The 57,671-nt window shown below is 48.7% G+C and carries 51 protein-coding genes, 1 tRNA gene and 1 other RNA gene (1 of these 53 running past the window's edge); 12 read left to right on the forward strand and 41 right to left on the reverse strand.

What is annotated here, in order from left to right; translation table 11 throughout:
- Window positions 1–189: 189 nt before the first annotated feature.
- From rlmH to dnaX, 13 genes are all read right to left on the reverse strand, one after another.
- A complete protein-coding gene (gene rlmH, locus HMPREF9443_RS00575) occupies window positions 190–669 on the reverse strand; it encodes a 23S rRNA (pseudouridine(1915)-N(3))-methyltransferase RlmH (RefSeq protein WP_009144526.1) in 480 nt (159 codons plus the stop codon).
- Window positions 666–1,763 (reverse strand): S1C family serine protease, encoded by a 1,098-nt coding sequence (locus tag HMPREF9443_RS00580; protein ID WP_009144527.1) that lies wholly within the window; start codon window positions 1,761–1,763, stop codon window positions 666–668. Before HMPREF9443_RS00580 ends, rlmH begins: the two co-directional genes overlap by 4 nt.
- Before the next feature lie 13 nt (window positions 1,764–1,776).
- Entirely contained in the window at window positions 1,777–2,592 is an 816-nt protein-coding gene (locus HMPREF9443_RS00585; protein WP_009144528.1) for an MBL fold metallo-hydrolase, read from the reverse strand.
- Between the two features lie 163 nt (window positions 2,593–2,755).
- The gene (locus HMPREF9443_RS00590; RefSeq protein WP_009144529.1) at window positions 2,756–3,193 is read right to left on the reverse strand and encodes a Fur family transcriptional regulator; all 438 of its coding nucleotides are present in this window, start codon (window positions 3,191–3,193) and stop codon (window positions 2,756–2,758) included.
- Entirely contained in the window at window positions 3,193–4,800 is a 1,608-nt protein-coding gene (locus HMPREF9443_RS00595) for a DAK2 domain-containing protein (protein ID WP_009144530.1), read from the reverse strand. The genes HMPREF9443_RS00590 and HMPREF9443_RS00595 overlap by 1 nt, the downstream gene beginning before the upstream one ends.
- A 21-nt stretch (window positions 4,801–4,821) precedes the next feature.
- The gene (locus tag HMPREF9443_RS00600) at window positions 4,822–5,679 is read right to left on the reverse strand and encodes a DegV family protein (RefSeq protein WP_009144531.1); all 858 of its coding nucleotides are present in this window, start codon (window positions 5,677–5,679) and stop codon (window positions 4,822–4,824) included.
- A 372-nt stretch (window positions 5,680–6,051) separates the two neighbouring features.
- Window positions 6,052–7,380, reverse strand: a complete 1,329-nt coding sequence (locus tag HMPREF9443_RS00605) for an LCP family protein (protein ID WP_187363673.1) — start codon at window positions 7,378–7,380, stop codon at window positions 6,052–6,054.
- A gap of 44 nt (window positions 7,381–7,424) precedes the next feature.
- The gene (locus HMPREF9443_RS00610; protein ID WP_040564534.1) at window positions 7,425–8,081 is read right to left on the reverse strand and encodes an NUDIX hydrolase; all 657 of its coding nucleotides are present in this window, start codon (window positions 8,079–8,081) and stop codon (window positions 7,425–7,427) included.
- 217 nt (window positions 8,082–8,298) lie between these two features.
- Window positions 8,299–9,516 carry a dicarboxylate/amino acid:cation symporter gene (locus HMPREF9443_RS00615; RefSeq protein WP_009144534.1) on the reverse strand — a complete coding sequence of 406 codons (1,218 nt, stop codon included), beginning with the start codon at window positions 9,514–9,516 and terminating at the stop codon, window positions 8,299–8,301.
- A 178-nt stretch (window positions 9,517–9,694) separates the two neighbouring features.
- Window positions 9,695–9,967: a pro-sigmaK processing inhibitor BofA family protein gene (locus tag HMPREF9443_RS00620; protein ID WP_009144535.1), complete on the reverse strand. Its 273-nt coding sequence runs from the start codon at window positions 9,965–9,967 to the stop codon at window positions 9,695–9,697.
- A 21-nt stretch (window positions 9,968–9,988) separates the two neighbouring features.
- Complete coding sequence (gene recR, locus HMPREF9443_RS00625) at window positions 9,989–10,588, reverse strand: recombination mediator RecR (RefSeq protein ID WP_009144536.1); 600 nt, start codon at window positions 10,586–10,588, stop codon at window positions 9,989–9,991.
- 4 nt (window positions 10,589–10,592) lie between these two features.
- A complete protein-coding gene (locus tag HMPREF9443_RS00630) occupies window positions 10,593–10,919 on the reverse strand; it encodes a YbaB/EbfC family nucleoid-associated protein (RefSeq protein WP_009144537.1) in 327 nt (108 codons plus the stop codon).
- An 86-nt stretch (window positions 10,920–11,005) separates the two neighbouring features.
- Window positions 11,006–12,832, reverse strand: a complete 1,827-nt coding sequence (gene dnaX, locus HMPREF9443_RS00635) for a DNA polymerase III subunit gamma/tau (protein ID WP_009144538.1) — start codon at window positions 12,830–12,832, stop codon at window positions 11,006–11,008.
- Window positions 12,833–12,999: 167 nt separating this feature from the next.
- On the opposite strand from dnaX, the gene HMPREF9443_RS00640 reads away from it, so the two are divergent.
- Window positions 13,000–14,568, forward strand: coding sequence for a nitrite/sulfite reductase (locus tag HMPREF9443_RS00640; protein WP_009144539.1), 1,569 nt, complete (start codon window positions 13,000–13,002; stop codon window positions 14,566–14,568).
- 65 nt (window positions 14,569–14,633) lie between these two features.
- Here the strand turns inward: HMPREF9443_RS00640 and ffs are convergent.
- From ffs to HMPREF9443_RS00670, 7 genes are all read right to left on the reverse strand, one after another.
- Window positions 14,634–14,733: signal recognition particle sRNA small type (gene ffs, locus HMPREF9443_RS10465), an RNA gene on the reverse strand.
- 70 nt (window positions 14,734–14,803) lie between these two features.
- Window positions 14,804–14,893: transfer RNA gene (locus HMPREF9443_RS00645), tRNA-Ser, on the reverse strand.
- Between the two features lie 157 nt (window positions 14,894–15,050).
- Entirely contained in the window at window positions 15,051–15,911 is an 861-nt protein-coding gene (locus HMPREF9443_RS00650) for a universal stress protein (RefSeq protein ID WP_009144540.1), read from the reverse strand.
- A gap of 144 nt (window positions 15,912–16,055) precedes the next feature.
- Window positions 16,056–16,370, reverse strand: coding sequence for a helix-turn-helix domain-containing protein (locus tag HMPREF9443_RS10225; RefSeq protein ID WP_009144541.1), 315 nt, complete (start codon window positions 16,368–16,370; stop codon window positions 16,056–16,058).
- A 246-nt stretch (window positions 16,371–16,616) separates the two neighbouring features.
- Window positions 16,617–18,014: an FAD-binding oxidoreductase gene (locus HMPREF9443_RS00660; RefSeq protein WP_009144543.1), complete on the reverse strand. Its 1,398-nt coding sequence runs from the start codon at window positions 18,012–18,014 to the stop codon at window positions 16,617–16,619.
- Window positions 18,015–18,087: 73 nt separating this feature from the next.
- Entirely contained in the window at window positions 18,088–19,488 is a 1,401-nt protein-coding gene (locus HMPREF9443_RS00665; protein ID WP_009144544.1) for an FAD-binding oxidoreductase, read from the reverse strand.
- Between the two features lie 133 nt (window positions 19,489–19,621).
- Complete coding sequence (locus tag HMPREF9443_RS00670) at window positions 19,622–21,028, reverse strand: FAD-binding oxidoreductase (RefSeq protein ID WP_040564517.1); 1,407 nt, start codon at window positions 21,026–21,028, stop codon at window positions 19,622–19,624.
- Between the two features lie 292 nt (window positions 21,029–21,320).
- On the opposite strand from HMPREF9443_RS00670, the gene HMPREF9443_RS00675 reads away from it, so the two are divergent.
- The gene (locus HMPREF9443_RS00675) at window positions 21,321–22,880 is read left to right on the forward strand and encodes an alanine/glycine:cation symporter family protein (protein WP_009144546.1); all 1,560 of its coding nucleotides are present in this window, start codon (window positions 21,321–21,323) and stop codon (window positions 22,878–22,880) included.
- A 46-nt stretch (window positions 22,881–22,926) separates the two neighbouring features.
- On the opposite strand, the gene ligA is transcribed toward HMPREF9443_RS00675, so the two are convergent.
- Together ligA and pcrA are read right to left on the reverse strand one after the other, a co-directional pair.
- A complete protein-coding gene (gene ligA, locus HMPREF9443_RS00680) occupies window positions 22,927–24,966 on the reverse strand; it encodes an NAD-dependent DNA ligase LigA (protein WP_009144547.1) in 2,040 nt (679 codons plus the stop codon).
- A gap of 39 nt (window positions 24,967–25,005) precedes the next feature.
- Complete coding sequence (gene pcrA / locus HMPREF9443_RS00685; protein WP_009144548.1) at window positions 25,006–27,231, reverse strand: DNA helicase PcrA; 2,226 nt, start codon at window positions 27,229–27,231, stop codon at window positions 25,006–25,008.
- 198 nt (window positions 27,232–27,429) lie between these two features.
- Between pcrA and HMPREF9443_RS00690 the strand changes: the two genes are divergently transcribed.
- Together HMPREF9443_RS00690 and HMPREF9443_RS00695 are read left to right on the forward strand one after the other, a co-directional pair.
- Window positions 27,430–28,233: a tRNA lysidine(34) synthetase gene (locus tag HMPREF9443_RS00690; RefSeq protein ID WP_009144549.1), complete on the forward strand. Its 804-nt coding sequence runs from the start codon at window positions 27,430–27,432 to the stop codon at window positions 28,231–28,233.
- A complete protein-coding gene (locus HMPREF9443_RS00695) occupies window positions 28,230–29,099 on the forward strand; it encodes a DMT family transporter (protein ID WP_009144550.1) in 870 nt (289 codons plus the stop codon). Before HMPREF9443_RS00690 ends, HMPREF9443_RS00695 begins: the two co-directional genes overlap by 4 nt.
- A gap of 77 nt (window positions 29,100–29,176) precedes the next feature.
- On the opposite strand, the gene HMPREF9443_RS00700 is transcribed toward HMPREF9443_RS00695, so the two are convergent.
- The 6 genes from HMPREF9443_RS00700 to HMPREF9443_RS11155 form a co-directional block, all read right to left on the reverse strand.
- A complete protein-coding gene (locus tag HMPREF9443_RS00700) occupies window positions 29,177–30,787 on the reverse strand; it encodes an AAA family ATPase (RefSeq protein ID WP_009144551.1) in 1,611 nt (536 codons plus the stop codon).
- Window positions 30,788–30,864: 77 nt separating this feature from the next.
- On the reverse strand, window positions 30,865–31,236 hold the full coding sequence (gene crcB / locus HMPREF9443_RS00705) for a fluoride efflux transporter CrcB (RefSeq protein WP_230197123.1): 372 nt from the start codon (window positions 31,234–31,236) through the stop codon (window positions 30,865–30,867).
- Window positions 31,236–31,601, reverse strand: coding sequence for an Hpt domain-containing protein (locus HMPREF9443_RS00710; RefSeq protein WP_009144553.1), 366 nt, complete (start codon window positions 31,599–31,601; stop codon window positions 31,236–31,238). The genes crcB and HMPREF9443_RS00710 overlap by 1 nt, the downstream gene beginning before the upstream one ends.
- Window positions 31,602–31,623: 22 nt before the next feature.
- On the reverse strand, window positions 31,624–34,125 hold the full coding sequence (locus HMPREF9443_RS00715) for a hybrid sensor histidine kinase/response regulator (protein WP_009144554.1): 2,502 nt from the start codon (window positions 34,123–34,125) through the stop codon (window positions 31,624–31,626).
- Window positions 34,126–34,389: 264 nt separating this feature from the next.
- On the reverse strand, window positions 34,390–35,199 hold the full coding sequence (locus HMPREF9443_RS00720) for a DNA-methyltransferase (protein ID WP_009144555.1): 810 nt from the start codon (window positions 35,197–35,199) through the stop codon (window positions 34,390–34,392).
- Between the two features lie 28 nt (window positions 35,200–35,227).
- On the reverse strand, window positions 35,228–35,443 hold the full coding sequence (locus HMPREF9443_RS11155; protein ID WP_148495296.1) for a helix-turn-helix domain-containing protein: 216 nt from the start codon (window positions 35,441–35,443) through the stop codon (window positions 35,228–35,230).
- Between the two features lie 109 nt (window positions 35,444–35,552).
- On the opposite strand from HMPREF9443_RS11155, the gene HMPREF9443_RS10230 reads away from it, so the two are divergent.
- Both HMPREF9443_RS10230 and HMPREF9443_RS00730 read left to right on the forward strand, forming a co-directional pair.
- On the forward strand, window positions 35,553–35,927 hold the full coding sequence (locus tag HMPREF9443_RS10230; protein WP_050787079.1) for a helix-turn-helix domain-containing protein: 375 nt from the start codon (window positions 35,553–35,555) through the stop codon (window positions 35,925–35,927).
- Window positions 35,928–35,960: 33 nt separating this feature from the next.
- Window positions 35,961–36,734, forward strand: a complete 774-nt coding sequence (locus HMPREF9443_RS00730) for a DpnI domain-containing protein (RefSeq protein ID WP_009144558.1) — start codon at window positions 35,961–35,963, stop codon at window positions 36,732–36,734.
- Window positions 36,735–37,082: 348 nt separating this feature from the next.
- On the opposite strand, the gene bioB is transcribed toward HMPREF9443_RS00730, so the two are convergent.
- From bioB to HMPREF9443_RS00770, 8 genes are all read right to left on the reverse strand, one after another.
- The gene (gene bioB, locus HMPREF9443_RS00735; RefSeq protein WP_040564519.1) at window positions 37,083–38,102 is read right to left on the reverse strand and encodes a biotin synthase BioB; all 1,020 of its coding nucleotides are present in this window, start codon (window positions 38,100–38,102) and stop codon (window positions 37,083–37,085) included.
- Between the two features lie 254 nt (window positions 38,103–38,356).
- Window positions 38,357–38,785: a VanZ family protein gene (locus HMPREF9443_RS10235; protein ID WP_009144561.1), complete on the reverse strand. Its 429-nt coding sequence runs from the start codon at window positions 38,783–38,785 to the stop codon at window positions 38,357–38,359.
- A gap of 36 nt (window positions 38,786–38,821) precedes the next feature.
- The gene (locus tag HMPREF9443_RS00745; protein ID WP_009144562.1) at window positions 38,822–39,652 is read right to left on the reverse strand and encodes a bifunctional methylenetetrahydrofolate dehydrogenase/methenyltetrahydrofolate cyclohydrolase; all 831 of its coding nucleotides are present in this window, start codon (window positions 39,650–39,652) and stop codon (window positions 38,822–38,824) included.
- Between the two features lie 85 nt (window positions 39,653–39,737).
- Window positions 39,738–41,408, reverse strand: a complete 1,671-nt coding sequence (locus HMPREF9443_RS00750; protein ID WP_009144563.1) for a formate--tetrahydrofolate ligase — start codon at window positions 41,406–41,408, stop codon at window positions 39,738–39,740.
- Window positions 41,409–41,525: 117 nt separating this feature from the next.
- Window positions 41,526–43,502 carry a penicillin-binding transpeptidase domain-containing protein gene (locus HMPREF9443_RS00755; protein WP_230197125.1) on the reverse strand — a complete coding sequence of 659 codons (1,977 nt, stop codon included), beginning with the start codon at window positions 43,500–43,502 and terminating at the stop codon, window positions 41,526–41,528.
- Window positions 43,503–43,555: 53 nt separating this feature from the next.
- Complete coding sequence (locus tag HMPREF9443_RS00760; RefSeq protein ID WP_230197126.1) at window positions 43,556–44,680, reverse strand: FtsW/RodA/SpoVE family cell cycle protein; 1,125 nt, start codon at window positions 44,678–44,680, stop codon at window positions 43,556–43,558.
- Window positions 44,681–44,747: 67 nt separating this feature from the next.
- Window positions 44,748–45,386 carry a tRNA (guanosine(46)-N7)-methyltransferase TrmB gene (gene trmB, locus HMPREF9443_RS00765; protein ID WP_009144566.1) on the reverse strand — a complete coding sequence of 213 codons (639 nt, stop codon included), beginning with the start codon at window positions 45,384–45,386 and terminating at the stop codon, window positions 44,748–44,750.
- Between the two features lie 124 nt (window positions 45,387–45,510).
- Window positions 45,511–46,071, reverse strand: a complete 561-nt coding sequence (locus HMPREF9443_RS00770; protein ID WP_009144567.1) for a conserved domain protein — start codon at window positions 46,069–46,071, stop codon at window positions 45,511–45,513.
- A 218-nt stretch (window positions 46,072–46,289) separates the two neighbouring features.
- On the opposite strand from HMPREF9443_RS00770, the gene gluQRS reads away from it, so the two are divergent.
- The 5 genes from gluQRS (at window position 46,290) to HMPREF9443_RS00795 (ending at window position 51,291) form a co-directional block, all read left to right on the forward strand.
- Window positions 46,290–47,240 carry a tRNA glutamyl-Q(34) synthetase GluQRS gene (gene gluQRS, locus HMPREF9443_RS00775; protein WP_009144568.1) on the forward strand — a complete coding sequence of 317 codons (951 nt, stop codon included), beginning with the start codon at window positions 46,290–46,292 and terminating at the stop codon, window positions 47,238–47,240.
- A gap of 53 nt (window positions 47,241–47,293) precedes the next feature.
- On the forward strand, window positions 47,294–47,512 hold the full coding sequence (locus HMPREF9443_RS00780) for a hypothetical protein (RefSeq protein WP_040564521.1): 219 nt from the start codon (window positions 47,294–47,296) through the stop codon (window positions 47,510–47,512).
- A gap of 209 nt (window positions 47,513–47,721) precedes the next feature.
- On the forward strand, window positions 47,722–48,576 hold the full coding sequence (locus tag HMPREF9443_RS00785; RefSeq protein WP_009144570.1) for a patatin-like phospholipase family protein: 855 nt from the start codon (window positions 47,722–47,724) through the stop codon (window positions 48,574–48,576).
- Window positions 48,577–48,664: 88 nt separating this feature from the next.
- Window positions 48,665–49,960, forward strand: a complete 1,296-nt coding sequence (locus HMPREF9443_RS00790) for a helix-turn-helix domain-containing protein (protein WP_009144571.1) — start codon at window positions 48,665–48,667, stop codon at window positions 49,958–49,960.
- Window positions 49,961–50,127: 167 nt separating this feature from the next.
- Window positions 50,128–51,291 carry a M20 family metallopeptidase gene (locus HMPREF9443_RS00795; RefSeq protein ID WP_009144572.1) on the forward strand — a complete coding sequence of 388 codons (1,164 nt, stop codon included), beginning with the start codon at window positions 50,128–50,130 and terminating at the stop codon, window positions 51,289–51,291.
- Between the two features lie 127 nt (window positions 51,292–51,418).
- Here the strand turns inward: HMPREF9443_RS00795 and HMPREF9443_RS00800 are convergent, their stop codons facing one another.
- Window positions 51,419–52,885 carry a bifunctional metallophosphatase/5'-nucleotidase gene (locus HMPREF9443_RS00800; protein WP_009144574.1) on the reverse strand — a complete coding sequence of 489 codons (1,467 nt, stop codon included), beginning with the start codon at window positions 52,883–52,885 and terminating at the stop codon, window positions 51,419–51,421.
- Window positions 52,886–53,150: 265 nt separating this feature from the next.
- Between HMPREF9443_RS00800 and pdxR the strand changes: the two genes are divergently transcribed.
- Complete coding sequence (pdxR, locus tag HMPREF9443_RS00805) at window positions 53,151–54,566, forward strand: MocR-like pyridoxine biosynthesis transcription factor PdxR (RefSeq protein WP_009144576.1); 1,416 nt, start codon at window positions 53,151–53,153, stop codon at window positions 54,564–54,566.
- Here pdxR and pdxT read toward each other — a convergent pair whose 3' ends face one another.
- From pdxT to HMPREF9443_RS00825, 4 genes are all read right to left on the reverse strand, one after another.
- A complete protein-coding gene (gene pdxT / locus HMPREF9443_RS00810) occupies window positions 54,567–55,142 on the reverse strand; it encodes a pyridoxal 5'-phosphate synthase glutaminase subunit PdxT (RefSeq protein WP_009144577.1) in 576 nt (191 codons plus the stop codon). It abuts the gene before it with no gap.
- On the reverse strand, window positions 55,142–56,014 hold the full coding sequence (gene pdxS, locus HMPREF9443_RS00815; RefSeq protein WP_040564523.1) for a pyridoxal 5'-phosphate synthase lyase subunit PdxS: 873 nt from the start codon (window positions 56,012–56,014) through the stop codon (window positions 55,142–55,144). Before pdxS ends, pdxT begins: the two co-directional genes overlap by 1 nt.
- A 387-nt stretch (window positions 56,015–56,401) precedes the next feature.
- Window positions 56,402–57,166: a sulfite exporter TauE/SafE family protein gene (locus HMPREF9443_RS00820; protein ID WP_040564524.1), complete on the reverse strand. Its 765-nt coding sequence runs from the start codon at window positions 57,164–57,166 to the stop codon at window positions 56,402–56,404.
- Window positions 57,167–57,381: 215 nt separating this feature from the next.
- Window positions 57,382–57,671, reverse strand: the 3' portion of a protein-coding gene (locus tag HMPREF9443_RS00825) for a hypothetical protein (RefSeq protein ID WP_148495298.1). Its footprint extends 85 nt past the window's final position; 290 of the gene's 375 nt are visible here — the last part of the coding sequence; its start codon lies beyond the right edge, outside the window; its stop codon occupies window positions 57,382–57,384.

Below are 57,671 nucleotides of genomic sequence, written 5' to 3' on the forward strand. Positions count from 1 at the left end.
TTCAGGTGTGCAATTTCATTATACAATGAGCCATTTTTTTACGTTTTATTTTCGTTCCACTTTTATTTCATTTTTCGTTTCAAAATCAATACGCAAATAAAACGCATTTTTTTACGTTTCACTTCTGTTGCAACGCAAAAAAGAGCCGTGCCTGCGCACGACTCTTTTTTACTGCTTATTAAGCTTATCTTACCAATGGTATTTTTCGCCTCTGCTAATTTTAAAAGCACGGTAAATCTGCTCAATCAACAGCAGGCGAATCATCTGATGCGTAAAGGTCATTTTAGAAAAACTCAGCACCAAATCGGCACGCTTACGCAACGCATCAGTATAACCAAAGGCACCGCCAATCACAAATGTGATATGGCTGTTGCCGGCAAGCGCCAGCTCATCCAGCTTTGCCGCCAAATCCGGGCTGCTCAGTTGCTTGCCGATGACATCCAGCAAAATCACATAGGAATTTGCCGGGATAATTGCCAGCAGGCGTTGCGTTTCGCGCTCCAGCACCTGCTGCTTTTCCGCAGGAGATGGATTATCCGGCATACGCTCCTCATTAATTGCCAGCGTTTCCAGCTTGCAGAAGGGTGTCAGCCTTTTGCTGAATTCCTCTATTCCCGCAGTAAGATATTTTTCTTTAATTTTGCCTACACAGGCTATCGTTATCTTCAATTGCCGTAATCCTTCGGAACCTCTTCCAATACCACAGTTCTGCTTTCTCTCTGACCGTTACGCATAATAGTTACTTCGGCTCTGTCGCCTACCTTGCATTTTGACAGAGCAGTGCGCAGGTCAAGCGCAGTCTTTACCTTGTTGCCGTTAAAGCTCAGGATAATATCGCCGGGGCGGATATCAGCCTTCGCTGCCGGACTGCCGGGAACAACCTTCACGAGGAAGATACCGCCGTGCAGATTGATTTCAAAGCCATAGCGATTAGCAATTTCCTGATCCATCAGCGAAGCACCCAGATACGGTCTTGCAACACGACCGCGCTCTGCAAGCTCCTGCAGAATCGGTTTAGCTGTATTGATAGGAATAGCAAAGCCAATGCCTTCAACACCGCTTACAGCAACCTTAGCACTGTTAATGCCGACTACCTCGCCGTCAGCATTTACCAAAGCACCGCCACTGTTACCGGGGTTGATTGCCGCATCAGTCTGAATCAGGTTGAACTTACGCTCGCCTACTTCAATGCTACGGTTCAATGCACTGATAACGCCTGCGGTTACACTGCCGCGAAATTCCAGTCCCAGCGGGTTGCCGATAGCAATTGCCGGTTCTCCGACCTGCAGTGTATCGCTGTCACCAAAGGTGGCAACGGTAAGGTTATCCGCATCAATTTTTACTACAGCCAAATCGGTTACAGCATCGGCACCCAGTACCTTGCCTTTAACGGTACGTCCGTCAGGCAGGCTGACGATGATTTCCGATGCACCCTCAACCACGTGGTTGTTGGTTGCAATATAGCCGGCCTTGTCATAAATAACGCCGCTACCTGTACCACGCTCCATCAGCTGCGTGCGGTTGAAGAAGTCGCGCACATAAGCCTTGTTGGTGATACCTACGACAGCAGGACCAACCTTCTTGGCGGCAGCTACAATCGGTGTATTGCGCGCTGCGCTCAGCTGCTGCTCAGTCTTGACAGCAGGCTTATCATGCACTGCGGCAGATGTTTTATTGTCGCCGCAGCCGGCAACCAGGATTGCCGCACCTAAAAGACCACAGACAAAAATATTGGCCGATTTTTTCCAGATACTCTTGTTCATCTGTATCCACTCCTTATTTTAAATCTAAGACTGCCGGCAGCGGACTGTCTGCTACCACCCTGTTCTGGGCAGCTACAAAAAGCTCTGTTTCCTGCAGGCGGTTATTATCTTGTAAAATATTCTGCACCGTATCCTGCGCCAGCTGCGGCAGGTTATTGTGCTCGCTCAGGTGCGCCAGCACGATATGCTCCGGCAGACGTTCGAGCTCCGTCAGAAAATGTCCAGCGGTATCATTGGATAAATGTCCCAGCGTACTTAAAATACGCTGCTTCAGATGACGCGGATAAGGACCGTTTTTCAGCATTTCCACATCATGATTGGCTTCGAGCACCAAAGCACTGCTGCCGGCAACCGCCTCACGGATGGTATCGGTCACAAAGCCCGCATCCGTAAGATATGTGCACTTAGAGCCGTTGCTGCGGCTCGTAAAGGTATATCCGTGCGGATCAACGGCATCATGCGGAATACTGAAGCTTTGCACCTCCAGATCACCGCAAAGCAGGCGGTTATTGTCAATAAGACGGCAGTTCTGGCGCACCAGACTGCTGTCCTTGGCCAATATTGCACGCCAGGTAAGCACACTGCTATATACAGGCACCTGATAATTTTTTAAAAAGGTTGCCAGCCCACGGACATGATCGACATGCTCATGTGTAATGAACACACCGTCCAGCTCGTTTACACTGACGCCTATTTCCTTCATTCTCGTTGTCAACGCTCTGCAGCTGATACCTATATCAACCAAAAAGCGTTGCTTTGCTGTGCTTATCAAAGCGGCATTCCCCTTGCTGCCGCTAGCCAGCATCACAATCTGAAAGTCGTTTAGCACAACGCCTTCACTCCTATCAATATAACATCTTTATTATAGCAAATTCACTAACTGCTATTGTGGCATTTTGGTAAAAATAACGCTACAAAAATCTGACATAATTACCCAATATATAAAGAAAAGTGTACCAATCAGCTAGAGAATCGGTACACTTCTTTATAGTTTAATGCATCGTGGAGCACTTCGGACACAGACCAAAGAAATAGAACTGACGGCGGCTGATAGTATAACCGCTCTGCTTTTCTACATCCTGTGTCAGCTGCAGCTTAACGCCGTCATCCATCAGCGCATCGTCTACCGCACCGCATTTCAAGCAGCGCAGATGATAATGCTCACTGATATCGGCATCATAACGGAAGCTGTCCTCTCCTGTATTCAGAATCTGAATAACGTTGATATCATGCAGAATTTCTACGGTTTTATACACCGTAGCAAAGCTCATAGCAGGAAACTTCGGCTGCAGCTTATTAAACAGCATCTCTGCATTCGGATGCCATGTTTCATCAGCCAATGCTTCATATACAGCAAGTCTTTGAGGGGTGACCTTATAGCCACGCTCGCGCAACAGGTTGGTTAATTCCTGACTTGTAAGCATATTCATCACTCCATTGCCAAAAGAATCGGATACAGCGGTTGTCCGCCGTAAAAGGTTTCAACCTCCCATTCATCATTCAGCTCTTCCACTTCAGCTGCCAGCTTTTCAGCCTGCTCTTCGGTTACATCGGCACCATAATATAAGCTGATCAGTTCATAATCCCCATCTGTCAGCATCTTCTGCAGCACTTCCTCCATGCTGCTGCCGTTGCAAACAATCTTATCATTTAAGATACCAAGATAATCTCCCTCATGGATAGCAATACCGTTTACTACGCTGTCGCGTACAGCTACGGTAATGCTGCCACTGGCTGTTTCCTTGGCTTCCTTGGTCATAATAACAGTGTTTTCATACATGCTGCGTGTTGCATCAAAATGCAGCAGTGCGGACAAACCCTGTGCCATATTGGTAGTAGGAACATAGGCCACCTTGGAATTACCCAGCAGCTTACGCACCTGCTCAGCCGCCAAAACAATATTCTTATTGTTCGGCAGAATAATGTACTGCTCGCAGGTACCGTTTTCAATAGCATTGACAAACTCCTCAACCGGAGGATTCATACTCTGTCCGCCGCTGATAATCTCTGCAGCGCCCATTTCATGCATGATTTTGGCAATGCCGTCGCCGGCTGCAACAGTAAGCACACCAACGCCATGCTTTACCGGTTGAATATCCTCGGCAGTAAAGAGACGGTTTTCGTGCTGGTCGCGCATATTTTCTATTTTGATATCATGCAGTGTTCCCCAAGTCTGCGCCATGTTGAGCGCATCACCGGGATGCTTAGTATGGATATGCACTTTTACAATATCCTCTACCACTGCTACAATCATGGAATTGCCCATGCCCTCTAAGGCCTTGCTGACGGTCTGCTTATCAACATCAGCATCCTTGACGATAAATTCGGTGCAGTAAGGGTATTCCAAATCAAGCGGCTCACCCTTCTGAATCTGTACCTTAGCACGCGGTGTAACAGGCAGCACTTCGCAATCCTGACCGCGCAGGCCTGCCAGACAGCCCTCGAAAAAGACAATCAGTCCCTGACCGCCGGCATCAACAACACCGGCTGCCTTCAATGCAGGCAACAGCTCCGGAGTTCTTGCAAGCTCTTCCTTGCCGCTGCGGATAGCCTCCAACAGTACTTTCTCCAGGCTTACATTACCGCGAACAGCATTATAAGCACCCTTGGCCATACCACGAGCTACCGTCAGAATAGTGCCTTCTACCGGTTTGGATACACTGCGGTAAGCATATAAAATACCAAACTGGAAAGCCTTGCCTATTTCTGTATTGTTCAGCGTCTTTTTACCGGCAACACCCTTGCCGATACCACGCAGCAGCTGCGATAAAATTACGCCGGAATTGCCACGTGCACCCATAATAGCGCTGCGGGCAGCTGCGGCACCGATTTCGCCGGCCTCAGCTTCATCACTCATTGCACTGATAGCCTTCGCTACGGATGCCATAGTATGCATCATATTAGTACCGGTATCGCCATCCGGTACCGGAAATACATTTAAATCATTAATAGCTTCAAAATTCTTTTCAAAGCTATGGTAAGCACCCAGCAGCATATCCTTCAGCTGCTTGCCGGTAATTACCTTGCTGTTATTCATCTAAACCCCACACCTTTCCTTTCAGGCTTTGCGACGGACAAATACACCGATAGCACCGGGTCCGAGATGAGCAGCCAAAACGGTGCCGATACCTGTAAGCATAGTCGGTACATTCGGGAACAATCCCTGCAACTGCTGTTTCAAATCCTCTGCATCTGCCAAAGCCTCTGCATGAGCGACGAAAATTGCTTCAACGGGTGCCTTTTCAGCAGCCATCTCAACCATGCGCTTCATAACCTTTTTACGGGTACGGCACTTGTCCGCAACTTCCAGTCTGCCCTCTTTATCTAAGTGCACAATAGGGCGAATACCAAAAATACTTCCTATCAAAGCGCCAACTGCGCCAATGCGTCCACCCTTTTGCAAATAGTCTAATGTATTTACACTGAAAAATGTTTCTGTACGCGCAACCATCTCACGCGCCATTTTTTCGGCCTCGTCGATATCCATGCCTGCAGCTGTATGCTTCAGTACTTCCAGCGCAATACCACTGATAGGGCAGGCAGCAGTCTTGCTGTCGATTACACGGATATCCGCGCCCTTTATATCATCCATTACCTGACGCGCAGCAACGCAGGCGGTCTGATAGGTACCGCTGAGTACGCTGTCTACTGTCAGCATAATAACTTTTTTGCCTTCCTGAGCAAGCTTGGTAAAAAGCTCAATTACAACACCAATAGGCGGCTGAGAAGTAATAGGAAGCTTGCCGGTTGCTTCTACCATACCAAATAATTCTGCCAGGGAACGGTCACCGTCCTGCCATTCCAAATCTCCATGACGGATAATCAAACGCAGAATGTGACAACGGGGATCATCTTTCAAAGCTGTTTCGTCTGCTGCCGAAAGACTATCTACGACAACATGTATTTCATCGTGCATATAAGCCTCCTGTTAATTATGAATATTCTCTATATAAGTTATATCCGTTCTTCTCCCATATTATATTATATTGTACCATATTCTGAAAACTATTGCTACATTGACTATGGCTAACTGACAATATTTCCAAAATTAAATACTAAATTTCTAAAAATGGCAAAAAAAAAGCCCTTACGAAGAAGGGCCAAATGAGGGGCTGTTTTGATGTTCTTAGTATACCATCTTTGTATACAAAATGCAAGAGTTTTTTGTAAATTTTTTTACGTTAGCTGACTAAATTGTCCACGAACCTCAGGCAAGTCTTCTGATTCGTGGACAATTACATTATTGATTATCATAGCCCGCAGTATCAAATCTGCGGCCGCTTACAGCTTATTTGAAGTCTGAGCCCAGCATAATTACACCATCGCAGTCTGCAGCACCGTCACGGCTGATACGCATCTGATGCGCAAAGGGAACGTTGGAAAGACGATTGACAACAGCACCGTTATTAGTTGTAGAAACAACAACAGTATTGGCAATTATTTCGCCGCTGCCGCCGCTGATAACCTCAAAGCCGGCATTGCGCAAGCGTGCGGCAGCCTCCGCGCCTGCTGTCTTGCTGCCGCTGCAGTTAACAAGACGTACAACTCCGCGGCTGTCGGAGGAAGCTTCTTGGGAAGCAGTATTTTTACCTGCATCCTTGTCTTTATCAGCCTGCTTCTTCTTTTCTTCCTTCGCTTTTTCTTCTTTCTTAGCCTTCAGTTCCTTTTCTTCCTTGATAGCTTCCTTATTTTCTTCGCTGTCATCGCCCTTTTCTACCTTTTCCACAGCGTTATTGTATTCCTTCTCCATCAGCTCAGCTGCAGATTTATAGTGTTCCGTCATGGTTGCACCCTGCATCTTGACCATCAGCTCACGCAGGTCGGTAATATCCGGTAGCCAATAGCTGATACCGTCGATATACTTCGGAGTACCAGGAACCATCGCCATAGACAGGCCCTTTTCCTTAACCATGGAATGCAGCGCTCTGCCCAAATCCATCATATCACCAAGAGGCATATCAGTCTTCACCATAGAGGTCAGTTGCTTAGCCAGGCCGGGGATATGCAGCAGCATATCAGCAGAGGTAATCTTGTCGTAAACTGCCATCAGAAAATGCTGTTGGCGGCGGATACGGCCGATATCGCCCTCTTCATCACGGAAGCGTACATATTGAATGGCTGTTTTGCCGTCCAGATGCTGACGGCCCTTTTTCAGATCAACGGTAAAACCATCCCAGGTATCATGATAATACATATCCTTTTCAACATCGATATCAATACCGCCGATAGCATCTACAAGACCGGTAAAGCCTTTAAAATCAACCATTACATAATTGTTAATTTTGATACCAAGCAGTTCTTCTACAGTTTTCTGTGTCAGCTCACGTCCGCCGTAAGCATAGGCATGGTTAATCTTATCCCAGCCGTGACCGTCAATGCGTACACGTGTATCACGCGGTACCGAAAGCAGGGAAGCGCTTTTGTTGCTGCTGTCGAACATTACGACAAAAAGTGTATCACTGCGGCCCACATCATCGGAGCGTTCGTCAACACCCATAACAACAATATTCTTTTTCAGATTCAGCCTGTCTGTCGGCGCAAGATTATCCAATCCCGTTTCCGGAAAGAAATAACCGAAGGCAATATAGCCTACTACACAGATAGCTGTTACAATCATTAAAATTTTTGTCTGGAGAATGCTTTTCATCCTTATATAACCTCTCAATCAATTTCTTCTGCCAGATATTCCGTCAGCTCCTTGCGGCTACGGTACAGGAAAGCATACAGCATGCGTGCGGTCAGGCCCCAGATAACCTTATCCTCATACAGGTAAAAATACACATAATAGGACTTATTCATGCGCCAGCCACGCTTGCGCTGCGGCACCAGGTCAAACGGAAAATCATCACCGGGATGGTCTGCCAGCTGCACGGAGCCACGCCTTGGCTTTTGCTCCAAAAGCATCTTTAGGGGTACAGTAAAGATGCGCTCTACCTCGCTTTTGCTGTACGTAATCTTGCTGATATCATCAATCAGACCAACAAAGGGGTGGATAATCGGTCCGTTATGCGTCACCAGACAATCCAGTTCACCGCAGATGGTGATATTCTCCGGCTTCAGGCCAAGCTCCTCGCAGGTTTCGCGCACTGCGGTATTGCGAAAGCTGTTATCCTCACATTCGTACTTGCCGCCGGGGAAACACACCTCACCCGGCTGACTGCGCAGCGTATGTGCCCTTTCCTCAAACAGCACACTGATGCCTTCGGGAGTACGCACTAAGGGCAGCAGCACAGCAGCATCCCACAAGCGGTCCAGCTTATCAATGCCAGGAGCACGGCGATGCAGACGTTCAAACAATACATACTGTAATTTTTCCATCTCATTCATAATAACACCTTATTTTAACACCTTCGCCAGCAAATGAAAATAGTATTTATAAATTTCTGCGTGAGACAGGTGTTTTCCTGCCGCCAAATGTAACTAAGCTGTAAAATTCAGGTAACAATCCTTAAAAAATACATTATTTACACTGTTTACGGCAAAAGGAAAGCGCCAGCCGCTAACGCAGCTGACGCCAAGGGAAAGACAGATTTAATTAGTACAGAGGAGCTTCAGCTTCTGCATGCTTTTTTTCGCTCTTGTCAACCAGCAGAGTTACAGCAGCATCGCCTGTGATGTTAACAGAGGTACGCGGCATATCCAGGATACGGTCGATACCTGCGATAAGAGCAGAGCCTTCCAGCGGCAGACCAAGGCTGGTCAGAATCATGGTCAACATGATGAAGCCTGCGCCCGGAACACCTGCAGTACCGATAGAAGCCAAAGTACCGGTAACGATAATGGTCATGTATTGGGAAGCAGTGAGGTCAATGCCGTACAGTTGAGCAATGAACAGTGCGCATACACCCTGATAAGCAGCAGTACCATCCATGTTGATGGTTGCGCCCAATGGCAGAACGAAGCTGGAAACTTCTTTAGAAGCGCCCATTTTTTGAGCACAGCTCATGGTCAGCGGCAGAGTACCACCGGAGGAGCAGGAGCTGAAAGCCATCAGGGACGCCGGAGCAATACCCTTAATGAATTGGATGAAGCCCATGCCTGCAAGGAATTTGATCATAGAGCCATAAACGAGAACTGCATGCAGGAGGCAAGCCAGATATACAGCGATAACAACCTTCAGCAGCGGCAGCAGAACAGCTGGACCGTTAGATGCAACTACCGGAGTAATCAAACCGAAAACACCAATCGGAGCAACAGCCATGATCATTCCGACGATTTTGTAGGAAACCTCAGCCAGACCATCGATGGTGTGTTTCAGAGCGTTAGCTTTTTCACCGACAACAGTAATACCGGTGCCAACGAAGAGAGAGAAAACGATGATTTGCAGCATGTTGGCTTTAACCATAGCTTCCAACGGGTTAGTCGGGAAAATGTCAATGATAACCTTGGAAATAGGCGGTGCAGCCTTAGCAGCAACCTTAGCGGTATCAACAGCCATATGCAGACCAACGCCCGGTTGCATGATAGTACCGATTGCCAAACCGATAACAATAGCAAAAGCAGTGGTTACCAGATAGTACGCTACGGTTTTAACACCGATACGGCCTACCTTTTTGATATCGCCCAAGCTGGTAACACCGATTACCAGGCTAGAGAATACCAACGGTACGATAACCATTTTGATCATGTTCATGAAAATTGTTCCCAGAGGACCAATCCAGGTCTTGGCGAAGCCGGCACCTTCAGCACCCAGCTCCAGGCCTGCAATAATACCAAGCGCAAGGCCGATTAAAATTTTTGTAGATAAGTTCATTTTTACAACCCCCAGATATTTAAATAAAAAAACTGTTAAGATAATTATAGCAACTTATCATGGAAAAGTCCGATTGTATACAGTATTATTGGTTTGTATACAATATTATTTACGACTATCCTGTCGAAGCGCATAAAAATACCCCTGCAGCAACGTGCAGGGGCAAAGGCAAATTATCTTATTTAACTAAAAGCTCATACAGCACTACGGCAAGAGCACCGGGAACACCGAAGAAGCCGGCAATCAAAGCCTTGATAACCGTAATCTTCATGGTAAAGCCCGCCAACAAGCCTACCAGATTGATGAACCACAGCAGCAGTGCGCCGCAGAGACCATTCCACACCAGCTTAAACGGCATTGACAGCAGCTTTACTACCAGTAAAAGCAGCAGTACGCCGCCAATCATCGGTCCGAAGGCACCAAGCGGTGACAAAATAGCATTAAATTCCATATTAAATAACGCCGGTCCTTTCTACATTGTGCGCCTGTTTTCCAGCGCTTTAGACAAGGTTATTTCGTCAGCATACTCCAAATCGCCGCCCATCGGCAGACCATGAGCAATACGGCTGACGGTTATTCCTACAGGCTTCAGCAGCTGTGCCAGATAGGTAGCAGTCGCTTCACCCTCTACATCCGAGTTGGTCGCAATAATAATTTCACTGACCGATTCCTGCTGCAGTCGCAAGAGAAGCTCTCTGATGCGCAGCTTTTCCGGACCGATACCGTCAAGCGGCGAAAGCACACCGTGCAGCACGTGATACAGTCCGTGATAGCCATGACTGCGCTCCATCGCCGCAATATCCTGCGGCTGCTCCACTACACAGATAGTAAAGCTGTCGCGCGAGCTGTCACGGCAAATCTCACATACATCGCTGTCAGTAAGATTAAAGCAGCGGCTGCAGTAGTGAATCTGCTCCTTAGCACCGCTCAAGGCCGCCGCCAGCTGTTTCACATCCTCCGCAGGCATGTCAATCACATGATAGGCCAGTCGCATAGCTGTTTTTGAGCCGATGCCCGGCAAACGCCTGAGCTGCTCATATAAATTAGCCAGCGGCCTGATCATTCTTGCCATCAGCTTAGAACATGCCAGGCAGCTTCATGCCGCCGGTAACCTTAGCCATTTCTTTTTCGGTAAGCTCGTCAATCTGCTTCATAGCGTCATTGACAGCTGTCAGAATCATATCCTCCAGCATTTCTACATCCTCGGGATCTACAGCGGTCGGATTGATTTTGATGGATTTCAGTTCTTTTTTACCGCTGACAACAACGGTTACGGCACCGCCGCCGACAGACGTTTCTACAGTACGGCTTTTCAGATCCTCCTGCATTTTCGCCATATCAGCCTGCATTTTCTGTACCTTTTTCATCATTGCCTGCATATTACCCATGCCACCTGGAAACATAATTAAATTCCTCCTTGATATTTACATATATTGATATTATATATTCTCAGAAACATAAGCCAAGACCTGCTAGTCTCAATTTAGTTTCATTGGTCAGATATATCTGTTACGCTGCCGCCCAAAGCATTAAAGGCCTTGCGCAGATTTTCCGGCAGCTGCGCTGCCTGCAGATTTTGCGTTTCGCTTTCGGGCGATTGCTGCACCTCCTGCTGCTTTACAGGCTTTTGCGGCAGCTTAGCCTTGCCCTCAATCACAGCCTCCAGCCTGATTTCACGTCTTGCCAGACGCAGCAGGATCTCCTCGAAGGCTTTGCGATAATCATCCTTGTTCATCCTGTCCGCAAGGAACGGTGCCTTGAAGGCAACCTGCAGAATGTTGTTGGCAAAGCTGAAGACTCTGCCGTTCTTAGCGCAGGATACCATAGAATTCTTCTTTTCGGCCTTCATAATCTCCAAAGCCTGCTTCCAGAAATCCTCACCGGCTGCAAAATCACCGGCATATTCCTCTGTCTGCTGCACTCTGGCACTTTTAGGCTTAGGTGCGGCGTTCACCGCCGCAGCAAGAGTATCGGCAGCAGGCTGCGGTTGCGCTTTAACTGCAGGCTTCTTAGCCGGAGCAGCTTTTGCTGCCTGCACCTGTTCTGCCGCAGGAGCTTGCTGTGCAATCGGCTGCTGTGCTGCCGGTGCGGCATATTCCTGTACGATTGGCTGCTGCACTGCCACAGCAGGCGCAGACTGAGCGTTAACCGGAGTCTGTTGATAAACAGGCATCACACCGCCTGCCATCTGACGCTCCAGCTGTTCAATTCTTGCCGATAAAGCAGCCAAAGTGCTGCCCTCTACACGGCACAAATCAAGCAGGCACAACTCTGCCGTAATGCGCGGACGCATAGAACCGCGCAGCTCCTGAATAGCGCTGTGCAGTCTTTCCTCCGCCGCCAGCAGACGATCACGTCCGAATAACGGTGCCAGCTCAGCCAACGCTTCTTTAGCATCCGTCAGATAAATTTCCTCATAGTCAGGAACTGCCAGATAAAGCACCAATGCCCGCAAATACTCAATAAGCTCTGTAAGCACCTGCTTGACATCCTTACCTTGTTCCAGCAGCAGATTCAACGTAGCCAGCGCCTGCGGCAGCTGCCTGCGGCCTATTGCTTCCGTCAGCTCGTGCAGCGCTTCACGCCCTACGATGCCCAGTACCTCGCGCACGGTTGCCACCGTAACACGCTTGCCCATGACACCGCACTGGTCCAGCAGGCTCAGAGCATCACGCATGCCGCCCTCAGCCTGAATAGCTATTAAGCGCAACGCATCCGCATCCGCCTCAATACCGCTTCCTGCCGCTACCATAGCCAGATGCTCCGCAATCTCGTCTACCGTCACCCTGCGGAATTCAAAGCGCTGACAGCGCGACTGAATCGTTGCAGGCACCTTCTGCGGGTCCGTCGTCGCCAGAATAAATACAGCGTGTGCCGGCGGCTCCTCCAAGGTTTTCAGCAAAGCATTGAAAGCGCCGGTAGAAAGCATGTGCACCTCGTCGATAATATAAACCTTGTAACGGCTTTCGGCAGGTGTAAAGGCTACCTGCTCGCGCAGGTCACGGATATTATCTACGCTGGTGTTGGACGCAGCGTCAATTTCAATTACATCCAGAGAGGTTCCCTGCACAATGCGCTGACAGTTGCCGCATTGGCCGCAGGGCTCGGCAGTCGGCCCCTGCTCGCAATTCAGGGCCTTGGCCAGAATACGCGCCATACTGGTCTTACCGGTGCCGCGTGGACCGGAAAACAAATAGGCGTGGGCTATTTTGCCGCTTGCCAAAGCATTTTTCAAGGTTGTTTTCACAGCCTTTTGTCCCACAAGAGCGTCAAAATCCTGCGGACGCCACTGGCGGTATAATGCTACATAAGCCATCACTGCACCTCCCCGGAATTTATTACATACATAATTATTATACTCAAAATAGCCTGAAATGTAAATTGAAGTTTTGTAGTCCCAAAATACCGTTGAAATAAATATTTTACTAATACACTAAAGTATTATATAATATCTTCAGCAATTTAAAAAGGGAGGCTACAGTCATGACTATACCTGAAATTGATAAAGATTTCCTGCGCAGGCAGCTGCCGGAATTTTCCGGGCAGACTGCCGACTATCATAACGAGAAAATCGGCAAAATTGCCTACAAGGAGTTTTCCGGTTACTTCGGCAGCTTCGCCCAGCGCGACGGCAAAAGCAATATGCTGCGCCTGCGCTGCAGCGCCGGGCGCATCACTGCGGAAAAGCTGGCCTTCATAGCCGAGATGATCCGCAAATATAACATCAGCCGCATTCACTTCACAACCGGGCAGACTATACAGCTGCATGATCTCAGCGCCGAGGCTGCCGCTGAAATTTTGGAGCAATGCCTGGATGCGGACATTATTCCCTTCGGCTGTGGCGGTGACTATCCCGGTAACGTGCTCTGCTCACCCTTAAGCGGTGTGGAGCGCGAGGAATATTTCGACGTACTGCCTTATGCCGAAGCAGCAGCGCAATATCTTGTCGCTGCCATTCCCGACGGCAAGCTGCCACGCAAATTTAAAACCGGCTTTTCCAATTCCCCGCAAAATCTTACGCACGCTACCATGCGCGATTTAGGCTTCGCCGCCCGTCCCGACGGTCGCTTCGATGTCTACAGCGCCGGCGGTCTGGGACCTGCTCCCTGCATCGGTATAAAAATGGCCGAGGCTGTTGCTCCCGAAAAAATCTTGTATCATATCAAAGCAATGCTCGCCACCTTCCGCGAATGCGGCACCTATACGAAAAGATCCAAATCACGCACCCGTTATCTGCCTGAGCTTTTGGGAGGCAAAGCCGCTTACAAAGCAGCCTACAGCGAACGCCTCCTGCAGGCACTGCAGGAAGGCGGTCTTGATTTGCAGCCTGAGGCAACAAAAATCACCAAGCGCAACTTCAAGCTCATCACCGGCTTCCGCATTACCTCACAGAAGCAGCCCGGTCTTTACGCCGTAAATTATCATCCACAGGCAGGACTGCCCAAAATTGAAAGCTTCCTCGCTCTGGCGGATTATCTGCAGAACGTTAAAGCCGCCGAGCTGCGTCTTGCACCCGACCAAAGCGTCTATATTATCAACCTCACTGCTCCCGAAGCAGCAAAGGTAATGTCGCTCACGCCTGACACAGCCTATAATGCATTCACAAGCAGCGTGGCCTGCATCGGCTCCACCGTCTGCCAGATGGGCATGGGAGATTCCCAAAGCCTGCTGACAAGCTGCTTCGAAGAAATGGCTACGCAGTACGCCGCCAGTGATGCTCTGCCGCAGATTTATATTTCCGGCTGTCCTTCCAGCTGCGGCACCCACCAAATAGGCGAACTCGGCTTCCGCGGTACAGTTAAGGTCATCAAGGGTACAGCACACCCAGCCTTCACTATGTACATCAACGGCTGCTCACTGCAGGGCAGCGAACGCCTAGGAGAAGAAGCAGGCACACTGCTCGCCGAAGATATCCCCTTCGTGCTTTTGGAAATCGGCAAGCATATCGCCCAAAGCGGTCTGGACTTTGCCGCCTGGCAGGCAGCAAATCCTCAAGCCATCGCCACTATCATTGCTCCCTATATGAAAAAAATCGAGCTGCTCAGCAAATAAGCGCAGCACAAAAAAATCCGTCGCACATGCGACGGATTTTCTTCGTTTATTTCCCTGTAGGACCGCAAAGACGGGCTTCCCCACGGCACATGAAAGTATCCGCTTAAGGCTGCTTCCTTCCGGACCTGACCTGGTTCACAGGCTCCCATTGCGCAGGACCCAGCTCTACGATCCTACAGAGAAACAAGCTATATGATTTTATTAAAAAAGCCGCTCAGTGCGGCAGATTTTTAAGTGGCGGAGAGAGAGGGATTCGAACCCTCGGTACGGTTTCCCGTACACACGCTTTCCAGGCGTGCACCTTCAACCACTCGGTCATCTCTCCAAGGTTGAAAACTTTAAACTATTTTCAATTTGCCAGCACAATACGTACCCGCAGTCAACATAACTGCAAGTAGTATTATACTGGCATTTTTAATGAAAGTCAAGCGTTTTTTGTAAAAATTTTTATAAAATCATCAAAAAAATTCTTCTGCGGCAGTTTAGGAGAAGGTATCCTCCTCATCACTGTCTTCAGCCGGCAGCAGCATTACCGCACAATCAGAATTCAGAACCACGTTTTCCGAGGTGCTGCCCAAGTCATCACCGTTAGTCATATCGGCACCGGTTTTAGTCATCATAATCAGACTGACATTGTCGCGCTCACAGATAGCGGCAATTTTTTTGGAGGCTACGCCATGTGCAATACGATAATCGGCTTCAATACCGAAAATTTTCATTTCGTCTACCAGCTCTTGCAAAAACATTTTGGCACTGCCGTATTTTTCTTTGTAATCATGCTTGTTTCTGCTATGCTCAACAACATGCACAAACAATACCTTACCTACATATTCACGCAGGCTGCGGATAACGTTCAGCGCTTCTAAGGATTTACGGGAAAAATCGGTCGGTATCAGCACAGTATCCAGCAGATTTTCTGTAACCTCATCTTCTTCATCCTTATTAATCAGCAGGGGAATCATTGTAGCCCGTGCCAGCTCATAGGTAGTGCTGCCCATCAGCGCACGCTTCAAAAAGCCCTTGCGGTGAGATGCTACCAGCATCAGGTCAGCGTCGTTTTCTTCCGCCAGCCTGCTTAAGGTTTCACATGGCTCGCCTGCCGGGGTTACAATGGAAATTTCTTCATAGCCTGCCTGCTCTATATCATTTTTATACCCATCCAATCGGCTGCGTGCTTTTTTAAAGCTGCTACCGTCAGGGTCGGCATCATCGTCATCATCAAAGACGTGAGCCAAAACCACTTCCGTTTCCGTATCGGGGCATAAGCAAAACAGACACTCGGTCAATTTATCAGCCTGCGGGGACAGATCTGTGGCCAACAGGACCTTGGTGAATGTACTCATCTAATTGCTCCTTTAAAAAATATGTAATATATGGATAGTTCGCCATGAATCCCGAAATTCCTGCCTGAGTAAAAACAGCCTGCCTAAAAATACTGCCGCAGCAAAAGTAAAAAGCAAAGCCCTTAAATGACTTTGCTTTTTGTTTCAGTCACGCGCCTTTTTCAGGAGTCTTGCCAGCTCCATAACATTTTCCAAAGTTATATCACTGCTGTTATCAGCTTCCTTTTCCCATTCGATATCCACAAAAAAAGAACTGATAGGACATTCCAAAATCTGATGCAGCTTAATCAGATTGGGGATTGTCAAACCCGCGCGTCCGTTTTCGATGTTGCTTAAATGCGTCTGAGTTACCCCCAACTCTTTCGCCAATTCTGTCTGAGATACCTTAGCGGAAATGCGCTGCATTTTTACACGCTTGCCTATCAGGCGATTGTATTCCTCTGTCATATTCATCATCATTTTCCTCTTTTCCTAATATATATTCATTATTCCTAATTAAATTTATATAGACAGCATTATAACATATGCGTATTTTACAAGCAATAGTTTTTTAATTTTCCGCAATTTATTTAACTCTGCCTCTATCAAGTTGGCAACATTTATAATGTAGGCGAGGAACATTGTAAATAAAAAAAGCGACGCACTCTTGCATATAAGAGTACGTCGGAAGATATATTAAAATTATTCAGCAGTGCTCAAAAAGAATCAGGCACGGATAAGCTTGCCAGGATTCAGGATATTGTTCGGGTCCATAGCGCGTTTAATAGTCTTCATGATAGACATTTCTACCGGATCGCAATAAGCTGCCAGTGCGTCAATCTTTTTCGCACCGATGCCATGCTCGCCGGAAAGACGGCCGCCAAGACTGTAAACATATGCGTAGCAGATTTTGTGGAACTCTGCGAGCTGTTTTTCCCATTCTTCGTCGGTCATATCCATCTTCAGGCAGTTGAAATGCAGATTGCCGTCACCGGCGTGAGCCAGGCACATGCATTCGAAATCAAATTGTTTGGAAACCTCCATCAGGTGGTTCAGGCAAACAGCGATTTTGTCGATAGGTACAACAAGGTCATCAGAGGTAGAAACCTTGCTCAAAGCCTTGGAGCCTTCCAGACAGCTGCGGCGTACCTTCCATACGCGCTCGTCTGCTTCAACAACGTCGGTTGCACCGCAGGCAGTACAGATTTCGTCAAGCTGCTCCATCTTCATATCCAGCTCGTCCTCGTTAAAGGTTTCCACGGTAACAATAACGTAGCTGCCATCCTCGTAATGCGGCAGACGCTGTTCTGCATAATCGCTGGCAGCACGTACAAAGCCGTTGTCCATAAATTCAACACTTGTCGGATTCAAGCCGGCCTTAACCAGCGCAGGCACCAGGTCGACAGCCTTCTGTACCTCAGTGAAAACTGCAAGGATATCCAGACGATACGGAGCCAGCGGCAGCAGCTTCAGAGTTGCTTTGGTGATGATACCCAGAGTACCCTCGCTGCCCATTACCAATTGGTCGAGGCAGTAGCCGGTGCTGCATTTTTTCAGGCGGTTGCCCAACTCAGCGATTTCGCCGGTCGGAGTAACAACCTCGATAGAATAAACCTGATGACGGGTGGTACCGTAGCGTACAGCCTTGTTGCCGCCGGCGTTGGTTGCAATGTTGCCGCCGATCATGCAGCTGTCTGCACTGCAGGGGTCACCAGCATACAGCAGACCTGCTTCGTTAGCCTTAGCCTGAATATCGGAGGTCAGCGCACCTGCTTCAACCTCCATATACATAGCATCGGTATCGAGCTTAATAATTTTATTCATGCGCTCCATCAGCAATACAATGCCGCCGAAAACAGGAATCGCACCGCAGGATACGCTTGTACCTGCACTGCGTGGAGTTACAGGTACAAGATATTTATTGGCGATTTTCATAACAGCAGCTACCTCTTCGGTGCTGCCCGGTGCTACAACTACCTCCGGCAGATGGTGGTAATGAGCGTCCGGCTCTTCGTCGGTTTTGTAACGCTCCAGAGTTTCGGCATCATTTTTTACATGCTCTGCGCCGACTGCTTTACGCAGCTCCTCCAGAACTTCTTCTGTTACGGGTTTGTAATTTGTCATACTAAAATCTCTCCTTTGCTACTTAGCTACAATGCTACATATTTTAGTTTTACAGCAGACCATTGAGATAGTCTTATAAATTAAAAACCTTGCCTGGATTCAGGATATTATTGGGATCCCAGGCTTTTTTAATTTTTCTCATCAGCTCCAGCTCACCGCCAGGAGTAAAGCGCTCCAGGAAGTGTGCCTTCTTGCTGCCAATGCCATGCTCACCGGAAAGACGTCCGCCATGCGCATAAGCATATGTATAAACCTCTTCCGTAAAGCGGCTTAATTCAGATTCCCACTCCTCATCGGACAAATCCAGCTTACACAGCACGATATGCAGGTTGCCGTCACCGATATGCGCGTTGATACGCAACGGGAAGGGATATTTTGCCACAGTTTTAATGATGTACTGAATCATATCGCTCATTTCATCAACCGGCACAACAACGTCATCCGTTGTGCACACCTTGCTGATAAGGCTCACAGATTCCAGACAGTTGCGGCGCATCGACCAGATACGCTCATCAGCCTCCAGAACATCCACAGCGCCTGCTGCCTCGCAGATATCGCTGGCCTGCTCCATTTTCATGTCCAGCTCATCTTCATTGAAGGTTTCTATCGTAATGATAACGTAAATACCGTCTTCAATATGCGGCGCACCGGGGAACTCAAGATATTCCGATGTTGTCCGCACATTAGGGTTATCCATATATTCGATGCTTGTCGGGTCAATACCTGCTTTCACAAGCTGCGGTACAACGCCGATTGCCGCCATCTGGTCATGGAAAATCGCCAGCATATCTATTTTATACGGAGGCAATGGCTGCAGCTTCAGCGTCACCTGTGTAATAATACCCAGCGTACCCTCGCTGCCGATAACAAGCTGTTCCATGCAGTAGCCTGTACTGCACTTTTTCAGCGGCGAGCCCAGGTCAACAATGTCGCCGTAGGGCGTAACAATCTGCACAGCGTAGACCTGATTGCGCGTTACACCGTAGCGCACAGCCTTGATGCCGCCGGCATTCGTCGCCAGGTTACCGCCAATCTGGCAGCTGTCGCTGCTCGACGGGTCACCTGCATAAAGCAGATTCTCCGCCTTCGCCGCTGCCTGGATATCCAGCGTACGCACACCGGCCTGTGCTACCATGTACAAGCCTTCCTTATTCAGCTCGATAATTTTGTTTAGGCGTTCCATTAAAAGCACTACGCCGCCCTTGTCGGCAATAGCGCCGTCAACGATGCCTGTACCGCCGCCGCGCACGGTCAGCGGGATGAGATACTTGTTGCACAGCTTTACTACGCCGGCAATTTCTTCGGCGTTTGCCGGAATTACCACTACATCCGGCAGATGGAAGCAGCGTTCGTCCGCCTCCTCGTCCGTCTTATAGCGGTCGAGCGTGTCAGCATCGGTTTTGACATATTTTTCGCCCAACAGCGTTTTTAATTCATCAATAAATTCAGGAGTTACAGAATTGTAATTGCTCATAATATATCTCTTTTTCTAATTTTCATAAAGAGTGCAGAGAAAGTATCAGATGCGAGGGAGGGCGACGACGGCGTACTTCCACGTACTCCTAGGAGCCATCCCGACGCAGATGGTGCTTTATATGCGCTCTTGCTTATGCGTTAAATACCTTACCAGGATTCAAAATCAAATTCGGATCCCAAGCCAGCTTAATCCTGCGCATCAGCTCCAGCTCACCGGCAGGAGTAAACTCTTCCATATAAGCCAGCTTCTTGGCACCGATACCGTGCTCACCGGCTAAGCGGCCGCCCTGAGCGTAAGCATAGGCATAAACCTCTTCGTGGAAGTCATGCACGATTTTTTCCCAGGTTGCATCATCCAAATCGCATTTGCAGAGAACGATATGCAGATTACCGTCACCGATATGCGCGTTGATTTTTACCGGAATTGGGAAGGGATACTTGCTGCCGATATGCATAATTTCTTTAATGGTCGGCGCAATGCGGTCTACAGGCACAACAACATCGTCGGTCAGGGAAACCTTGCTTACAAGGCTGATAGATTCCTGGCAGTTGCGGCGCATTGCCCAGATACGGTCATCCGCTTCCAGAACTTCAACGGCACCTGCTGCCTCGCACAGCTCGTCAAGCTGCTCCATCTTCATGTCCAGCTCATCCTCGCTGAAGGTTTCTACCGTAATGATAACGTAAATACCGTCCTCATAATGCGGTGCGCCCTTAAATTCAATATAATCGGCGCAGGCACGCACATAGGAATTATCCATATATTCCATGCTCGTCGGGTTCAGACCAGCCTGCATAATCTTCGGCACTACGTCAAGAGCCTTGAACGGGTCATCAAAAACTGCCAGCAGGTCAAAGCGATACGGAGGCATCGGCTGCAGCTTCAAAGTTACCTTGGTGATAATGCCCAAGGTACCTTCACTGCCCATTACCAGCTGCTCCATGCAATAGCCTGTGCTGCATTTTTTCAAACGGCTGCCAACCTCCACGATTTCGCCGGTCGGTGTAACCATCTCCAGGCTGTAAACCTGATTACGGGTAACGCCATAGCGTACAGCCTTGCTGCCGCCGGCATTTGTTGCCAGATTGCCGCCGATCAGGCAGCTTTCGGCGCTGCAGGGGTCACCTGCGTAAAGATAGCCTGCTTCGTTGGCCATCTTCTGAATATCAACTGTACGCACGCCGGCTTCGGCGACAACGTACATCGCTTCGGTATTCATCTCGATAATTTTATTCAAGCGCTCCATGAGCAGTACAATACCGCCGCAGACAGCAATCGCGCCATCGGCAAGGCTGGTACCGCCGCTGCGGACAGTCAGCGGCACATTGTACTTATTGCACAGCTTCACAACTGCGGCAATTTCTTCGGCATTGGCAGGACGCACAACAGCCTCAGGCACACGGAAACGGCGCGGATCATATTCCTCGTCGGTTTTATATTGCTCCAGCTTTTCAGGCTCGGTAAAAACATTGGCGTCACCTACTACGGCGCGCACATCCGCTAAAAACGGTTCCGATACGGAATTATACTCTTTCATCATATTCCCTCATTTCTAAATTACATATAGACATCTGTGCGAAAGACAGCAGATGTTACTTATCTAACTTTATATTATATTACAAATCGCGCTGTTTGTCTGTAAATTATGTATGAGAAATCAACATAAAAAGTTTTTCTTGCAGAGAAAATAGGTTTCGCTATATATTGTATACTTCCCAGCACCCATTGCCAAGCAATATAAAAAAGGTTAAGATATAGATAATGAAGCTGCCTTTGCCGCGCCTTAACGCAAGGGCAAAATAAATTTACAGCTATAGGAGAGAGGTCTTATGCAAGCTTTATTTGATGCAGTTAACGCAATCTGCGCCAAAATCCAGATTGTTTCCAACTGGTTCTGGGATTTCCCCTGCAATCTCGACTGGTACGGTTCTATCCCCATTCTGGGAAATTTTAGTCTGGCAATTATTTTATTAGTCGGTACAGGTATTTACTTCACCTTCCGCCTGCACTTTGTACAGGTACACAACTTTATCTTCGCTGTGAAGGTGCTGATGCAGCGCAACCATACGCGCAACGGTATTTCCTCACTCACAGCCTTTTTGCTTTCCACCGCTATGCGTGTCGGTCCCGGCAATATCTTGGGTGTAACCGGTGCGATTTCCATCGGCGGCCCGGGCGCGCTGTTCTGGATGTGGGTTTCCGCCTTCTTCGGCATGGCAACGTCCTTTGCAGAATCCACGCTTTCGCAGATTTGCAAGGAAAAGCGCGATAACGAATATGTCGGCGGCCTGCCCTTTTACGCACGCAAATTGTTGAATGATTCTGCCGCTGCCGGCGTTGCGCTCAGCATGCTGTACATTGTTTATGCGCTGCTGTGCTTCCCAGCACAGGGCTTCAACACTATTTCCGCTGTTGGTGCCATCGCCGGCAAAATCTCCGGCGTGAACATTCCCACCAACTCTTCGCTCTACTGGATTTCCTTTGCGGTGCTTATCGTTATCACCGCTGTTATCAGCTTCGGCGGCATCAAAAAGGTTACGAAGGTTACCGACCGCATCGTTCCCGTTATGGCAGTTATTTATGTACTCACCGTCATCGCTTTGACCGTCGGCAACATCGACCGCATTCCACTGTTCTTCAGCTCCGTTTTCACGCAGGCCTTTGCGCCTGATGCTGTTTTCGGCGGTGCCTTCGGTCTGGCGCTCAGTCAGGGTATTAAGCGCGGCCTGATGTCCAACGAAGCAGGCCAGGGTACTATTACCATGCCGGCTGCGGCAGCAGAGGTTTCCCACCCCTGTGAGCAGGGCTGTGTGCAGGCTTTGGGCGTATTTCTTGATACCATCGTTATCTGCACTCTGACCGGCTTTGTCGTTATCATGGGCAGCATGTGGCTCACGGCAGATGCCAATGCCTGGTTTGAGCTGGGCAAGCTGGATAAATTCCTCGCCTCCTGCGGCGCTCTGACCGGCGGCAATGACATGCTTTACAGCGTTGTTACGCTGCTCGTAAGCGTTTGCTTCGGCCTGTTTGCCTTCACCTGCCTATTGGGCTTCATGTCCTTCACCGAAATGTGTGCTAACCGCATTTCCAGCAAGGCTTCCTTCATCAACGCTATCCGCGTGCTGTGCCTCATCGTTATTTCCTTCGGCGTTATCACCAACATCGCCGGTATGGATTTAGGCGCGCTCTGGGAATTGAGCGACTTCGCCAACATCCTCATGGTATACTGCAACTTACCGCTGCAATATATCGGCTTTAAATATGTATTGCGTGCCTGGAAGCATTTCGAAAAGAACGACGGTACTCCGTTCACCTCCGAAATCGCCGGGCTGCAGTTGCCTGTTTGGGACGCTTTGGCCAAGGAACACAAAAACGAATATCATCACTAAAAAAATTAAGCGTGGCCGCTGCTCGCAGCCACGCTATTTTTATGCCTTATTCACCTTTAAGCAGACGCAAGAACTCTGCTTCATCAATAACCGTTACGCCTAATTGCTGTGCCTTTTCCAGCTTACTGCCGGCCTCCGCACCCGCAATGACGTAATCCGTCTTTTTGCTGACGCTGCCGCTGACCTTCGCGCCCACATCCTGCGCCATCGTCTTCGCCTCGGCGCGTCCTAACGTAGGCATAGTGCCCGTAAAGACAAGCGTTTTGCCGAAGAAGGGATTATCCTCCTGACTGGCAGTCGGTGTAAACGTCATCGTCAATCCTGCTGCCGCCAAGCGCTCCACCAGGTCAATATTCGCCGGTACATTCAGCCAGGTAACGACGCTTTCCGCAATCTTATCACCGATATCACGAATCTGTGCCAGCTCTTCCGGCTGTGCCTGCTGCAGCTTTTCCATGCTGCCGAATTCAGTTGCCAGAATACGCGCCACCTTGGCACCCACATGACGGATACCCAAAGCAAAGAGCAGCTTGTCCAGCTCGTTCTTCTTGCTCTCGGCCAAAGCCGCCAGCAGATTATCCGCCGACTTTTCGCCCATACGCTCCAGCTTCAGCAAATCATCCTTGCGCAGGCTGTACAAATCCGCAGCATCGCGCACCAGGCCTGCATCAAGCAGCGCATTGATAACAGAAGGACCGCAGCCGTCTATATTCATCGCATCACGGCTGACAAAGTGAATGAGGCCCTCGCGTCCCAACGCCGGACAGTGCGGATTGGTACAGCGGATAGCTGCCTCCTCACCCTGACGCTCTACGCGCCAGCCGCATTCCGGGCAGACGCTGGGGATTGCTACCTCTTTTTCGTCACCGGTACGCTTTTCAACTACTACGCGCAGTACCTCGGGAATAATTTCACCGGCCTTGTTGATAACAACCCTGTCACCGATGCGGATATCCTTGGCACGGATAAAATCCTCGTTATGCAGTGTTGCACGGCTGATAACGCTGCCGCTTAATTTTACCGGTGTCAGCACTGCCGTCGGTGTCAGTACGCCTGTGCGTCCTACACGCCAGTCGATATCCTCCAACGTAGTTTCAGCCTGCTCCGGCGGATATTTATAGGCAGTCGCCCAACGCGGATCCTTGCCTGTAGCGCCCAAAATACGCTGCTGGTAAACATCATTGACCTTAATAACAGCTCCGTCGGTATCATAGGACAGGCCTTGACGCAGCTCGTTGAAATCGCCGATATATTTAATCGCCTCGTCGATATTTTCGACAACCTTATAATTCTCGCTCACCTTAAAGCCATAGTGCGCCAGCAAAGCCAGTGATTCGCTGTGCTTGGGCTGTGCGCCCTCGCCTACCAGATAATAGGCAAAAAAGCTCAGGCTGCGGCTTGCCGTTACCTGCGGGTCCAGCTGGCGCAGGCTGCCTGCCGCCGCATTACGCGGATTGGCAAACTCGCTCTCGCCGCGCTCAGCGCGCTGCTCGTTCAAACGCATAAATGCCTGCCGCGGCATATAGACCTCACCGCGCACATCAAGAAGCTCCGGCACTGTTTCACCATCCGGCACCTTCAGCGTCAGAGGAATGCTGCGGATGGTGCGCACGTTGGCCGTAACATTTTCGCCTACTACACCGTCACCGCGGGTAGCAGCGCGCACCAGCTTACCGTTTTCGTAAATCAGGCTGCAGGCAAGGCCGTCAATCTTCGGCTCCATAACGTATTCCACCTTGCTGCCTGCAGGCAGACCGCTGCGAACACGTTCATCAAAGGCGCGCAGCTCCTCGGCGGAAAATACATTGCCCAGGCTCAGCAGCGGCTCCAGGTGACGCACCTCGGTAAACTGCGAGGAAGCACGACCGCCGACGCGCTGCGTAGGCGAATCGGCCGGAATGCTGTCAGGATAGCGCGCCTCCAGCTCACGCAGGCGCACCATCATGCGGTCATATTCAGCGTCCGTAATCTCCGGCGCATCCAATACATAATATAAATATTCGTTATGACGGATTTCGCGGCGCAGCTTATCGGCCTCAGCCAAATCCGCTGCACGCTCATCAGCAAATAAATCCATTTCTGCCATTGCTTTATCCTCCAAAATTTTTATCCGGAAAGCCGCTGCTTACAGCTTTTCCAGCTTAGCATACTTCGTCAGCAGGCTGCGGATACCGCCGCCGGCAAAAGCAACCGTAACCTCCTGGCCGTCATCCGCAGCCTTAGCGGTAACAATCGTGCCTGCGCCCCACTTTTTATGCATAACCTTATCGCCGACACGGAAGCTGCAGCCTGCCGCCGCACTGCTTTCCCTCGGGAAGAAGCTGGCCTTATGCTGCTCGAACCAGTTGGCGTTTTCCTTAGCAGTAGGCTTGTGTACCTGCTGCGTCATCGCCGGACGCTGCACTACCGGACGTTTGATTACATGCACCAGGTTACGCGGCACCTCCTGCAGGAAGCGAGACGGTGTGTAATACTGCGTGCGGCCGTAGATAGTGCGTGTTCTGGCGTTGCTCAGGAACAAATGCTTTTCCGCACGCGTAATGCCTACGTAGCACAGGCGGCGCTCCTCTTCAATCTCGTTTTCGTCCATCAGAGTACGGGAATGCGGGAAAATTCCTTCCTCCATACCTACCAAAAAGACATTGGGGAATTCCAGGCCCTTGGCGGAATGCAGCGTCATCAGAGTAACTGCTTCCTCACCCAGCTCCGCATCATCAATATCGGCAACCAGCGCTACATCAGCCAGGAAGTTTTCCAGCGTCGGCTCTTCACCGTTGCGCTCGCATTTTACTGCAAATTCCTCGGTTACGCTCAGCATTTCCTTCAGGTTCTCCACACGGCTTTCGTCCTGCGGGTCCTTGCTGTTCTGCAGCTCCTCCAGATAACCTGTTTTCAGCAGCACATCATCCAAAAGCTGTTTTACCGGCACATCGGCAGCCTCGCCCATCAGCTCAAAGAGCAGACCGCTCAGCTCGTCCAGCTTGTTGGCAAAACGTCTGGCAAGACCGGGAACATCCGCTGCATTGGTCACTACCTCGAACAGAGACTGGCCGCTGGCATTGGCATATTCCTGCAGACGTGCCATAGTCGCATCACCGATACCGCGGCGCGGAACATTGATAATACGCAGCAGGCTCAGGCTGTCATGCGGATTATAAAGCAAGCGCAGATATGCCAGCGCATCCTTGATTTCCTTGCGCTCATAGAACTTCGTACCGCCGACCATCGTATAGGCGATACCGCTCTTAATCAGCATTTCCTCGAATACACGCGACTGCGCGTTAGTGCGGTACAGCACTGCCATATCGCCCAGCTTAGCACCTTCATTCAGCTGCAGCTTCTGCATATTTTCAATCACATAGCGTGCTTCATCTCTTTCATCGTTCGCCTGATAGTAAACGATTTCCGAACCGTTGCCGTTGGCAGTCCACAAATTTTTCGGCTTGCGTCCGCTGTTGTTGTCGATAACGGCATTGGCAGCGTCCAGAATAACCTGCGTGCTGCGGTAGTTCTGCTCCAGTTTCACCAGCTTGGCATCGGGGTAATCCTTTTCAAAATCAAGGATATTCTGGATATCGGCACCGCGCCAGCCATAAATGCTCTGGTCGGCATCGCCTACTACGCAGATGTTTCTGTGGCCTGCGGCCAACAGCTTCGTCAGCAGATACTGCGCATGGTTGGTATCCTGATATTCGTCAACCATCAGATAATCAAACTTGCGCTGGTATTTTTCTCTTACAGCAGGATTTTCCTGCAGCAGACGCAAAGCCAGCAGCAGTAAATCGTCAAAGTCTACGGCATTGTTGGCCTGCAGCTTTTTTTGATAAGCATCATAAATTTTTGCCACCTGCTGCTCATAGTAGCCGGAGGCCTCGCGAGCGTAGGCATCGGGCAGCAGCAAGGCATTTTTCGCGTTGCTGATATGGCTGATAATCGCCGGCAGCGGGAAACGCTTTTCATCCAGATTCATTTCCTTCATCACCTGCTTAATCAGGTTTTTGCTGTCGCTTGTATCGTAAATTGCAAAATTATTGGCATAGCCGTTGAGATTTTCCAGCTCATAGCGCAAAAGACGAGCGCAGAAGGCATGGAAGGTAAACAGCCACACATCTCTGGCCGCAGCGCCTGCCATACGGTCTACACGCTCGCGCATTTCCGCGGCGGCTTTATTGGTAAAGGTAATCGCCAAAATGCGATAGGGACGCACGCCCTGCTGCAGCAGATGCGCAATACGGCAGGTAAGCACCTTCGTCTTGCCGCTGCCTGCGCCTGCCAGAATCAGCATCGGTCCGTTAATAGTCTGTACTGCATCAAGCTGCTCTTTATTGAGTCCTTGCATTGTATCGGTCATCAGTCGTTAGCCTCCATAATATTTCACGGATGCACCTGCATCCTCTTCTTGGGTAAAAATATTTTTGACTTAAATATTATATCACAAAACGCGTCGCTTGGGCGAAGAAAAGCAGCCGCTTTAGCCTAGAGATATACTAGGAAAAGCAGCTGCATTGTGTTAAAATAATGCTATGTAATGCAAAAGGAGATTGTATAAATGACTAAGAAAAGCACCTTCGTTCCCGCCAAGGATTTAAGCAAGCTGTGGCGGGCTATTATAGAATTCGATATGCTGCAGCCGGGCGACCGCATTCTAGTCGGCCTCAGCGGCGGCAAGGACAGCATGCTTCTGACAGCCATGCTGGCGGAAATCAAAAAATATTCGCCGATACCATTCGACCTTGCCTGCTACACCGTCAACGGCATGTTCGCACCCAACTTTCCCAAGGCGGAGTTGGAAGCCTTCTGCGCGCAGTTCGGCCTTACACACTACAGCGACGATGTTGACGTAATGGCGGCACATGAAAAAAAAGGCGGCAGTCCCTGCTTCACCTGCGCCTACTTCCGCCGCGCCGCTACCAACCGCCGCGCACAGGAACTCGGCTTCAACAAGGTGGCGTTGGCGCACCACAATGACGATGCCGTAGAAACCTTCTTCATGAATCTGGTGACCAGCGGTCAGCTGCGCACCTTTCTGCCGGTAACGCCGCTATCGCGCTCCGGCATCACGGTACTGCGCCCGCTGCTCTACTACCGCGAGCAGGAAATCCGCGAGTTGGTGGCAAAACTTGGCCTGAAGCCTATCAAAAACCCCTGTCCTTATGACGGTCACACCATGCGTCAGGACATCAAGGAGCATATCGCAGCGCTCGATGCGCAGTATCCGGAAATTTATGAGCATCTGGCGGCGGCCATGCGTGACAGCGACAGGCAGGAGCTGTGGCCGCCCAAGCCCGGCAAGGAGCTGCTGCAGAAGTTCCACACCTTCTGGGGACGCGGCAGGAAGCAGGCTGAGCAATGAAAACAAAGGCCTATCTTTATATCATCTCCGCTGCTGTCTGCTGGGGTTTAATCGGACTCTTCGTCAGAACGCTGGCAGCACAAGGCTTCAGCTCCATGCAAATTGTTGCCCTGCGTTCGCTGGCAGCGGCAATCTGCGTCACACTGCCGCTGCTGCAGTCAGGGAGTGCTGCCCTGCGCATCAGACTGCGTGATCTCTGGCTTTTCGTCGGCACCGGTATCTGCAGCCTGGTGTTCTTCAACTACTGCTACTTCAACGCTATGCAGCAGACAAGTCTGGCGGTAGCAGCGCTGCTGCTCTACACCGCCCCTGTCTTTGTTATGCTCATGTCGCTGCTGTGCTTCGGAGAAGCCTTCACGCGCACAAAAGCACTCGCTCTGCTGCTCACCTTCAGCGGCTGTGCCTGCGTCACCGGCGTTTTCGGCAGCAGCCTGACGCTCACGCTAAGCGGCCTGCTCTATGGCTTAGGCAGCGGCTTCGGCTATGCACTGTACAGCATTTTCGGCAAGTATGCTGTGCGCAAATATTCGTCACTCACCATCACCGCCTACACCTTTTATCTGGCACTCGCAGCTTCATGGCCGTTGGCGGATTTTGATTATCAGCGTCTTGCAGCTATCAACCTGCAGGCAATCGGTAGCACTTTAGGTTTGGGCCTGCTCTGCGCCGTGCTTCCTTATCTGCTCTACACCAAAGGGTTAGAACAGATTGAGGCAGGACAGGCCTCCATCCTTGCGACGATTGAGCCCTTTGTGGCTGCCGCTGTCGGTGTTATTTTCTTTGCGGAAGCACTGACGCCGGTGAAAATCATCGGCATGGGACTGATATTTGCGGCGATTGCCGTGCTGAATATCAGGAAAGCGTAAAAATAATACCAATATAAAAAGCAATTTGCATCTGTCAAATTACAGTTGCAAATTGCTTTTTCGTTTTATACAGCCAACTACTCCTGCAGCACCTCTACCTTACATTGGTGCTGCTTTGTTTTCTTGGAATAGCCTATCCCGACAGCCAAAATCCGTCCTTGATAACGCTTTCTGCCATCTCCCAGAGTTCCGGCAAACTTAAGTGCATACTGCCTGCGTTTAATCTGCTCAATCGCTTCCTCCGGTGTGTGATCCACCTTCAGCTCCAATATAAGACAATCATCGTTTTCCTGATAGGGATAGAAGATAAAGTCAACATAGCCTGTCACGGCCTTATCCTCCCTTTGGACATTATATCTGTCACGTGCTGCCAGATATATGAGATTAACAATAGCAGCCAGTTCGGTCTCATTGTTATACGCCAACAGCGGTGTTTCCGTATTGTGCGCAAATTCCAAAACCCTGCTCATTGTAGCGGTATCGCCTTTCAGCGTAGCCTGCAGCATCGCTTCCGATTTTACCGCCAGCTGATGTACGTAGCCCAAGGAATCCTTATTCAGGAGCAGCTCATTAAATTTATCCATCAATTCTTTATTAGGGATAAACACTTTGCCGTTTTCATATGTCAGCAGGCCATAAACAACCATCGCCGAAAAAATCTGTTGCTTTGTATTAAGCTCCAGCAGCATGGCCGCATATTCCTGTATTTTCAAGGGTATGCGTTCACCGGCAGCCATCAGCGCCAAATCATCACGCACCGCCGTCACATTGTTACGGATATAGTAAAACAATTCATCATAGGGACCAGAGCTGGTCCAATAATTATAAAGCTGGTTATTCTGCAAAGCCATAACCACAGAACGCGGATTATACAGTAAATTGCCGGCAGCAGTGTGATAGCCGTCATACCATATTTTTAAGCCTTCACGTGTAACCTGCGGTTGAGCCGTCAAAGCTTGATACTTTGCAAACAGCGCATCTACTTCCGTATCATTAAAGCCAAAAACATCACTATATAATGACATCGTAGCCATATTATATTCCGCAAAGGTATTTAATTCCGAGCCGCTGGTATATTTTGATATCGGCAGTACGCCAGTCATATACGCCAGTTGAACATATACTCTGTCCTTAAGCAAATCCTTTAAGAACAGCAGGTATTTTTTTCTGTCATCTTCGGAAATAAAGGCAGCATGAAAGATTGCATCCCATTCGTCAAAAATGAAAATAAACCTTTCGCCCGTCGCTGCAGTAATTCTTTCCAAATCCTCGGCTACGCCGCCTGCCGCACGATAATCAACATCGGGATACGCCTTATGCAGATCGTTCTTCAAGACCTCAGCAATATTATCTATATAGCTTTGGTAATCATTGCTGCTGATCCTGCTGAAATCAATATAAATAACATTGTATTGATTAATATGCTGCATAGCCTCAGCATCACGGCCTATATTTAACTGTGCAAAAAGCTTTTTCGTAGCAGCGCTCTTAGTCAGAAATGCTCCCAGCATATTAGCCATAACAGTTTTGCCAAAACGGCGCGGACGTGTGATGCACACATACTTGCCATTGGTACCTATACGCTGCAGCATTTGGCCTATAAAGGCAGTTTTATCAACAAAATATGTACTTTCTGCCATCTCCTCGTATAATATTGCCGGAGAGAGAGTATTTAACAATAATCCCATATTATTCTCCCCCTTTCTGTTTGCCAATCTATGTCATGCTTTAAGTTAAGCGTTATTTATTTCTGAAATTCTCCAACCTATACCCCTTTACCTGCCAGCACGCCTGTTCCCGCAGCCAGCAGTCCCAAAAGCAGGCTGCCGCCGCTGTACGCTGCCGCCGCGGCGATATTACCCTCCGTCAGCAGCATCAGGCTTTCATAACCGAACGAGGAAAAGGTGGTAAAGCCACCCAACAAGCCTACGCACAAGAACAGACGCCAAGCCGCAGGCAGCATACCGCGCTCCACAATCAGCGTCATCAAAAGGCCCATGCAAAAGCAGCCTATGATATTTATGGCGAAGGTTCCCCATGGAAGAGCGCTGCCGCTCGCTCTGCTGATAAAATTACCCAGCAGATAACGGCACACTGCGCCCAAGGCACCGCCGATAGCTACACTGATTATTTCCATCATGCACTCTCCAACTGTTCAATATATTGCAGCGTGCGCTGCCAGTCATTCTTCACCGCAGCCAGCTTCGCCTGCAGCTGCGGCAAAGTATAGTCCCCGCTGCGCAGCAGGCTTACAATATCGGCAAACTGCGCCTGCAAGCCTGTCAGCCCCAACGTTGCGCACACGCCCTTCAGGTTGTGCGCATAGCGCAGCACCTCCTGCAGGTTGCCTGCCTCCGCAGCCTCCTCCATCAATTTATAATCATCGCTTGTCAGCAGCTTGCGCAAAAAACGCACATACATAGCTTCACTTTCCATAAAGCGCTCCTCCAGCGCCTCCTGAATATCAATCGCCACATACTGCGGCAGTTCCTGTAAATGCACAGTTTCGCACCCCTTTCTGCTCTCAATGCTGCAGATACGCACTCATCATCTGCGCCAGCAGCTTCATCTGCACCGGTTTCACCATAAAATCATTCATGCCGGCAGCCATTGCGCGTTCCACGTCATCACTGCCGCTGTTGCCTGTCAGCGCCAGAATAGGCACCTTACGCGCATCCTCACGCGGCAATGCTCTGATAGCCTCGGCAGCCTCACAGCCATCCATTTCCGGCATCTGCATATCCATCAGCACCATGCTGATGCTGCCTTCCTCCGAAGACTCAAACAGGTTCACGGCATCCTTGCCGTTGCTTGCCGGCAATACCTCCAGACCGTTCATTGTCAGCAGCTCGCTGATAATCTCCATATTGATATTGTTGTCCTCAGCTACCAGAATTCTGCAGCCAGCAAAATCCTTCAGCTTCGGCATGCTATCCTGTGGCTTGCTTTCCACCTTTTTCACAATGTTGAACGGCAGGGAAATAATTACGCAGGTGCCTTCATCAACACGGCTGCTGATATGAATGCTGCCATCCATACGCTCTACCAGGCTTTTGACAATCGTCATGCCCAGACCGGTGCCGGTAACGCGCGGCACACCAAAACGGCTGTCGCGTTCAAACGGCTTATAAATCTTCTCCAGGAATTTGGCCGACATACCGCAGCCGGTATCCTTGATGACAAAGGTATAATGCACACGGTTGCGCTCATTGCTCGGCTCACGACGCGCCAAAAAGCTGATTTTGCCATGTGCTTTGGTATATTTAATAGCATTCGACAAAATATTATTCAAAATTTGCTGCAAGCCCTGTAAATCGCCGCTCACCATTTCATCTTCTTGCAGCATAAGCTGAGAGTCAAAGAACTTCTGCTCCAGCTCGGCCTGCGCCGCAAAAATATCGCTTGTATCCTGCGCTACCTTGGCAATCATAAAGGTTTCCTGCACATGCTCCACCTTACCGTTGTCCAGACGCGCCATTTCCAGGATATCATTAATCAAGGTCAGCAGCTGCTGGCCTGCGGTGCGGATTTTGCGGATATATTCCTTCACCTGTCCGCAGTCATCCTTATGCAGGTCTGCCAGCTCCGCCATGCCGATAATGCCGTTGAGAGGCGCACGCATATCGTGCGACAGCGCGGAAAAGAACATGTTTCTGGACTTGGCATTTTCGCGTGCTACCCTCAGCGCCTGCTCCGTCAACTGCAGATGCTCCAGCTCTTTCAGCTTTTCGGCATCCACCTCACGGAAGAAGAAAACCGCTTCGTCCTTATTCAGCAAATCATCACGCATCAGGCGTACATTAAGCCATCTGTATTCCTTGCCGAAGCGATGGCGGAACTCACCGCCGAAGTCATTGATATGCCGCTCCACCAGCTCTTTGATATGCTCACGTGAAAAGCTGGCTGCAAACTCATCGGCAGCCTCCGGCTCCACATTCTTTATCAGCTCCTGCAGTAGCTCATCATAATCTCCCTCCGGCTCCTGCGGCCCCGGACTGGTGCTTTTCAGCATATAATAGCGTCCGGTAACATAATTCACCCTGAACACAGCCAGGAAGGACTTGCTCATAACGCGGATAACCTCATTGATGCTTTGCAACTGTTTGTTCAGCATATGCTCGCGCAGCGCCAAACCGGCAGCCAGCAGCAGGAAAATGGCCAGCGTCAGGCTGAACCACTGCATCAAATCCTCATAATCACCCAGCAGGAAATCATAGGGAATAGTTACGATAGATATCCAGCCCTTTTCCGAAACCTTGTAGTAAACACCGCGCTTGTTGCCCTCGTAATCGGTGATATAAGATACATCACTGCCGGAATTGCGGATTTCCTTAAAAATTTTGTCTACATAAGGCTGCTGTTCTTCTATCGACAGATTGCGGTCATTGATGGTAAACATAATATTACCCGACGGATCGCAAAGATAATAATAGCTGTGCTTAGGCATCTGGTTTTCGGCAAGCAAACCGTTCAAGCGCTCCGGATAAAGATTCAGCGCCAGTACATTGCCATCGCCGAAGCGCACTGCCATAGTCAACAGGCGTTCATTATTTTTACCGTAGGTATATAAATTGGTATAAGCCACACTGCCATTACTATTCAGTGCCGTCTGATACCATTTCAGCGAAGCAACATCCGCCGGCTGTCCCTCCAGACGCTTGCCGATAAGATGTCCGTGAACAACAGCGCACATGTCAAAACGGCCTACATCCGCATTTTTTTCCATGTAGTCGGTAAAATGCGTCAAAGCCTCCTCCAGCTCCGCATCCGACATATCAGGCTTCATCTCCAGCATATGCGCCAGATTCTGCGCGGCACTGCGCAGCAGCATTTCCTGAGCTTTTATGCGTCCTGTTTCCCTGGTGGCAAAGCGAGCCGCCATCTGCTGCCCCATAATATGCGAATTATCTAATATTTTTTCGCGCACAACATACAGGCTCACCAGAGAAACAAGCAGGAAGAAGGCGAAGATGCCTATGCTGTATAGAGATACCTTTATTCTGTTCCTAAAAAATTTAAAGTCCATAAGCCCTCCATTGAGCCACTGTCAACAAACAAGTGCATATTTCATGTATACATATTTTATTATATAACACCGAACACATCTCTACAAGTGCACACGTCAAAAAGCCGCCTGCGAATATAGGAGTTTCCTCTGCAGGCGGCTAATTAGGTATTTATTTATATATGCTTGTTGCGTTACTACTGTTGACTAAAATATTGCATTAGGTAACGATGAGGACAAAGGGAGAAGGAGGTTAGGCTTCTGATTTTGTTATCAAAGAAAGAGTTAAATAAACAAAGACTCCTGTTCTTTATCTAAGCGTTTTTGCGTAAGCTTCAAATATTCCTCCACATTATCAATCCCTATAAAATTACAGCCGTTGCGTAATGCTTCGACACCGGTAGTTCCCGAACCGCAAAACGGGTCCAGCACTATATAGCCGGCCTGTGTAGAAGCACGTAATATTCTTTCCAATAAATATTCCGGCTTCTGCGTAGGATGCTTGCCAAACTTCTTTTCCGAAGGCTTGGTAAGACTTCCCGTCCAGACATCCTTCATCTGCTTTCCGCCATTGATTTCTTTCATCAAGGCATAGTTAAAAAAGTATTTTGCTTTTTTATCATCCTTGCAAGCCCAGATGATTGTTTCCGTAGAATGCGTAAAGCAACGGCAGGCAAGATTTGGCGGCGGATTAGTTTTTTGCCACGTGATGTTATTGATTATTCTAAAGCCTTCCTCTTCCAAAGCCATGCCAATCGAAAAGATATTATGGAAAGTTCCCGATATCCAGATGGTGCCGTTGGGTTTAAGCACTTTTTTGCAGAGGTTTATCCAGCGTCGGTTAAATTGATGCTTGTTGGCTAACATGTGCTCTTTATCATCAACCATATCCCACGCAGCCTTATTTACAGAAACCATTTTGCCACTACGGCAAGTAATGCCGTTATTACTTAAAAAGTAGGGCGGGTCTGCAAAAATTACGTCAACGGATTCAGGGCGAAGCTTTTGCAACAGCTCAAACGTGTCGCCTAAGAGCAGTTGTGCATTTTCAGTTTGATAGAATACATACATTCCATTTTCGCACAACTGCCTCATAACAACACTCCTGCTTCGCTCGTCTTGTTTAATATATTAAACTTTGATTATAAAAAAATTTGCTTATTGAACACTCTAGCGCTTCAGCAATTCTCACCAAGGTTTTCGTTGTAGTTACGGTGATTTTGCCATTTTCCAGTCCTATAATAATACTTTTAGATATTTTACTTCTTCTGGAAAGCTCTTCTTGTGTTAACCCCTTCAGTAATCTTTGCTTTCGTATTTGCAAAAGCACTATAATCACCTCTACGCTTTAGTTTAATATATTAAACTTCTTCTGTCAATAGAATGTCTTTAAAATCTTGAATTAATTATAAATGTATAATATACTAAGCGAAAAGGAGCTTTACATCATGGAACTGAAAACATTCATTAATTCATATCGGACAGAACATAATTTAACTATGGAGCAATTTGCTAAATCAGCTTCACTTTCCAAAGGATATATATCAATGCTAGAAAAAGGCTATAATCCCCAAACAGGGAAAAAAATTATACCCTCTATCAGCGCTTTGAACAATATTGCCATAGCAACAGGAACCGACCTGGACCATTTACTAAAAATCATAGATGATATTGAAGTTTCTCTAGATTCTCCGGCTCAGGATTTAATTATTTCTAATCCTCAAGAAGCACAACTGATTATAGGTTATCGAAATTTAACAACAGCCAATCAAAAAGAGTTGCTGGCATATCTTGATATGAAGCTCAATATGCAAACAAAATAAACATTTAGTGTTTTATTAATACAAGGTGAGCAAATGAACTGCAACTTTAACACTGCCTTAACGCAAAGCTATCACAGCCAATCACAAATCATCCGTATCCTGACAGAAAGCTGGGTAAGCGAATACATGTATTGCCCTCACTGCGGAAATGCTTCGCTTAATCACTTCCCCAACAACAAAGCTGTCGCTGATTTCTACTGTCCTAACTGCAATAATGAATACGAGCTTAAAAGCAAAGCTGGAAGCATCGGTCACAAAATTGCCGATGGCGCTTATCATACATTTATTGACAGAATAACCAGCAACAACAATCCTGATTTCTTCATTTTGAATTACAGCAAGCAGCTTTTAACCGTAAACAATCTTTGGATTATTCCTAAGCATTTCTTTGTGCCTGACATCATCGAACAAAGAAAACCTTTATCCGATAATGCTCAGCGCAAGGGTTGGATTGGCTGTAATATTCTTATCGATAAAATTCCCAGTCAAGCCAAAATCGATATCATTCATAACAGTGTACCTGTCCCCCAAGAGCTTGTTCAGGCGCAAGTACAACAGGCATCCTTATTATATACGGACAACCTAAGCTCCAGAGGCTGGCTGTTAGATACATTAAATTGTGTGAACAGCATCAAAACAGAAATGTTTTCGTTATCTGACATGTACCAGTTCGAAACATTGCTGACAATCAAGCATCCTAATAATCACAATATCAAAGCTAAAATTCGTCAGCAATTACAGCTTCTCAGAGATAAAGGCTTTATTGATTTTCTGGATAGAGGTATCTATAAGAAAATAGTAAAATAGTTTTTAGTTATTTTCTTGTCAGCTCTCTCTGCACCACTTGCACCACTGCTTTTGGTGCAAACGCAAAAACTGCTCCACACCCCCTAATATATATCCCTGCAAGTAAAGTCTTCGTAAGGGTTCTAAAGCTTTATTTTATGCTGTTTACGGCTAAAATAAGGCTTTTTTATTTATATTATATTAAAGTTTTCGAGCCTACGGTTTTTTAGCAAAAAGGCTGAAAAAAGTGCTTCAACTGGTGCAAGTGGTGCAACCGGTGCAAAACGCACCGTTAAAGCAGCACACAAAAAGCTGCCTGCAAAAGGACCTCGTCCATCCGCAGGCAGCAAAATTCATTTTAAGCCATAATTATGCCTGTTCCGCTCTGGCATCAATAGCAGCAGCTTCTTCATCCGTCATATATTCCGGCTTAATGTCACGTCCCATATGATTCAGCATCTTTCTGTCGCTGCGAATCGTAGCGCAGGCCACAGTAGTCAGCATATTGCCGGTAATAGTTGCGGAGGCACCTGCCTTGAAGGCGGTTTCGCCGTCATTGGTCAGCAAAGCACGACCTGCACCCAGACGGATATTAGCCAAAGGATTGATGTAACGGAAGAAGGCCACAGTACGCAGGATATCATCCTCGCTCAGACGCGGCAGATGCTCCAGCGGCGTACCCGGAATCGGCATCAGCGCATTCAGCGGAATAGAATCAATACCCAGCTCAGCAAGGCTGATAGCCATATCAAGACGGTCCTCCCAGGTTTCGCCCATACCGATAATACCGCCGGAGCAGGCGCACATGCCCTCCTCCTTAACCATTTTCAGCGTGTTGATTTTCATATCATAGGTATGCGTGGTGCAGATGTTGGGGAAGTTGCGCTTAGAGGTTTCGATGTTGTGGTGATAGCTGTTGACACCTGCCTCATGCAGACGATGCAGCTGCTCACGGGAAAGGAACCCCATGGAAGCGCACAAATCAATCTTCAAATCACGATGCATGGTTTCATACGCATGAATTGCCTTGTCGAATTCTTCACCGGTCAGTGCCTTGCCGGCGGTTACAATGGAAAAGCGGTGTACGCCTTCCTCCTGATTCAGGCGTGCCAGCTTCACGATATCCTCCTCCGGAAGGAAACTATAAACCTCGCAATCGGTATGGTTATGTGCAGACTGCGCACAGAATTTGCAGTTTTCCGGACAGCGGCCGCTGCGTCCGTTGATAATGGAGCACAAATCCACGCGCTCACCGACAAAATGCTTGCGAATTTTATCTGCGCCTTCACATAATGCCTGCAAATCGCAGGTCAGAAATGCCTTTAAATCGTCCTGACGAGTCAGTCTTCTGCCATCAATAATTTCTTGTGCTAATGCTTGCGGGTTCATATTCTCTTCTCCTTCTTGTAACCTATTTAATCGGTAGGCTTATGCTGTAAAAAAATAAGTGATACGTTAACCTTGACGTTTTTCACGTTCACCATCTGTTAACTAAAATTATAGCACAGGATAACGATGAGTGCAAGAAGATTGGCGCGCAATTTATAATTATAGCAATATTTTTTGCCGATGCAGATTCCGAAGCAAGCAAAAAGCTGCAGCCGGACGCCTGTCGGCGCCAAGCTGCAGCCTGCAATTTTTAATTATTTTCGTGCGCTCCATTCCCAGATGCGATATTCCAGCCAAGCACAGAAGCCACCGCTGAAATCCAGCAGTACGTCCTTCACCCTGCTGGCACGTCCCGGCGAAAAGGCTTGGATATATTCATCTATTACAGCTACCAAAAGCGCTAAAAAGAGAATATAACCGGTTGCCGTAAGCTTAGGCACGCCCCAGGCACTGAAGCTGCGGCACAGCAGCAGTCCCAGCAGCGCAAATTCGCAGAAATGCGCCATTTTGCGGATGTGATGCTCAACATCGCCCGCCAGATGAATATCCAGATGCTGCGCCAAAAGCTGCGTCAGCGCAGCAAACCAGCTGCTAATCTCGGAAGACTGCTTCAAGGGCAGCGACGAATTATAATAGATAATGCCCACAAGACAGGCAGTGAGAAAAACCCATAAATATTTCATAAAGCTCCCCACTTAATTATTGTATCTGCAGCAAAATCAGATATGACGTGTCAGACACTCCATTACCATCATATTGCTGACAACACCGATACCGCCGGGAACAGGCGTAAAGGCGCTCGCCTTTTCGGCAACTGCAGGGTCAACGTCGCCCACCAGCTTACCGTCAACAGCGTTGATGCCTACGTCCACAATCACAACGCCTTCCTTAACCATTTCCGGCTTCACAAAGCAGGCCTTGCCCACTGCAGCGACGATAATATCTGCCTGCTTTAAAATCTCCGACAGATTGCGTGTACGCGAATGGCAGATGGTAACAGTAGCGTTTTGTTGCAGCAGCAGCACACTCACCGGCTTGCCTACAACATTACTGCGACCGATAACGACAACGTTCTTGCCCTCCAGCTCAATGCCATAGTGCGCCAGAGTTGCCATGCAGGCACGCGGAGTGCAGGCAGCAAAACGGCTGCGGCCCATGAACACATCACCGATATTCTGCGGATTCAGGCAGTCTACGTCCTTGTTCGGCGAAACCGCCGCGCCCACGTTATCGCTGTTGATATGCTTCGGCATCGGCATCATCGGCATAATACCGGTAACGTAACGGTTACGGTTCAGCTTTTTGATGATGCTGATAACCTCTTCCTCCGGAGTATCGGCAGGGCAGGTGATAACCTTAGCGGCACCGCCCAGACTTTCAATCAATTTGACCAGCCTGTCCTTATATACGTGAGATGCGGGATCATCACCCACAACCAAAATAGCCAGAGCTACTAACAGGTCGTGCTGCTTAGCAACAGCAATCTTTTTTGCAATAGCCTCACGGTAAACATCAGCAACAGGCTTACCCCTCATTAAAACAGTTTCCATAGTAAATTCACCTCAAAACAAAACAGATAATTTATTATAGATAGCAAAACATGAACGCAGATGACGCTTTATCCGTCAGACTTTCTTAGAACAAACCGCTGATTACACCATCATCAGTAACGTCAATCTTCTCTGCTGCCGGAACCTTAGGCAGACCGGGCATAGTCATAACATCACCGGTCAGAACTACGATAAAGCCGGCGCCTGCTGCAATGCGGCAGTTGCGGATAGTAATCTTGAAGCCGCTCGGACGGCCCAAAAGTGCCGGGTCATCGGAGAAGGAATACTGGGTTTTAGCCATGCAGATAGGCAGGTTGCCGTAGCCAAGCTCTTCAAATTCCTTGAGGGCTTTATCTGCTTCCTTAGTATAGTTAACGCCGTCAGCACCATAGATTTCTTTAGCGATGGTTTCAATCTTGCCTTTCAGGCTCATATCCAGCGGATAAATCGGCGCAAATTTGCTCTCGCCGCTGTCTGCCAGGGCAATTACTTCTTTAGCAAGGTCGATACCGCCCTCGCCGCCTTTAGCGAATACGTCGGACAATGCTACGTTAACACCGTGCTTAGCGCAGTGCTCGCGAACTGCCTCCAGCTCTTCTGCGGTATCCTGAGCGAAGATGTTGATGGCAACTACGCAGGGAACGCCGAATTTTTTAACGTTTTCGATATGCTTCTCCAGATTTACCAGACCTTTTTTAACTGCCTCTACGTTCGGGGTCTTCAGGTCGGTTTTCGGTACGCCGCCGTGCATCTTCAGCGCACGTACGGTAGCAACGATAACGGTTGCGTCCGGTTTCAGGCCGGCATAACGGCATTTGATGTCAAAGAATTTTTCTGCACCCAGGTCAGCGCCGAAGCCTGCCTCGGTGATAGTATAATCAGCCAGCTTCATGCCGGTCTGAGTTGCCATAACGCTGTTGCAGCCATGGGCAATATTAGCAAACGGACCGCCGTGAATGATTGCCGGTACGTTTTCCAGAGTCTGTACCAGGTTAGGCTTAACGGCATCCTTCAGCAGAGCTGCCATTGCGCCCTGAGCCTTAATCTGGCCTGCGGTAACAGGGTTGCCGTTGTAATCGTAAGCAACGATAATTTTTGCCAGACGCTCCTTGAGGTCGTGCAGGCTACTTGCCAGGCACAGAATAGCCATAACCTCGGAAGCAACGGTAATATCAAAGCCATCCTGACGCGGTACGCCGTGAGCCTTGCCGCCCAGGCCTACTACGATGTTGCGCAGCTCGCGGTCGTTCATATCTACAACACGCTTCCACGCAATACGGCGCGGGTCAATGTTCAGAGCGTTGCCCTGTTGGATATGGTTGTCCAGCATTGCTGCCAGCAGCATATGTGCGGAGGTGATAGCATGGAAGTCACCGGTAAAGTGCAGGTTGATGTCCTCCATCGGCACAACCTGGGAATAGCCGCCGCCTGCAGCGCCGCCCTTAATGCCCATGCAGGGGCCGAGGGAAGGCTCACGCAGAGCTACGATAACCTTTTTGCCGAGCTTAGCCAGGCCCTGTGCCAAACCTACGGTAGTAGTGGACTTGCCTTCGCCTGCCGGAGTCGGGGTGATAGCGGTAACCAGAATCAGCTTGCCGTCTTTTTTATCTTTAACACGGCGGATTAAATCGTAGGACAGTTTTGCTTTATATTTGCCATATAATTCAATATCGTCCTCGCTAATGCCTAATTTTGCAGCAACATCAGTAATTTTCTGCATTTTTGCCTGTTGGGCAATTTCAATATCGGATAACATGTTTATCTCCTCCTATTTAATTGCGTAAAAAACTGCGCATAGTGGCAAAGTATCTTATATAGTTCTTCCCCGAGCAGCTTTTCTCCTGCCCGGGGAAGTAAAATAATATAAAAATTTTTAGTTAAACCACACTTCTACCGTAGTGTTTTCAAGCACCTCACTGCCCGGTGGCGGCTTCTGCTGCCACGCATGACCGCTGCCGTAAGGCTTCAGCTTCAGCTTATACGGCTCCAGCAAATCGACAGTATTGCGCATGTCCAGTCCTTTGAAATCCGGCAGCTTGATTTTGCCGTCCGGCATTCTTTGCAGCACCGGCAGCTGCTTCGGCTTCTGGGTATCCTTCTGTCCGACGGCATTCATCTCCTCGAAAGAAGGCAGGCCTTCGCTTGCTGCGGGCTGAATGCCCTTGGCAACAAGTATCTGCTGTAGCGTATCGCGGAAGATAGGCGCGCTGACCTGCGAGCCGTAGAAGGCTCCCTGCGGCGTATCCAGCATAACCAGCATTGCATAACGCGGTTTATCAGCAGGCACAAAGCCTACGAAGGAAGCAATGTACTGACCGGCAGCATAACCGCCGCCGGCTGCCAGCTTCTCCGCCGTACCTGTTTTGCCGGCAATACGGTAGCCCTTAATCGCAGCAGTCTTGCCGCCGCCCTCGCTTACTACCTTTTCCATCATCTCGCGCATCTGACGTGCAACCTGCTCGGTAATAACATTGCGTACTACCGTCTTTTTGCCTTCCTTGATAACGGTTCCGTCGGCAGCCACAATTTTTTTGATGATATACGGCTGCAGCAGCTCACCGCCGTTAGCAATCGCGCAGATAGCGCGCAGCTCCTGCAAAGGCGTCACCGCAACGCCCTGACCTATAGCCATCGTCGCTACGTCAGGCTCGTACATATCCTTGGGATTATACAGAATGCCTCCCTCCTCACCGGGAAGCTCAATGCCGGTAGGCTCACCGAAGCCGAACTTTTTCGCATAGCTGATAAGCCTGTCCGCTCCCAGCTTCATGCCCAGCTGTACCATACCGGTGTTGATAGAAAACTTGATAACAGTAGAAAACGGTACCGTACCCATGCCTTCGCCGTCCCAGTTGTAAATTACGCGGTCGGCAATCTTGATACGGCCGTTGTCCTGAATCAGTGTATCAGGTGTAATGATTCCCTCCGTCAGTCCCATGCAGCCGACAATCGGCTTAAATACCGAACCGGGCTCGTAAATCATGGAAACGGCACGATTCGTCCATGTATCGGATCTGTACTTACCGAAATTATTCGGGTCAAAGGTAGGACGGCTGGCCATACCCAAAATTTCACCGGTGTACGGGTCCATGATGATGGCTGCAGCGCCCTTGGCCTTGGTGCGTTCCATAGCATCATCCATAGCATCCTCCAGCACGTACTGGATTTTGCTGTCCAGCGTCAGATAGACCGTAGGCAGCTTTTCCTGCTTCGGCTGCAGCTCATGCCCCGGATCATTCACCATTAAGCCTAAAAGCTGCTTGCCTACCGCATCATGCAGCTTGGAATAGGTTGTTTCGCTGCCCTTAAGCACATCATCAAGCTGATATTCCAGGCCGCTCAGACCCTTGTCATCGGTACCGATAAAGCCGAGAATCTGCGCTGCCGCACGCTTTTTAGTATAATAGCGCTTGCTTTCCTCCAGAAAATGCAGGCCCTTCAAATCATTATCCTTAATAATTTTCTGAACCTGTGCTGCTTCCTTCGGCTCCATCGTGCGCTTCAGCCAGACAAAGCGTCCGCCGCCGGTAAAAATACCGTAAAGCTTTTGGGCATCCGTTTTCAGCACCGGTGCCAGCAAATCCGCGCTTAAGCGTCGCACATCTCGCTGCACGGTTTGTTTGTTCTTTTCATCCTGCTCGTCCTGCATCATTTCCGGGTCTGCGTAAAGCGAGCCCGTCATAATACTCACGGCCATCTCCTCGCCGTCACGGTCCACAATGCGTCCGCGCGGAGTGCCGCGTATATACTCTGCCGTCAGCTGTGATTTCGTCAGCTGCTTGAGCCTGTCTGCCTGCACTACCTGCAGCCAGATTAAACGTAAAAACACACCGGCTACAATTACAACCATACATATACATAAGGCTGTAAAACGTCTTTTACTGTCTAAAAAAGCAAAAGGCTTCATTGCTGCCACCTCCTGCTGCCCACGACACGCAAATCATTGCGGCGTTTTTCCGGCGGTTCGGCATCAAGAAGCTGCTGCTTTTCTTCCTCGTCATAAACCGACAGCAGCAAGCCGATTGCCGCCATTGAAATTATCATCGAGCTGCCGCCGTAGCTGATAAAAATAAGCGGTACACCGATAACCGGGAAAATACCGCAAACCATCGCCATATTGGCAAAGGCCTGGCCGATGATTAAAAAGGTAACTCCGGCTGCCAACAAAAAGCCCTTCTGATCTCGCGTACTGATTGTAATCTTATAAAAAGCAACTCCCAGCAGACAAAAAACAAGCAGCAGAATAAGTGCTCCGAAAAAGCCGTTTTCCTGACAAAAAACAGCAAAAGCAAAGTCGGTATGAGCCTCCGGCAGATAAGCAAACTTCGCTGCGCCGTGGCCCCAGTTGGTGCCTGTAAGACCGCCGCTGCCGATTGCCAGCAGCGACTGCACCATCTGATAGCCCTTGCCCTGCGGGTCGAGCCAGGGGTCAAACCACACATGCAGACGTTGCAGACGATATTCCGAACTTATTGACAAAAGCACAGCGCCAACAGCACCAACCCCAACAATAGTTGTTATCCAGCGTGCAGGCAATCCGGCAACAATAAACATGCCCATTACCAGCGCCGCAATAATTGCCGCGGTTCCCAGGTCAGGCTGCACAAGAACGCCAAAGGCAGCTATACCCGTTGCCATGGTTACCAGAAGGCATTCGCCCTTATACAGGCTTATCTTCTCTCCCAGCTTCATCGCATTGCCCAAAAATCTGGCTGACAGCATAATCAGCACCAGCTTGGCTATCTCTGACGGCTGGATAGAAAAAGAACCGATATAAATCCAGCGTGTAGCACCCTTATTGGCTGCTCCCCAAAAATGCACCACTACCAGCATAACCAGCACTATGCAATAGCATATCCACAGAAATCTTTTATTCAGCAACCTTTTGTAGCCTATTTTACGGATAAAATAAATTCCCACAAAACCCAGCACAGCACAAAGGTAATAGCGAAGCAGATAAGACAGCCCGTTATCATACAAGCTGGCACTGAACACATTGATACCACCTAGCAGCAAAAGTACGGCCATAAGAGTAAAAATAGCTTGACGGGGATTGTCCCATAACAAAAATCTCTTCTTCATGGCAAAGCCCTAATTAAAAAACTACCTCGCAGAAATTGATTGGCGTTCCCAGCGCACTGAATTTCTGCTCATATTCTGTCTGTACAGGGTTCTCATATTCGGAATGATGCAGGTCATAGCTCAAAGCAATAATCTGCAGGCCGAACTCCTTGAATTCCTCTACGGAAAAATCAAACAGAGCGCGGTTATCCGTTTTAAAGCGCAGGTGACCGCCCTCGCCCAACAGCTGCTTGTACAATGCCAGGAAGTTGCGGTGCGTCAGACGGCGTTTGGCATGACGAGCCTTCGGCCAGGGGTCGCTGAAATTCAGATACAGCTCCTTGATTTCGCCGGGCTCAAACCAGTCCAGCAGGTTTTCGGCATTAGCACAAATGATTTTAACATTCGTCAGCTCTTTGTCCTTTGCTGCCTTAGCGGGGAAATAGGCAATATCATGCTGTGTTTCAATGCCGATAAAGGCCTTATCCGGATACAGCTCTGCCATACCGATGGTAAAACGTCCCTTGCCGCAGCCAATTTCCAGACACAGACGTTTGCCAGGGAACATCTCCTGCCAATGTCCCTTGAACTTATCGATATCATGCAGGAAAACGTATTCTCCCTGCACTTCCTTCATAGCTTCTTCAATCCATGGTTTTTTTCTTAAGCGCATAGTCAGACCTCACATAAAAATATTTTCTCAACTATATATTATACAACAAATCTCCTTAACTTGGGAAAAGAATTATAAAAAAGCCGGCAGCATAATAACTACACTACCGGCATAAGCAGGTGTCTCAATCCTTCTTCAACACGCCCTTTACCTTACGCAGCAAATCGTCGACCTTTTTATTTGCCGGCGAATCGTCATCCACCTCAAAGCGACGGCTTTCATCGCCCAGCGGCTTATCCTTGCAGGCCATATTCTTCAGCTCTCCCAGCATTTTGATGCCTTCGATGCGTGCCTCCTCATAGGTTGTTTTAAAGGCAGACAAATCCTCCGGACAGCCTGCTTCCAGCCAGGCATTCGCCACCTTGCCCACAGCGTAGGTCACCGACATGCCCACGGGAATCTGCACCGGTGCAAAGGGAATCAGCGTTGCCAACGTCTGCCCCACAAAGGCACCGCCCAGCGAACCTAAAAGTCCCAGCACAGCACTTTCGGAAAGCTTGATACCACGCAGCTTGGCCAGACGGGTAATCATATAAACCTCGTTCGCCATCAGCGTCATCGTTCCTACTACCGGAGCAACAACGATTACACCGGCACGGGCAGCAGCCCAGCGGCAGATATCCTCCGCCTCTTTATCCGTATCAACAGCATATTTCATTTTATGTTCATCCAAACGCTCTGTCATTTTCTCACCTCATTTATGCAGCTTACAAAGCAATTTACTTTTTATAATTACATTATACAGCAAAGCGGACGGGCGAAACAGTGAGATTATAGTGAAATCGCCGCTACAGTAAACTTTTTCCTTCATACTGACTAATCTCCTGAGCAAAGCAGGAGAGTTTATGGTAAAATATTAGAGTATATATTGATATTCGGTCAAGGTGGTGAGAAATAGTGACAGTGGACAATACGCCTGTCGTAGGACGCTTTGCGCCTACCCCCAGCGGCTTTCTGCATTTGGGAAACGTTTTCTGCAGCCTGCTGGCCTGGCTCTATGCCAAAAGCAGCGGCGGCAAAATAGTTTTGCGCATCGAAGACCTGGACCCGCAGCGCTGTTCCCTCGCCAAGGCCGATGCACTAGCGCGCGAGCTGGAATGGCTGGGGCTGACGTGGGACGAGGGTGCGTATTGCAGCGCTGACAGCGACAGCTTTTTCCAAAGCCGCCGCTGCGATATCTACGCGCACTGCTTCGACCTTTTACAGCAGCAGGGGCTTGTCTATCCCTGCTTTTGCAGCCGCAGCGAGCTGCACGCCGCCGAAGCACCGCACGCCAGCGACGGACGTATTATTTATGCCGGCACCTGCCGCAAGCTGACGGCAGCACAGCGCAGCGCCAAAATGCAGCAGCGCCGTCCCGCCTGGCGCATCAAAGTTGCCGACGAGCTTATCGCCTTTACGGATATGCACTACGGCAGGCAGCAGGCCAACCTGGCGCACGAATGCGGTGACTTTATCCTGCGCCGCAGCGACGGAGTGTACGCCTACCAGTTGGCTGTTGTCATCGACGATGCGCTCATGGGCGTAAATCAGGTAGTACGTGGCTGCGATCTGCTCAGCTCCACACCGGTGCAGCTTTATCTTTACCGCCTGCTGAATCTTACGCCGCCGTCCTTCTGCCACATTCCGCTGCTTACGGATGCCGCAGGCCGCAGGCTTTCCAAACGCGACGGTGATCTGGAAATCGCCGCCCTCAGGCAGCACTTCGGCAGTCCGGAGCCTATTATCGGCCTTCTGGCCTATCTTGCAGGCCAGCTGCCCAAGCCGGAACCTCTTACCGCAGCAGAGCTGCTGCTGCTTTTCCGTCCGGAAAAAGTTCCCCTTGAAAATATCGTTGTACCGCAATTGCTTTGATTGCGCAGGCAATAACACATTACACTGATTATAAAACCTGGGAGGAATATATAATGAAAAAATATTTAATGAAAATCAAGGTTAATATGCTGATTGTACTTATCATTAGCTTACTCGGCGGCATGGCCGGCAGTTACTTCTTCAATAACCGCTGGTTAGGCCTGATTGTCGCTATTCCCCTGTGCGCTCTGTATATCTATCAGGTATATCAGGTGCAGGCCGATTACCGCGAACAGCACACCAAAAAGAAACACACTAATAAGTACAGATAAGAATAAGGCGTTATATTAAACGACCTGCTGAAGTTTAGTTCTCGGAATAGACTTCAACAGGTCGTTTTGCCGTCTTGCAACATTGTGACTGCATTATTATACGGACGGAGCCTAAACGCTTTGCTCACCGATATTTTACATTTCCAGTTCCATCTGCTATTGGTATTTCTCCACCGCTAGTGTATAATAGCAATTAGGAGGACTTTACTATGCATTTACAAAAAACAGCTCTCGTTCTGGAGGGCGGCGGCATGCGGGGAATGTTTTCCGCCGGTGTGTTTGAAGCCTTTTTGGCGCATCAGTTCACCTTTCCCTACATCACCGCCGTTTCTGCCGGAGCCTGCAATATTTTATCATATATGTCTGCCCAACCGCTGCGCACACGTCAGATTATCGAGCACTACGTCACCGATAAGCGTTACTTCAGCGTGCGCAACTGGATTAAAAGCGGCAGCATCTTCGGCTTTGACTTTATCTTCAAGGAGCTTCCCAAGCAGCTGCTCCCCTTTGACTATGCGGCCTACCGTGCCTATCCCGGCGTACTGCAGGTTGCTGCTACCGACATCGTTAATGGCGAAAGCGTCTGGTACGATCAGGAAGCAATGGGTCAGGACTTTATTCCTGTGCGCGCTTCTTCCTCCATGCCCTTTGTCGCACCTGTTGTCAAGCATGAAGGACGTGCGCTGCTCGACGGTGCGCTGCTGGCACCCATTCCCTACCAAAAAGCACTCGACGCAGGCTATGAAAAGCTGATTGTTGTGCTCACACGCAACGAAGGCTACCGCAAGAAAAAAGGCGTACCCAAGTTCCTGCTCAAATCAGTATACAAAAAATATCCTAAGCTTTGGGAAATCATGGAACAGCGCCCCAAGCTCTACAACGAGCAGCTGGAGGCTGTCGAAAAAATGGAACGCGAAGGCAAGGCTGTCATCATCCGTCCGCAGATACCCCTTACAATTGATAAATTTGATATCAAGCCGCATAAGCTGTTGGCGCTGCATGACCACGGTATCGGCTGCGGATTGGCTGCAATCGATAGGATAAAAGAATTAGAGCAGCAATAAATCCTTTTATCAAAACTATTTTCAGTGTATAATATATTCTATAATAAGGAATAACAAACAATCCACTCCTTATTCCTTGGAGGTTCACATGAAAATAAGGTTAGGCGTTATCGGCGAAGCAGAGAACATAGATATCTTTCGGGAAGTTATAGAAGAATATAATGACTACGAAATTGCTACGTTCATTGATGCCGACGGAACACATACACTGAATATTATCGATACCCACCAACAGGATTTTGACTCCTGGCTCATCTTTGACCAGATAAATTATCTGCATATAAAAAATTGGGGCAAAGTACAAAAGCCTGTCTACTACATTCCTTACTGCGGTGCCAGCTTTTATAAAACACTCTGCACTACTATTTACCAAGGCTTTAAAATCGATGAATTAAGTATAGATACAATCCCCTATTATGACATTACCCGTGCTCTGGAGGATATGAAGATAAACTATAACGTTATTAATCATTTATCCGATGAACATGGTGCCTTATCGCTCAACGGATATGCTGCTTTTCATCTTGAACTCTTTAAAAAGGGCATCACTAAAGCTGCTGTCACCAGAAGCTACTTTGTCAAAAACTTATTGGAGCAGCACGGTATCCCTGCTTTCTGTATCATGCCTATACGTGTTACTGTACGCAATATTTTAAACGTAATTTTAACTCAATTCCGTATAAAAAAACTCCGGGAAGGCCAGATTGCCGTGCAGGTATTCAGCTTCAATCTTCTGGGCGATAAAGACAATTTTTATTCCGTGGATGACTTATACAGCAGAGAAATTGCTATTTCACAAAAGCTCATCAGCTACACCAAAAACATCAGCGGCTCATTAAAGCCTGCCAACGAAGGTAATTTTTATATTTTCACCACGCGCGGCAGCCTGGAACGGCTCACCAACAGCTTCACCAGCCTGCCCGAACTGCCGATTCTGCGCGATTTAAGCAAAAGCCTGCATGCCTGCGGTATCGGCATAGGCAACAGTGCCCGCGAAGCTGAATATAATGCCGTCATTGCCTTAAAGCATGCTTGCGCCGATAAAAAGGGCAGCTGGTATGTCGTGCTTGACGACAAAACAATCAGCGGTCCTTTAGGAAGCGCACAACAGATAGATTTTCAGTATGCCTCCGCACAGTTGGAAGAAGTAAGCAAAAAGACATCTCTCAGCCAAGCCACTTTAAGTAAAATTTGCCATGCGTTGAAAATTTACGGACGCGATGAGCTTAATGCACAGGAGCTTGCCACAATACTGCAAATCCTGCCCCGCAGCGCCCGTCGCATTCTCACCTGCCTTACGGAGCATGGTTATGCCGAAGAAATCCGCTCGGAAATGTCTGAAACAAAAGGACGCCCACGCAAAATATATAAAATAAAATTATAAACACTCCTCCAAAGGCTGAGGTTCAGCACCAAACTGTAACCTTAGCCTTTTTATTTTTAAATTATATACACATATATCTCCTATTGACACACTAGGTGAAAAGATGTATTCTTTAATAAAAGTCTTAGCCTTTATTAGTCTTTTATTATTTTGAGGGGGCAAAAACAATGTCAGATACATTATTAGACAAAAACAAAATTTGGCAACAGATAGACGATGAAAAGGAAAACATGCTGCAGCTTTGGCAGGAATTAGTTAACGTTGATTGCGGTTCCGGCAACAAAGCAGGCGTTGACTTCATCGCACAAAAAATCGAAGCCATTTTAAAAACACTTGGCTTTGCTACAACCCAGGTAGAATTTGAAAAAGCAGGCAACACACTGGTAGGTAAAATCGGCGATACCAGTAAAGATTTTATCGTTTTATTAGGCCACATGGACACCGTATTCAAAGACGGCACCGTAGCAGAGCGTCCGTTTAAAATTGTTGACGGAAAAGCCTACGGCCCCGGCTGCCTTGATATGAAGGGCGGCATTGTTATCATGCTGACAGCTTTAAAAGTGCTTTTGGCAAATAATTATTCCAAGCATGGTATTAAAGTAATCCTTGCAGGCGATGAAGAAGTAGCTCATTACTTAAGCAATGCTTCCGAAACAATTTTGGCGGAAAGCAAGGGTGCTTTGGCAGCATTTAACTTTGAAACCGGTTTCTTGGATCAGGGTGTTGTCACCAGACGCAAGGGCAGATATGAATTTACCATGGAAGCCTATGGTCGCGGCGCACACGTAGGCAATGACCCGCAAAGCGGCCGCAGCGCCATCATTGAATTAATGCATAAGGGCCTTGATATCGAAGCCTTAACTGATTTCGACAAGGGTATTAACTTTAACGTAGGTTTATTCGAAGGCGGCACAGTCAGCAACGCAGTACCGGACTACGCAAAATTAACCTGCGACACACGCTATACCGACTATGCCTTACTGGAAGAAGTATTGCCCAAATTGCAGGCTATTGCGGCTAAGCAATACGTTCCCGATACCAAAACCGTTCTCAAGACTGTTACGGAATTCCAATCCATGGACGAGGTTCCCGGCACAGCCGCTTTGCTCCAATTAGTACAGGAAGCAGCGGCAGAGTGCAATTTACCTCAACCTACAGCCAAAGCAGTCGGCGGCGGTAGCGACAGTGCCTATGCTACAGTTGCAGGCGTTCCTACAATCTGTGCTCTCGGCGTACAGGGCGTACGCAACCATACGGCAGAAGAATTTGCTGTTGTAGATACTCTCTTCAGCAGATGCAAACTGTTTGCTACTATCATGCTTAATATCTGAGGCAAAAGCTTAAGCTTACAGATGCCTTGTTTACATCTTACATATTATTCTTCCTACATCCCCCTAAAAAGTATCGTCCCGGCATTTTTTTCCGGGACGATACTTTTTTATGCTTATTATATTACCTTTAGTCCTCAATAATCAGACGTCCCTCAAGCTCACGTTTGAGATGCTGATGCGTCATAAAGTATTCCTCGATCACATCGCGATACGAAGTCGCCAGCACGCGTACTCTGCCGTTGGCTTCGGCTTCCTCCAGCGTAATATCCAAAAACGGCTTCAGGCTGCTGTAGTGATATTTGCACAGACCAATCTTATAAATCTGCTGCGCTCCCAAGGGTTTTCCCCCAAATGTCAGCTCCTTGAAGCATTGGCCGCTGCGGCTCCATACTACATGCATTCCCTGCGACAGCTGATAAAATTCCGTATGCTCGCCGGTAAAGGCCTCCTCGCGCAGGAAGCGCTTAATCATGCGTGTCAGCTGCTCACCGGTAACCGGCAGCATATACACCGCTTCATCATAGGGGAAGCATTCGGTAAAGTCGCTGTACAGCACTACCGGTCCCAGATTATAGCTGCGGATAGCACCGGAACCCATCAGCATAATATCAATGCCCAGGCTCTCCTGCAGCGCATCCGCTACCAGGCTGCCAAGAGGAGTTTCCTGAATTCGGGAAGGATGCTCCAGCTTGCGGGCAAAGCGGGTAACCAGTCTGCCGTACTTTTTGTCTGTCAAATCCTTGTAGTGCATAATGAAGTTTTCCAGGCTTTCATCACGAGGGCAATGGGTTTCGTCGATAGGCACGTTCGACCAGGTATAAGTATCGACCGCATTCAGGTCGGTATCTACCATGATATCAAAACGACCGATCTGGTCCGTGCCTGTTCCGGCCTGTACAATCAGAATATCATTAACCTTTACCGGATGCTCCAAAAAGGTATGCGAATGACCACCGATAATAACGTCAACGCCCCAAGCGGGATCAAGCATTGCCGCCAGTTTTTTATCCTCTTCGAAGCCGATATGCGTAAGAATAATCGTAAAATCGATATCGATTGGATTGTAGGTATTACAAATACGGCCGATTTCCTCTGCCGCCTCGCAGATATCTACAAAGGAACCGATTACCTTATCCATCTTCGTCTGCGCCAGTACGTCCTCGGTAATGATGCCGATGAAGAGAATCTTCATACCATCGATATGTGCGATATAAAACGGCTGGAAAAGACGCTTGTTATTCGTGCGAATGTGAAAGTTCGCATTGATAATCGGGAAGTTAGCGCACTTTTCGATAAACAGCAGATGCGCCAGACCGTAATCAACCTCGTGATTACCGATGGTCACAACGTCCGGTCCCAGCAGATTCATAATCTCAATGGTCGATACGCCCTTGTATTCCGCATCGATTACGGAGCCACGGAACATATCCCCGGCGATGCAGTAGATAACATTCTCTTCTTCTTCCCTTACCTTATTGATATAGCCGGAAAGCATGGATACGCCGCCGACGAGCTTATTATCAATTCTTTCAGCCAGGAAATCGCCATGCAGGTCATTGGAATGTAACAGTGTCAGCTTTTTTAAATTTTTCATATTAGCACCTCATTTCCTGCAGTTACTGTATTTTTGGTAATTTTATTATAAGGTAAACCCGGCAATTTGCCCCTACCCTAAAAGCGTTTTTCGGATAGGAATAAGCAAATTTTTTATTATTTTCGGCTATTTTTCCGTCTGCTTTACTTTTTTCCCGATACATAGTATCATATTTTCATCTGAACTTATCAATTTATCCTATATACCGAATTTCACTATAGTCAAAAATTTTCTTGGGCTTTTCTGTCAAAAAGGATTTTCTGCTATGCTAACCTACAGCTTTGCCGATTTACAGGGTGAGAGCATGTACGCTCATCTCTACAAATGCATCAAAAACGATATCACCAACGGTGTCCTCCATGCTGAGGAAAAGCTGCCCTCCAAGCGCATGCTGGCCAAAAATTTAGGCATCAGCCTCATCACCGTGGAAAATGCCTACGCCCAGCTCGTAGTCGAAGGCTATATCTATTCGCAGCCCAAGCGCGGTTACTACGTGGCGCGCATTGAGCAGCAGCCTCTGCCGGTAAAGGCAGAACGCAAAGCAGCGCCGTCACTTAAACCACAAGCAACGGCGCAAAGCGTCAGCTTCGCCAAAAGCAGCGTACCGCCGGACACCTTTCCCTATAACATCTGGGCACGCCTTTTGCGTAACACGCTCACCACAGCGGACGAGCACGCTCTCATCAGCGACACCAGCGCCGGCGGCGTTTTGCCGCTGCGTCAGGCGCTCGCCCGTCATCTTTACCAGTTCCGCGGCCTGAACATTGCGCCCGAGCAGATTATCATCGGCGCAGGCACGCAGACGCTGTATAATCTTATCGTACAGCTTTTGGGACGCAGCCACGTCTATGCGCTGGAAAACCCAGGCTATCCGCAGTTGGCAGCAGCTTATCAGGCCAACGATGTTTTCTGCCGTTATCTGCCGATGGATGCCCATGGTATCCGCGCCGATGTTCTGGAAAACAGCGGTGCCGATATTCTGCACATCAGCCCTTCGCACCAGTTCCCTACCGGCATTGTTATGCCTGTCAGCCGCCGCTACGAATTGCTGCACTGGGCAGCAAAAAAAAGCAGCCGTTATATCATCGAAGATGATTACGACTGCGAATTCCGCCTGTTCGGCAAGCCTATTCCGCCATTGCAGAGCATTGATACCGAAGAAAAGGTTATCTATATCAACACCTTTTCCAAAACGCTGGCACCAACCTTCCGTATCAGCTACATGCTGCTGCCACCGCACCTGGCATCGCTGTTTTATGACAAACTCGGATTTTATTCCTGTACTGTATCTAATTTTGAGCAGTTTACGCTCGCTAAATTTATCGAGGACGGTTATTTTGAACGCCACATCAACAGAATGCGCACCTACTACCGCAGCAAGCGCGACCGTCTGCTGCAGTATCTCACGCAGTCCGACGCTGCACCCGCACTTACGGTAGAAGGCGAGGACAGCGGTCTGCATTTTCTGCTGCATCTTGCTACCGATGCCAAGGATTCTCAGCTTGTGCAGGCTGCAGCAGCCAAGGGCATCCAGATTAAATTTCTTTCGGACTATTATCACGAAAAGGTTGGCGACAGCTCGCACACCCTGCTGATGAATTACACCGGTCTGGCGGATGATAAGCTGTATCCGGCCTTAGACACACTGTTTACCGTGCTGAAGCCTTATCTGAAGCTGTAATTATTTCGCAACACACAGGCTGACAAAATATTCGTGGATGCCCGTGCTTTTGGCTACGTCAAGCTCCGGATGAAAGGCCAGATCCAGCTGCTTGCCGTACTGTGCCGCCACAATATGCTCATCTACAGCAGCAAGCACCTCTACGCCATCCCCCACGCTGTCAATATACGGCGTACGGATGAAGGTCATCGGCACCTTGCCCAGCTTACCGAATTCTGCCTCGGTAAAAAAGCTGCCCAGCTGCCTGCCGTAAGCATTACGCTTCACGGTAATCGGCATAGTGGCCAAGTGCAACTTGCTGTCGTTCGTCAGCTTTTCCGCCAACAGAATCATACCTGCGCAGGTTGCCAGTACCGGCAAGCCCTGCGCTATTTTTTTCTGCAGCGGTGCAAACATACCAAGCTCATGCAGCAGCTTGCCCTGCACCGTACTTTCGCCGCCCGGCAGGACGATGCCGTCCAGGGGCTGCTCCAAATCCGGCAACTGACGCAGCTCTACAGCTTCCGCGCCCAGCTGACGCAAGGCCTGCACGTGCTCAATAAACGCACCCTGCAGTGCTAAAACGCCGATTTTCATTATTTACCACGCTCCGCCATCAGCAGCTGAATTTCCGGCTCGTTGATGCCAACCATAGCTTCGCCCAAATCCTCGGACAGCTCTGCCAGCATTTTTGCATCGTTGAAATTGGTTACTGCTTTAACAATGGCCTGCGCACGCTTTGCCGGGTCGCCGGATTTGAAAATACCGGAGCCTACGAATACGCCCTCGGCACCCAGCTGCATCATCAGTGCTGCATCCGCAGGAGTTGCTACGCCGCCTGCTGCAAAATTTACTACCGGCAAGCGTTTATGCTCATGTACGTAAACTACCAGATCATACGGAACCTGCAGCTCCTTGGCAGCGTTGAACAGTTCGTTTTCTTCCATTGCGGCGATTTGTGCAATCTGCTGATTCATTTTACGCATATGGCGCACTGCCTGCACAACGTCACCGGTACCGGGCTCGCCTTTGGTACGGATCATAGATGCACCCTCGTTGATACGGCGCAATGCTTCGCCCAAATCCTTGGCACCGCAGACAAACGGTACGTTAAACTTGGTTTTATCGATATGGTAAACATCATCAGCAGGAGAAAGCACCTCGCTCTCGTCGATATAGTCAATCTCCAGAGCCTCCAGAATCTGTGCTTCTACAAAATGACCGATGCGCACCTTTGCCATAACAGGAATAGAAACTGCGTTTTGAATTTCCTTAATCAGCTTCAGGTCGCTCATGCGTGCTACGCCGCCTGCTGCACGGATATCGGCAGGAATCTTTTCCAGTGCCATAACAGCGCAGGCACCTGCTGCCTCCGCAATACGCGCCTGCTCCAGTGTCGTAACATCCATAATTACGCCGCCCTTTAACATCTGTGCCAGCTGTGCATTTAATTTATAACGTTCGTTCATTGTGAACACCTCCAAAATATATGCAAATAATAGGTTATGTGTAGTATTATACCTACATCTGAGCTTATTAGTATATTCATTTCTCATCAATTTACTATGTTCAGTTTTAATATATGTATTCTTCACAGCTTACACAACCATACTGCTAAGCAACGCCTGAAGCGTTGCTGCAGGCAGCAAAAAAGCAGTCGCTCTATCATCAACGATGATAGCGACTGCTTTTGCGTATCTTCAGGATCCCCGTAATGTATTTACATCACTGTATTCTTCATAACAATGACATTGTTACAACTGACGGATGTCATTACTTTAACATCTGGCCTCACATTTTTATGCAAAACTGAACTCTTATTACTGTACTATATTTAATTATAAACACCTTGCACTTTATAGAGCATCCAACAAAAATTTAATGCCGGTAATCAGCACCAGCACACTCGCCAGCTTCATCAAAATGCCGGACTGCAGCCTTTGCGCCAAGGCTACACCGCCCTGAGCACCGACAAAGGCACCCGCACCGATCGCCAGACCGCTGGTCCACACAATATGCCCAAGCATAGCATGCGAAACTAAGCCTGCAAGCGAGGAAACTGCCAGAATGCAGGTAGAAGTAGCAATGGCCACGTGCACCGGGAAATTCAGCACATAAACCATAAAGGGAACGTGGACGATACCGCCGCCTATGCCCAAAATGCTGGCTAAAAAACCCACACCGACGCTGCAAAGAACGCCCAGCTTCCAGTTATAGACTTCCGGCACCTCGCCGGCCGTCTTACCCGCCGCATTCTTACTGGCCTTGCGATACATATTTATCGCTGCCAGCACAAAGAAAGCGCCGAACACCAGATAAAAAAGCCTGCCCTGCAGATATTCTGCGGCATAGCTGCCTAAAAATGCACCGGGAACGGTAGCCACGGCAAATTTCAAGGCCGCATCTACGCAAACCTTCTTCTGCCTGATATACCCCCAGGTCCCCGAAACAGCATTCATCAATACCATCAGCACCGAAGTACCGATAGCCAGCTGCGGCTCATAATCCCAAGCAAACACCAGAAGCGGTACAATCACCATACCGCCGCCAATGCCTAAAAGCGCCCCCAATAAACCGACTAAAATACCTAAGGCCAAAAAGCCTGCTACTTCCATCTGCATCCCTCTCATTCTCTCATAATTCTCATTGCAGATTAGCTTAGTTTTTTTAAATCTCTCGTCGGTCAAAATCATCTTTTGACCTGTATTCTCATATATTCCGCAAGTATTCAAAAATAATTGCGGAACAGCAAATATTTTACACCTAAATAATCAAAAAAGGAAGTCCCTGTGATATAAATTACTTAGGAAAAGTTAATTTTTCCCAGCAGCCTATATCAGCAGCGTACTTCCTTTATAAATTCGTTATATTGCCTGCTTATTAAAGTAGTCATCAGCACCGGAATCAGCAGAATGCTGTGATTGCGTATTTTTTTAACTAAAGCACTGAGGCCGGCAACAATGGCGCCGGTCTTTGGCAGAATGTTCAACGAACCGCCAACCATAAACAGGAAGGCGATAATGGTGATGCCACCCTTAAAGCCCTTGTTGATGGAAGTAAAGAAATCCAAAAAGCCTGTCGGCTTTTGTGCTACATAATGGAAGGTAGCAGGGTCAACGACCATTT

It is taken from the genome of Phascolarctobacterium succinatutens YIT 12067, from assembly GCF_000188175.1.
GTDB classification, from domain to species: Bacteria; Bacillota; Negativicutes; order Acidaminococcales; family Acidaminococcaceae; genus Phascolarctobacterium_A; species Phascolarctobacterium_A succinatutens.

Coding starts and splice junctions, on each gene's coding strand:
- HMPREF9443_RS00580 (WP_009144527.1), bottom strand. CDS start 1,763: ATGAACAAGAGTATCTGGAAAAAATCGGCCAATATTTTTGTCTGTGGT.
- HMPREF9443_RS00590 (WP_009144529.1), bottom strand. CDS start 3,193: ATGAATATGCTTACAAGTCAGGAATTAACCAACCTGTTGCGCGAGCGT.
- HMPREF9443_RS00595 (WP_009144530.1), bottom strand. CDS start 4,800: ATGAATAACAGCAAGGTAATTACCGGCAAGCAGCTGAAGGATATGCTG.
- HMPREF9443_RS00600 (WP_009144531.1), bottom strand. CDS start 5,679: ATGCACGATGAAATACATGTTGTCGTAGATAGTCTTTCGGCAGCAGAC.
- HMPREF9443_RS00605 (WP_187363673.1), bottom strand. CDS start 7,380: ATGATTGTAACAGCTATCTGTGTAGTAGGCTATATTGCCTTCGGTTAT.
- HMPREF9443_RS00610 (WP_040564534.1), bottom strand. CDS start 8,081: ATGGAAAAATTACAGTATGTATTGTTTGAACGTCTGCATCGCCGTGCT.
- HMPREF9443_RS00615 (WP_009144534.1), bottom strand. CDS start 9,516: ATGAACTTATCTACAAAAATTTTAATCGGCCTTGCGCTTGGTATTATT.
- HMPREF9443_RS00620 (WP_009144535.1), bottom strand. CDS start 9,967: ATGGAATTTAATGCTATTTTGTCACCGCTTGGTGCCTTCGGACCGATG.
- recR (WP_009144536.1), bottom strand. CDS start 10,588: ATGGCAAGAATGATCAGGCCGCTGGCTAATTTATATGAGCAGCTCAGG.
- HMPREF9443_RS00630 (WP_009144537.1), bottom strand. CDS start 10,919: ATGTTTCCAGGTGGCATGGGTAATATGCAGGCAATGATGAAAAAGGTA.
- dnaX (WP_009144538.1), bottom strand. CDS start 12,832: ATGGCTTATGTAGCATTATACCGCCAGTGGCGTCCGCAGGATTTTGAC.
- HMPREF9443_RS00640 (WP_009144539.1), top strand. CDS start 13,000: ATGACTATACCTGAAATTGATAAAGATTTCCTGCGCAGGCAGCTGCCG.
- HMPREF9443_RS00650 (WP_009144540.1), bottom strand. CDS start 15,911: ATGAGTACATTCACCAAGGTCCTGTTGGCCACAGATCTGTCCCCGCAG.
- HMPREF9443_RS10225 (WP_009144541.1), bottom strand. CDS start 16,370: ATGATGATGAATATGACAGAGGAATACAATCGCCTGATAGGCAAGCGT.
- HMPREF9443_RS00660 (WP_009144543.1), bottom strand. CDS start 18,014: ATGACAAATTACAAACCCGTAACAGAAGAAGTTCTGGAGGAGCTGCGT.
- HMPREF9443_RS00665 (WP_009144544.1), bottom strand. CDS start 19,488: ATGAGCAATTACAATTCTGTAACTCCTGAATTTATTGATGAATTAAAA.
- HMPREF9443_RS00670 (WP_040564517.1), bottom strand. CDS start 21,028: ATGAAAGAGTATAATTCCGTATCGGAACCGTTTTTAGCGGATGTGCGC.
- HMPREF9443_RS00675 (WP_009144546.1), top strand. CDS start 21,321: ATGCAAGCTTTATTTGATGCAGTTAACGCAATCTGCGCCAAAATCCAG.
- ligA (WP_009144547.1), bottom strand. CDS start 24,966: ATGGCAGAAATGGATTTATTTGCTGATGAGCGTGCAGCGGATTTGGCT.
- pcrA (WP_009144548.1), bottom strand. CDS start 27,231: ATGACCGATACAATGCAAGGACTCAATAAAGAGCAGCTTGATGCAGTA.
- HMPREF9443_RS00690 (WP_009144549.1), top strand. CDS start 27,430: ATGACTAAGAAAAGCACCTTCGTTCCCGCCAAGGATTTAAGCAAGCTG.
- HMPREF9443_RS00695 (WP_009144550.1), top strand. CDS start 28,230: ATGAAAACAAAGGCCTATCTTTATATCATCTCCGCTGCTGTCTGCTGG.
- HMPREF9443_RS00700 (WP_009144551.1), bottom strand. CDS start 30,787: ATGGGATTATTGTTAAATACTCTCTCTCCGGCAATATTATACGAGGAG.
- crcB (WP_230197123.1), bottom strand. CDS start 31,236: ATGGAAATAATCAGTGTAGCTATCGGCGGTGCCTTGGGCGCAGTGTGC.
- HMPREF9443_RS00715 (WP_009144554.1), bottom strand. CDS start 34,125: ATGGACTTTAAATTTTTTAGGAACAGAATAAAGGTATCTCTATACAGC.
- HMPREF9443_RS00720 (WP_009144555.1), bottom strand. CDS start 35,199: ATGAGGCAGTTGTGCGAAAATGGAATGTATGTATTCTATCAAACTGAA.
- HMPREF9443_RS10230 (WP_050787079.1), top strand. CDS start 35,553: ATGGAACTGAAAACATTCATTAATTCATATCGGACAGAACATAATTTA.
- HMPREF9443_RS00730 (WP_009144558.1), top strand. CDS start 35,961: ATGAACTGCAACTTTAACACTGCCTTAACGCAAAGCTATCACAGCCAA.
- bioB (WP_040564519.1), bottom strand. CDS start 38,102: ATGAACCCGCAAGCATTAGCACAAGAAATTATTGATGGCAGAAGACTG.
- HMPREF9443_RS10235 (WP_009144561.1), bottom strand. CDS start 38,785: ATGAAATATTTATGGGTTTTTCTCACTGCCTGTCTTGTGGGCATTATC.
- HMPREF9443_RS00745 (WP_009144562.1), bottom strand. CDS start 39,652: ATGGAAACTGTTTTAATGAGGGGTAAGCCTGTTGCTGATGTTTACCGT.
- HMPREF9443_RS00750 (WP_009144563.1), bottom strand. CDS start 41,408: ATGTTATCCGATATTGAAATTGCCCAACAGGCAAAAATGCAGAAAATT.
- HMPREF9443_RS00755 (WP_230197125.1), bottom strand. CDS start 43,502: ATGGTTGTAATTGTAGCCGGTGTGTTTTTACGTTTAATCTGGCTGCAG.
- HMPREF9443_RS00760 (WP_230197126.1), bottom strand. CDS start 44,680: ATGGCCGTACTTTTGCTGCTAGGTGGTATCAATGTGTTCAGTGCCAGC.
- trmB (WP_009144566.1), bottom strand. CDS start 45,386: ATGCGCTTAAGAAAAAAACCATGGATTGAAGAAGCTATGAAGGAAGTG.
- HMPREF9443_RS00770 (WP_009144567.1), bottom strand. CDS start 46,071: ATGACAGAGCGTTTGGATGAACATAAAATGAAATATGCTGTTGATACG.
- HMPREF9443_RS00780 (WP_040564521.1), top strand. CDS start 47,294: ATGAAAAAATATTTAATGAAAATCAAGGTTAATATGCTGATTGTACTT.
- HMPREF9443_RS00785 (WP_009144570.1), top strand. CDS start 47,722: ATGCATTTACAAAAAACAGCTCTCGTTCTGGAGGGCGGCGGCATGCGG.
- HMPREF9443_RS00790 (WP_009144571.1), top strand. CDS start 48,665: ATGAAAATAAGGTTAGGCGTTATCGGCGAAGCAGAGAACATAGATATC.
- HMPREF9443_RS00795 (WP_009144572.1), top strand. CDS start 50,128: ATGTCAGATACATTATTAGACAAAAACAAAATTTGGCAACAGATAGAC.
- HMPREF9443_RS00800 (WP_009144574.1), bottom strand. CDS start 52,885: ATGAAAAATTTAAAAAAGCTGACACTGTTACATTCCAATGACCTGCAT.
- pdxR (WP_009144576.1), top strand. CDS start 53,151: ATGCTAACCTACAGCTTTGCCGATTTACAGGGTGAGAGCATGTACGCT.
- pdxT (WP_009144577.1), bottom strand. CDS start 55,142: ATGAAAATCGGCGTTTTAGCACTGCAGGGTGCGTTTATTGAGCACGTG.
- pdxS (WP_040564523.1), bottom strand. CDS start 56,014: ATGAACGAACGTTATAAATTAAATGCACAGCTGGCACAGATGTTAAAG.
- HMPREF9443_RS00820 (WP_040564524.1), bottom strand. CDS start 57,166: ATGCAGATGGAAGTAGCAGGCTTTTTGGCCTTAGGTATTTTAGTCGGT.